Genomic DNA, 57,671 nt, shown 5'->3' with positions numbered 1-57,671 from the left:
TTGCAGATATTTGGTGAAATCCAGGAAACAGTAAATGTCCGAGTCGGCCATGAAGTTCTGGTTAGTCTGGGTGGAAGACCTGTAGTTCGTGTCTGTGGTTTTTGCGGTGACAGAATAGTTGTTGTACGCGAGCACGATCATGGTAAATGTGCCATCGGCGGCAGTGGTGGCAGTCCCTTTGACTGTGTAGGTGGTGCCGGATGCTGTCCAGGTAGTGTTGTTGCCGTTGTTGGTTGATACGGTAGCTCCCGGCAATGCATAAAGCATCCATTGGGAGTATACGTGCCCGGTCACTTTGACAAACGGCAGAGCGAGGTCGATCGTTTTATCTGCGGCCACGGATGTGCTGGGTATGATGCCGGTGATGCTAAACGATGTCGGAGAGGGCAGGGTCGGTGTTCCCCAGGGCTGAACGTCTATGCGGTATGTGCCGGCCGGGACCGAGGTGATGGAGTAGTGGCCGGTCGTGTCGGATACGGTGCATTTGAAAACATACGGTGATGCCTGGTAGGCGCAGGCCTGTATGTTGCCGATGCCAGACCCGTCCGGCACAGTAATATTGCCTGAGACTGTGAAAGCAGACGCAGTGGAGGATATGCTGGTTATGACAACGAGGGCAAGAAAGAGTCGGGCAAAAAGCTCTTGTGTCCATTTTTTTGAAAAAACTACCGATTTCGTATGCGGCAGTCGGAGCACATTGTTGTCATACATACACAACCTCCAAGGTGTTGCCCCCCTCCCCTCTTGCGGAGAGAAGGGGGGCAATTGGTGAAACTGTTTAAGCTGCAGCGGATGCGGGTGCGGCGGAGTCGGCTTTGCCCCTTGCAGGGGTCTTTTTGGTTGCGGCCGGAGGCGCTGCGGCCTTGGCGGATGCTGTCGCTGTCTGCTCGGCCTGTTTCGCGGTGATGGAGGCGATCTGATTGTCGATCCGCTTTTTTTCGGCCATCAACAGGTCGATGGTCTTGTCCAGTTCCTCCGATGCCTTCTTGAGGTTGCCCTGCTTGGAGAGATCGACATAACCACGGGGCGGTTTGTAAGGGATGTCGGCCACTTTGTTTGCGATCGACAGGAAGTGGTTCATCAGGCCGTTGATGGAAGAGACGAAGCCGGACATGTGTTCGAACTGTGCAGCACTGATCTTGGAGCGGCGTGAACCGAAGGTCAGGCGGATCCGGCTCATGGTGTAGTCGACCTTGTCGATGAACGAGGTGGTGTCAGCTGCTTCCATCGTCTTGGTGCTGACAACAACGGTGTCGCGCTCGCCGGCCTTCCTGATCTTCTGCTCCTGTCGCGATTTCTGGAACTCGGCGGTCTCCTGCGGGGTGTACTTCTTTTTCGCGGTCTTCTTTTCCTGTGTCATAGTGTTTCTCCTTTTCTTGAGTTTTTACTGCTGTGGTGGTGGTGATCAGTACAGTGGCAGCTGGCGCCAGGCGTAGTCGCCAGCCATGGTAAAGATACAGACCTGCATGGAATCGTCCTGCATGGTTGAGGGGTCCTGCTGGATGAACCACATGGTCCCCCGGGTGGAAGCGTCACAGACTGGTTGCACTGTGGCTGTGTTGATGCGAATCCCTCCGTTGACTTCGAGTTTCTGAGTCGGAGCAGCTGTACCAATGCCGAGGTTGCCTACTCCAGTAAGACGCATCTTTTCGGTGTTCGGCGGAGGCGACCCGGTTGTCCCGGTCATCCACGAAAAGGACATCCCGCTTCGTGCCGCGGTCGTTCCCGTCTGGCCGGAGACCCAATCCTCGTCGGCGAAGGCCGCGAAAGCGCCGCCTGATCTCAGAATCGCCCCTCCGGTCGTGTTCATGTCCTGCGAGACAAAATAGAGCATGCCGAGCCGGTCGTTTTTCTTGGGAAGCGACTTGTTGGCATTGTTGTGGCCCAGCAGGATCTGCCCGCCACCGTAAGCAGTGGTAGATGTGGTATCACCGGACAGGATCAACATCTGTGTGGCCACACCAGGAGCGCCCACCAACTGGAACGGGCGGACCGGCGGGAGGACGGTGGCGCCTGAAACACCGATATTCAGATAACCGTTATTGTCGATCGTCATCTTATCTGCTCCGCCGGCGGGGTCTTTCACGCCGAAGGCTGTTGCAGCGAAGGATGATGTGGACAGCATGGCCAGGCATACCGCTGTTGCTGCAATGGTTCTTATCATCTGCATCTCCTTTCCTTTTATAGGTCTTCTTCCAATAGTCCTGCGTCGCGAAGCTTCTTGTTCCTGACCATAGCTGCCCCGATGGTCACCAGGGGTATGGCTATGAATACGATTGTTGTTGCAACAACAAACCAGGCGCTGGTGAGAAACACGGGCTTGAATTCGACGGTCCATCGATATGTGCTGAGTGCGTATTCCCGGCTCAAGACCTTGGCAAGTTGGACTACGCACCAAGCGATGTGTTCATCAGTCAGGACGACCATGTACAGAAAATGGTAGAGGAGGAAGGCGACCGCCATCTTGCCCAGCGCGCCGGCAACAACCCCGCCAATGAGGCTCCTGATCATGGCCTTGGTGTATGCCCCGATGTAGCAGTAAGCCGTCGGGGTGATGAAGGCCGCGTAGCCGATCGTGTAGCCGAGGGCCAGCAGGAAGATGAAGAACTTGTCCCAGCTCGTCGGTTCGGTGGATCCGAAAACTGGGATCATCTTTTCGAGTACGCCGATCGCAACCGGGGAAAACAGAGCCGAGACCAGGCCCGATACGAAAGATGTCTTCAGACCGACTGCAAAAAACTCCATACGGTCTTTGGTTGTGAAGAAGCCTTCGGAAAGCACGCTCCCGCGGCGTTCCTGTGCGTAGTAATATTCAATTTCAGAGATGGCATCTAGCAACCCTTTCGGGTGCTGCTTGTCGCCACCGCCTGACTGCATTACTACATCGCCACCGCCGCCACCCTTGCTCATCTGAGCCTCCTATCCTTTTTGAACAGCATGACTACCAGAGCAGACCGACTACATGAAGCAGAGGTGATCCGATGGTGATGACCAGGGAGATTGCGAAGAGGGCAATCCCTACCATGACGTTTCTGCGCCGGACGCCGAACCAGAAGGAAAGGAGCAGGAACACGAACGCGAAGAACCGGCCCCAGAACCCTTCCAGCATGGTCGAAAAGAGGATCTGCCAGAAATGCGTGTAGTTGTCTGACGTCGTGTGGTGCAGCGGGTTGAGTGCGTTCAGCCATTCAGGCATGACAGTCCCTTCCTAACCTTTTGTCGCCAAGAGGGCCTTGAGTTCCTCTTTGGTTTTGTATCCCTCTACCACTTTGCCATTCGGAAGAACTATCGACGGGAGCAGCTTCACTCCGATTTCTTTCGAATACTTCACGTTGGAGGCGACCGGCCCCATATCCTGCTTGCCGGGTTTCGCCCACACCTTTTTACTGTAGTTGTCTTCCAGCATGGTCATGGCGCCGGGCATATCCTTGTGCGACCTGGTGATGATGGCCTGTGATTTCCACCCAGCGTCAGGATGCGAGTTCAGGGGGGTGAGGATCAGGGCGATCCGCAGTTCTTTATCCGCGCGAACCAGGTCCTTCAGTTCCGGGTGGAGTTTTGAGCAATAAGGGCAGTCAGGGTCGGTAAAGACGTACAGGGTCTTTTTACCTTTGGGATTGCCGAGGAACAGGGCGTTCTTGGTGGGGATCCGTTCCGGTTTCACAGTGATGGAGTTCACCTGCTCGGCTTTGATGGCCGTGAGGTTGACTTTGCTGCTTACGTCGATGATGTTGCCGGAGATGATGTGCTTCTTGCCGTAGTCCATGTAAACGATGCCTTTGGACTTGGGAGTTTCCATGGTGAGCTGGAAAAGTCCCTTGACTGGAGCCTGCTGAACATCGAGCACCTTTGCAGTCGGGTCGATCTGCTTGAACATCTTGACGAAGTCTTCTTTTTTGATCGGGTGGCAACTGACGCAATCGCCAGAGCACCCTGCCCCACCCGTTCCGAAGGCAAAGGCCGAGGAAGATACCAGGGATAGTGCTGCCACCACTACTTTGATAATTTTTATACTCACTGTGCCTCCACAACGCTTTTAGGGGTGATCACCATGCCCTTGAGCTTGCCACCCTTCCTCTTTTCCATTTCAGAAAGAGCGAGTCCGAACTTCTCCGCCTTGATCGGGGTCAAATAGACTTCGTAAGGCGCATCGCCTTCGGGGCTAACCACGAACATAGCCCCTGGATACTTTTCAGAGCACATGGTCTCTTCGATGGCCCCGCCGGCGCGAAGGCCGAGGACGATCGAGTAGATGATGTTGTTTTTGGTTTGAGGGTCGGCTTTCGCTACCCTGATGTCCGGGGCATTGTTGGACAGTTTCTCTGCTAGGTTGAACAAGGCCTCCTGGCGGAAGTAAACGGTACCTTCCGGAGTGGAGACAGCGTTCCATCGTTGGCCGGTTCCCCTGTTGACTATCTCCTCCATCATGGCCATTGCTGTTGTAAAGTCGAACCAGGGGATGTTTACCTTGTGTATATCGCGGGTCTTTGCAGCGTCACTGGCCGAACCGGCACCCAACAGGTCGATCTCTTTCACGGTAGGAGCTGCAGAGGCTTCACCAAAAAGGTCTGCCGGTGTAGATGTTGTGTCCGTGCCGGCCCCCAAGAGGTCGACGACAGTCTTTTGCTTCGGAGCCTTTTTCTTGGACTTGTCCGGCGGGGCAAAAACAGGTGCTTCCGATTCTGCAGCATCCGCCGCTTCGGGTCCGGCTGCCGGGGTCTGGACAGCGGTTGGCTCTGTCGCATGCTCTTCGTCCATATCGTACCAAGCAATTTCTTTCCGCCGGGCCTCCTGGTCAGCCTTCTTCAAATCCTTGCCCAGCTGAGTCTCGGGATTGCGGTGGTGGTTTTTGACGGCATCAATGATCTCGTCCAGGAACTTCAGCTCGTGAATGGCCGTGAGTTTGTCGACCACAGAGACGGCTATGAACGAGTGCACGCCCGTGGTGTGTAGTTTGTCGTAATACAAGGTGATCTTGCCGATATCGTGGCAGAGACCCGCGATAGCGTATTTGGGAATCAACGGGCTTGCATCGGGGACTATCTTCATCATTTCCCGGGCGACGTTCGTTGAGTGCTCGTAAAGGGGGATCTTTTTGAGAACCTTATAGACGTGCTTGTCATATCCGATCTCGGGCTCGTCCTTGTGTTTGTTGACGACGGATGGGCACTTCCCTTTTGTGTCGAGCAGTTTCAGTAGTTCAACGGTGGCGCGCAGCGAGTTCCCGTTGAAGAAAGGCATGCCGTCTACGAAGTCCTTGTAAAAAAGTTTCACTTCCCGGTGCAGAAACATTGGCTTGTCCGGTGCTTCGCCTAGACCGTCGTTCACATCGGCTCTCCAGATCTTCGCCAGTTCTTTGAGAGTGTTTTTCTGGTCCTCGTTTTTCTTCCAGAGACCCGAGTAAACTTCCAGTGTATGTTTGTGCTCTTTTTCTCGCTGCTCAGGACTGGGCATCAGCACCGGATTTGCCGGCGTTTTTCCCTTTTCTTCCGCAGGTTGTAGAGCGGCGGTTTTCAGGTCGTTACGGATCAGCCTGACTGAGTACAGGATGATCCCCGAACCAGCGACTCCCGCTGCTATTCCAAACAATGCAAGGCTATTCATCAGGCTTCCTCGGCATAAAATTCATTCGGGGGGACAACAATGGATTTTTGAAGACCGTCCGGGGTGAGAGCGCCAAATAACCAAAGGCTGATATCCTGGAACTCCTTGAACGACTGGAATTCTGACGGATCGCCTTCGCTGGTTACCAGGACTCCTACCGCGAGGCATCCTCCAGACAGGGCGGTGACGAGTTCGTCATGGTATTTATGGTTTATCTTACTGAAATGTTCTTCCCCGCGTTCGACGGCCGCGTAAAAGTCATGTTCTCTCTTGTCGCGGGCGCTGGTGTCATAGATAACGTCTGCAGGTGTGTCCGGGAGTTCGATCATGTTGGTGATCGGGGAGACGTCGTTGGTGACGCCGCGGAAGCGACCGGTGGCATCCTCATTGGCATAGGTCATCAGGTAGAATTCCCTGGTCCGAAGACGAAGGATGTTCTGCGGCTTGATGACGTCCTCCTCGGTCTCACGCGAGGTAATGCCCCCGTTGGCGTTCATGATCGGCGAGAGAATTTTGTGGACGCCGAAGTGCTTGGCCACATATTCAGCGGTATCGAAGTCCGGTACCCGAAAGAACATCTTAGTGTTGGTGTTATCGAGGATTGTGCGGGCCTTGTCCTCACCTACGGCGTCGATGATCTGGGAGTACGACTGAACCATACAGGTGATCCACAAATCGCATCCACCACCCATCGAGAACAAATCTTCAATTCCCGGGAAAAAGATGCGGTGCCCCTCATCCATGTAGAGACAAAGCGGCGGGGTCATACGTTGCCGCTTGGAAGCAAAGGCCCGGCCGACAAATGAGCGCAGCATAGAAAGGAATACTTTCCCCAGGGTGGCGCTGGCTTCGTTCGTCATCAGGGCTGCGAGTTGGACGATACAGATAACCCTTTTCCCCTCTTCAAGCCTCTTCATGAAACGGTTTTCGTCAGCCATGCCGATTATCTTACCGATGTTGCCGCCGGTGAGTTCCATGATGGCGGTGGTCAGCGACGATGCTACCTTCGAGAAGAAGTCCTGGCCGGCTTCGATCAAGCGCTGGATATCGTCGGCAAGTTCGTCGGCCTCGGCGGTGCCCAGCATGTTGAGCTCACCCTTGAGTTTCTCAAGTTCTGTCCGGCTGATGCGTTTCTTGATCTTGTTCAGGTTGATGTTCATGCGCCGACCGGAGGCTTCTGCTATCAGCTTCTCACCCGAAATGATGCACATGGAAATGTTCTTGGCCACGTTGCGGAAATAAGGGTCCTTGCCCTCTTTGATGCCCGAGACGGTGTGACCCATCAACTCATCAACCATGAAGTAGTGGGACAGTGGGTCGATGACCGCGGAGTATTCCGGAAAGATCGGGGTGATCAGCATCAGTTCTTCTTCCCGATCGAGGGCTACGGCGGTCTGGATGATCTTGGAGAGCAGCTCGTTATCGGGTTTCGGGTCCATGTATATTACTGAACGGCCTGCTCGGAGATCCTGTTCGATGCTGGATTCGGCGCTTTTCGACTTGCCGGAACGTGTTGCCCCGAAGACGATCTTGTGACCCTTGCGGTAGGAGTCAGGCATGACGATATCGATCATCCTGGTCGGATCGTCCATGTCGACGCCCTTCCCCAGTACGACGAACTCATCAGCTCTGTTTTTGATCTTCTTCCTACCGAACATTTTTTCTGGCTCCGAACTTCACGAATATATTTTCCTTGAGTGATCTGCTGACCGATTGGATGATTTCCTTGTCGATCCTTTTCTCCGCCTCTATTTCCGAATAAGCGCCACACACGCGCCTGACACATTTGAAGTCGTTCTTTTCCGAATCCAGACCAATTGCTTTTGCATGCATCCCTATTCTGATCAGGTGCTCTGGAAGACTGGGGCTTGTTCTGTCCAGTCTAATATCCAGTCGCGGCATCCCTTGAACCTCGATAGGCCTGATCTTGCATACGTGAAACAGGTAACTATCATCGACCTTGTACTTTTCACGCTCGTGCACGGGTTGGTAACGCAGTGGACAGCAAGCGTGCAGCGTAATTCTTTCAAATAGCAATTCCCTCTCAAGTTCAACAAAGAGGTCGCCGGACGGCAGTATCTTCGTGATGATTCCGCTTACCATCTGGCTTTGCAGGTCGCTGTACCGGTCAAACTCCCTGACGACCTTCCTTGCGTGTAGTTCCCGCTCGACGCTGTACTCGATGTGGCGGAGCAATTTGTTCTTTATGGTCTCCGGCCGAATTCTGATTACCGGGTCTTCTGCCAGCATGTCGTGCTTTAAAGCATATATTTCAATGCCGGTGTCGCTCTCCTGGGCAAAGACTTTCGTTTTCATAGCTTTGCTGAGGGTGCGCGAGACCGCCAGGCATACAGCGTCAATCACGGTCTCTTTCGGCAGATCGTACTTACTGAGCAGCTCCTTATTGTAAAGAGTCGAGGCCAATGACAGACTCCCAGGGGCTTATTGATTCCGGTTTGAGACTGGCTATCTCTGTTATTGGTGCCTGTTTGGGCGCGAGACGAACAGATTTCGAACTGTTTGCCACAAGCACTTTGTAAATTTTGTTGGCGTAGATATTTCGCTTACTGGGCGTCTGTGAGTTGTAACAGCCGACACCTTCCCAGCTGTAACCGTACTTAGCGATGCATTTTGAGAGAATCCAGGCCCCTACCCTCACGTTGGTGCAAGGATCGGCAAGAGACTGCCAGGGTATTCCGTTTTTTCGTAACTCAGGTTCGTGGACGGTGTTTATGCCCATGAGCCCGAAGTCGTACGTTCCATTGGTATTCCAGTGAACAGTCTTCGGATTCATGCCGGATTCATGCTGCCCTATCGAATACAGCAGGTTTGGAGACAGGTTGTATTCTTTACCGGCCTCATTGAAGCAAAACGCATGGGCAGACACCGGCATTACAAGCAGTGCTGCAACAAGCGACGTTTTAAGCAACTGCGACAACGTCATTGACAAGAATCTCTTTTTCTTTCGTGTTTTGAGACTTTCCTAGACGCCCAGTGATCCGCACACGGGACCCTCTGGGGAACTTGGTGGCACATTCGACTGCGACCTTTCCAAAGGCAGTGATATGGATCTCAAATGGAGGGTTCTGTTCCTCAACGACCTGAAGGAGAAAATTCGATACATCGACTCCGGTCCTGGTGTTGCGCAAAGAAGGCTCGTTAAAGACCTCTCCCTCTATGATGACTACGTTTTTGGCCATTATTCATCTCCTGGACGGTAATGGGGTAATCCCCCCTATTGGTTGTATGCTTCTGCAGTTTCCGTTTTTGGGCGAATTTTCTTTCGGAAGTGAAAAAAACTTAAATCCGATCATGAGAGGTGGGGTTGAGATGTGAGTTCCGGCGAGCGTTGTGAACAGATACATCGCTTCTTCTGTTTGTTGTTTTTCTTTATAAACAAAACAACCTACAACAAGGAGAGATGATATTTGGGGTTATGCGGTTATAAAAACAGATGGTTACGGCAGAAACGACGATATAATTTTGCAAATATACGATAGAAGTTTGCGGTTTACTGGTGGTTTTACGATAGATCTTTGCGTTATGAACGATAAGAATTTGCAGCGACGATAAAACTTTGCAACGTTACGATAGTTTTTTGCATCGTTACGATAGATGTTTGCACCGTGTATTTAGGGTGTTATTTGGCCGTTCCAGTCCTGTCGGCCATCCTGTTCACTCAATGATTGAAAATAACCGTTCGGATGGTTGATCCACCCTTCGAAATATCGACGATAAATGTTTGCAGTAAATAATAGCGCTACGAGGCATCAAACCTAGCAATAACAGGTAAATAGCATTTTGACGCATTGATTTTTGAAGTGCTATGCGTTGAAATGCCAGATTTTAGAAACAATATGGCTGATGCAATAAAAACTAAAACAAACGTAAAAACAGTTTGTTAACTATTTTAACGCATTTGGTATTGCATTTTAATGCGTTGAAATGTATTTTGACGCACAACATAAATACTACCGAACGGAGTGTTCATGAGAAAACATGGGAATTCATCTGGTCAAATGACGCTGTTAGATTCTGGCGAGACGCCTCCTGCAGTCGAGCTTGATAAGCCTGTGTCGCTGATCCACATCAGCAACAACCTCACTGCTCACCAGCGCAAGGCATACAACGTGTTGTTGATTCTTGCCAAAAAACAGCTGGAGAAGAACAACCACGATGCCCACATCATGGTCGAGATACCGTGGATTGAGTTCAAGAAGCTCATGCACCTCAAGCACCGCACCCAGAAGCACGCGATCGAGAAGCTGAGAGAACTCCAGGATATCAAGGTGCACATAGATATCCTGGGGGCCGAAGGTGACCGTATCGTAGGTGTGCGCCATTTGAGTCTGTTATCGGAGATCCGGTTTGAGGAAGACAGTTTCGGCGACACTCTGATAAAGATATTTTTCCCCCCCACCATCTGCGAAAGGCTTGCTAATTCCGATATCAGGGCTGTTCTCAACATGACGGAGATGGCTGAACTTACCTCTAAGTTCGGTACGGCCCTGTACGAGCTGTGTATGGTCGCATTCGAGGGAGTAGAGGGTAACAGGGTTGAATTTGGGTACGAGATAGCGGAATTCAAGATGTTGATGGACATAGGGAAGGGTTACGATAGAAAGTATGACCTCCAGAAGCGATGTATTGAGGTGGCTATCACTGAGATAGGGGATGTTTCTGACTTGCGGATTTCCTACAGTCTCTTGAAGGAAGGACGGGGTAATGAAATACGCAGGGTTGAATTCGTTGCCGAGCGGATCGAGAAGGATGACGAAGAGACAATCAGGGCCCAGCAGATTCTGAATGAGGCTATCCAGCATGTTAAGGATGGGTATGAGGAACACTCCCAGGTAATCCAGGCTGTAGAGAAGTATCTCAGCGACAAAGGGTTTGAATACACGGTGAGCAATATTGCTTATACCAACGTCAACTTCAAAAAGAATTACATCAAGTTTTTGAAAGATGCTCTCGAAAACGACTATGCCATAAATGACAGGGTCAGGAAGCAGCAGGAAGAAAATGCAGTTAAAATTAAGCGTGACGAAGAGGCCAATAGAGATTTGGAAGAAGCAGAAAAACAGGCTGCCAAGGATGCTGCAATGGTTAAAATGTTCGAGCTTTTGCCAGAAGATAAGAAAGACGATGTCTATGCTTTGATCGAAGAAAAAGAGAAGACGAATTTCTTCTTCTCGAAAATGACCTCTGTGGAGCAGATCGCTACGGCTATGAGAGAGTTGGACTATACTGTCTGACGTGCTTCTGTCAGAATCTTTCACCAGCCTGGTGCATTATCGTGCATCAGGCTTTTTATTGTGTGCGCCAGGCATGGCGCGTGGCGCGTAAGCGCCATCCAATCAGCTGTGGTGGTTGATTGGTGACTTGGAGGTGCAAGTCCTCTACGGACCCTGATGGTGGGAACCGTTAGCCGAACAGCAAGGGTGTCCGGGGTGACCCGGAATCTGAAGGAAGCTGCAGGCAAAGTCCTGGCCCGACGGACAGGAATCGCATATGAGGCAGTCATATCTGGGCGAGGAGGCACAATTCTTCGAAGCCCAAAACCATTCAGGAAGGTGTGGCTGTAGATGCGGCGGGTATATGGGATGAAGGTCGCGCGAATTACCCTGGGAGGTCTGGCAACCTGCCTTTGTGCTACCGGCATCGAGAGATGTCGGGATGGGTTGCCAGAAGTCAGCAGAGGCCATACGAGTTGGATTGACTACCCAACAAAGGGCCGAACATGAAGTAAGCGGACAGGAGCCTTGAATTTCGATGACGACAGGAGCAGCAGAAGACCGGGTTGAGATGCTCGGTGCCACCCCGGAGGGTAGCGGTCAGAAGCCGCGAGTGGCCGGGAGCGGTGCGGCAAACGTCACGGGAAGGAAAGCACCTCACTGGCCGGAAGCGGCAACGGGACTGATGAAGAAGATCGTCAGTCGCGGCAACATGATGGCGGCATACTCCCGTGTAGTATCCAACAAAGGTGCGCCTGGTATCGATGAGATGCCAGTAACGGCCCTCAAGGGCTACTTACAGGAAGAATGGCTGCGCATCAAAGAAGAACTGCTGGCGGGAACATACCACCCGCAACCGGTACGTAAAGTTGAAATCCCCAAACCGGGAGGCGGCACGCGGATGCTGGGAATCCCCACCGTTCTCGACCGACTTATCCAGCAGGCAGTGCAGCAGGTTCTAACCCCGCTGTTCGACCCTGGTTTCTCGGAAAGCTCCTACGGGTTTCGTCCCAAAAGGAGCGCCCATCAAGCCGTCAAAGCTGCACAGAAGCATGTAGCGAGCGACCTCAGATGGGTGGTTGATATTGACCTGGAGAAATTCTTTGACCGCGTCCATCACGACACTCTTATGTCGCTTGTGAAACGCAAAGTCGGAGACCGTCTGGTACTGTCTCTTATCGACAGCTACCTCAAGGCAGGAATACTCGAAGGAGGATTGACCACGGCACGAACAGAAGGTACGCCGCAAGGCGGGCCGCTCTCGCCACTGCTGTCCAATATTCTTCTCGACGAACTGGACAAGGAACTGGAAGAAAGGGGCCACAGTTTTTGTCGCTATGCCGACGACTGCAACATCTACGTTGCAACGCGGACAAGCGGCGAAAGAGTCATGGCATCCATCACCAGCTACCTGTCCGAGCGGCTCAAGCTCACGGTCAACCAAGCCAAAAGCGCGGTAGACCGGCCGTGGAAAAGGTCGTTTCTGAGCTACAGCATGACCTGGCACCGCAAACCACGGCTTACCGTGGCCAAGAAAGCGGTTGCCAGGTTCAAGGCCAACCTCAAAAAGATCTTCAGACAGGGTAAGGGTAAGAACATCCAAACCACCGTCAAGGAGATAACCCCGAAACTAAGGGGCTGGATAACCTACTTCCGGCACTCGGAAGTAAAGGGCATCTTCGATGAACTGGACGGCTGGCTGAGGCGGAAACTGCGACGCATTTTATGGAAGCAGTGGAAGCGCCCCTATACGCGAGCAAAGAACCTGATGCGCCGGGGATTATCGGAAGCCACGGCATGGCAGTCGGCCACAAACGGCCGCGGCCCCTGGTGGAATGCAGGGGCCGCGCATATGAACAAAGCTGTTCCGAAATCCTACTTCGACAAACTGGGGCTGTTATCACTCATGAACCAGCACCACCGACTTCAATAACTTCATGAACCGCCGTGTACGGAACCGTACGCTCGGTGGTGTGGGAGGACGGCGGAAGTAATTCCGCCTCCTACCCGATCCGTTATACCGCAATCACAAGCCCCCTACCCTCCCCTGCGTGGTCAAAAGAACAGACCAGAGTATACATGAACAACATGTTCAACATTAACCGCATGAACAAGTAATTCAATAGGTTAACGGTTATAACGATTAACTACGATAACAACATTAAAACCATTATCAACATGATAAACATTATAACCGGCTTCAACAATATAACGAGCGTAAACATTAACAACGAGATATACGTTTTAATGTGGGTAATGGTGAAAATGTATAAAATCATTATCAATGAGAACAACATGAAAACAGTTATCAACATTAACAATGTTAACAATAAGATAACGTATAACAATATTAACCTTGACGTAATGATGATAATGATGATAATCGTTAAATCATTGAACATGTGGTTAATCGTTAAAATCTTGAACAACTAGAAATACATTATCAACAGGAAAGGACATCAATATGAAAGTTATCCTTGCAGCAAACCAGAAGGGTGGGGTAGGGAAGACGACCACGGCCTTGAATATGGGCGCGGCGCTGGCATTGAAAGGGAAAAAGGTGCTGCTGATCGACCTCGATTCGCAGGCCAGCCTGACTATATCGCTGGGGTTGATGGCTCAGCCTGACGAAGAGGCGCGTAAAAACATCTATGACGTCCTGCTGGGGAACGCGACTATCCAGGAGGCGATGATCAAGAGAGAAGGCAAGAAGCCTTTCTGGGTCGTACCTTCTCATCTTGACCTGGCTGCAGCCGAAACTGAATTGGCATCCATACCGGGAAGAGAGTATCTCCTGAAGGAGGTTATGGAGAGTGTGACTGGGTTCGATTACTGCATTATAGACAGTCCTCCCGCCCTTGGCCTTCTTAGCACTAATGCCATGGCTTACGCAGATGAAATATACATCCCTGTCCAGGTTGAGTATCTGGCCCTGCAAGGCATGACCAAGCTCTTGGAAGTAACAAAGCTGGTGAAGAAAAGATTGAACAAGGGGCTTGAGATCGGTGGCGTCATCTGCACCAGGTACGATTCGAGGAAGAAGCTGAATAAAGAGGTTGTTGCACAAGTATCCGAGTTCTTCCAGGACGTAATGTTCAAGACGCTGATCCATGACAACATCTCGCTGGCTGAAGCACCTTCTCATGGGAAAACAATCTTCGAGTACAAACCTGATAGCGTTGGCGCGAAGGATTATGCCGATCTGGCTGACGAGATACTGAGGAGGGCGAGAAAATGAGTGGAAATAAGCCGACAAGCGTAATGAAACACAATCCTTTGGCCGGTATGCAGCGAGAAGGCATAAGAGGCAAAGGGGTGGATGGATACCTCGTTGATACCAGGGAAGAAGAAAGCTCGCCGCCAGAAACGAAACCAGGCAAAAAGCCAGTCAACGAATCGCCTGAGAGTGTGCCGGCAACCACAAGAACCCCTAAAACGGCTGATTCGACGACTCGGGGTCTGAAAAACGGCATGAGACGGTATACCGTGCCAGTGAAAGAAGAAGTGTTGAAGAGGATCCAGAGGAAGGCATTCTGGGAACGGATCGAGATAAACAAAATCATCAACGACGCTCTTGAAAAGTATATGAAGGGCCAGCATCCTGAGTTGATGCCAGAAGAGATCGAAGAGATGAACAGAGCGAAGAAGAAAAAGTAGAACAACTTGTTCAAGTAGAACAACTAGAACAATAAGAAAAGGGACGCTAGGCGGCATGCTTAGCGTCCCTTCTTATTTCACTTCAAATAATCCCCTCAGCAAGATTGAAAAACCCACTCCACTTTAGCAAGCACGAGTTTCTTAAATCCAGCGGTCTTAACTTCCATATCAGGGGTAGCGGGGTTGTCAGATCGCAAGGCAATCTTGGTAGAGCTCACAGCGTATGCCCTGAACAATCGGATGCCCTCATACGGGACAAAGATTGCGTAGATGTGGCCCATAGGCGTGTTCTCAAGGAGGGTAGTGACGCCGACATAAGCACCAGGAGTGATGGATGGGACCATGTTCATCTCGCGATAGATGGCAACTACCGTGTGTTTATGAAGTGTTGCCTTGAGAACTGATATTTCGTCAATAGGATCGCCAACTGTTAGGCCGGAACCTTCCTGGCCAGGTCCAGAGAACTCGAAGACAGGGACCACTTCATAGTTGGATATCTGAACTTTTGGGGTAGGGGGTTTACGGGCTTTCCAGTCATCTCCACTGCCATACAATAACCAAGCTGTATTGACTTTGAATGTAGCAGAAAACTGCGCGCAGAAGTCAGCATCCGGGATTCGGTTGCCGGTCTCATAGCGAGTGTAGGACATCAGGTTCATATCCAGTTTCTCTGCGACTTCCCTCTGGGTGAGTTTGCAAGCAGTCCGCACACGGCAAAGCCTGGCACCGAGTGCAGCGGCCATTTCTCTTAACCGGTCTTTGTTCCGTGAAGTTGCGCCTTTTATGTGAATTTTTTCGGGAATTTTTGAAGTCTGCTCAGCCTTGGCAGATTTAGCCGAAGGACTAGAAACAGGTGATCGAGATATTTTTTTTCCACTGATCTTGGAATCCGAGGTGGACGTGGTTTCCTTGGCGTCTAATGCCTTTGTTTTAGCGGCTTTTTTCACATTCTTTGGCGTCTTGATTTCCCCGCCCATAAATCCTCCAGACTACCGAACGGTTATTTTTGCTTGACAAAAAATATAACCACTCACATAAATACTACCGTTCGGTTGTATTGCGCTTATTGTTTCAGCCATAACATACATGGGTTTTTGTGAAATATCAATAAAGTACAGTGTGCAGGTGTGAATATAAGTGTGGAGGTGGCGTATGTGCCAAGCGGAGTGTGTTCAGTGGGTAGATGCAAACAAGCGCAGTGTTATTGGTTATAGTCGCAAATACAGAGCCTATTCCCCCTACGGAGAAGATGACTTCCTCCAGGAGGCGTACATTGCCTCCATCAAAGCTGGTCAAATATATCCATTCGGCACACCTCAATTCTATGAAGCTTTTTGGCGCTTATATAGCAATGCCACCTGGTATAACCTTGCAACCAACCCATCTGTAGGGGATGTGTTGACAAGGTGTTCCAGTACAAAAAATAAAAAGACCCCTGACGTTAATATGCGCCAACCGGTGCAGTTTGAAGAGTTTGACGAGACGGTCCACTCATTTACAACCAATTGGTCGTACGAACCTCTCACAGAACCCCGCCCCACAGATCTTCACAGAACATTTGTAATGCTGACAAAGCACCTTCTCAAAAACCAGAAGGAAGTCTTTATCACGGTCCTCGGCCTTAGCGGAGATTGCTGTGCGCTCAATTATGTTGAAGCCGCAAGCGTCCTCGGCAAAAACAAGTCCGACGTGTTCAAGATATTTGAGAACGCATGCCGCCGCATTAAACGACTGATCGGTGAAGGCAAGATCGACACGCAGTCTTTCCCTCGCCTCATGATGGTTGCGCTCGATGGAGGGAAATCTCCATTGTCTGCACCGGCTAAAAACCCCTCCGTGATAATCAGAAAAGCCCAGAACCGCTTCGTAGAAAACGAACTGCAACTCGCCGCGTAACTGTTATCCACAGGTTATGTGAATAACCCTGCTCATAAGTGCCTGACCGTTCAGTCTATCGGCAGGCACTCAGCAGGACTGTTTCGTTTTGCATAATATCTAGTCACAGGGAGGTTGCGAATGCCACTCGTCGTCATAGAGAGTCCAAATAAAGTCAAGAAATTCCAGGAGTATACTGGTTTTAAGGTTTGTGCTACTGGAGGACACTTCCGGGACCTTCCAGCCGGAGGAATAAACGTCGACCTTGACACTTACGAAGGGGTCTTCGAAATTATCCCTGGCAAGGAAAAGAATGTTGCCAAACTCAAGGAGATGGCAAAGGGCCAGACGTTATACCTTGCGTCGGACCCTGATAGGGAAGGGGAGGCGATCTCCAGATGGGTTGAGAAGGAAACCCGGGGTCTTTATAAGGAAGCTTTTCGCATAGAGGTCCGGGAGATTACCAAGAACGGGATAAAGCACGCGCTGACCAATGCGGTTCCTTTTGCCGAAACCAATGTAGGGACATTCCATGCTTTCATGGGTCGGCGGATAACTGACCGTTTGGTAGGATACCTCTTGTCACCAAAAGCAAGTCGGGAACTCGCAACCAAGGGTTTATCCATCGGCAGGGTGCAGACGGTAGCTCTCCGATTGGTTGTAGAACGTGAAAGGGACATCAGGGCACACAAGTCGGCTCTTTACTGGTTCGTCACGATCGAGGTCGCAAAGGATGGCCAGGAGTTCATCGCGTACCATGTGAACGGACGATTCGATGAACTGACGGAGGCCCAGAAGGTTATCGAGAAGGTTTCGTTGGCATCATACGCGACCTGCAAGAAAGTTGAGAAGCAGACCAAGAAGCGAAATCCGTCCCCTCCATTTACAACCGCCTCCCTCCAGATGGCCTCGTCAACCAAGTTGGGCATCGCTCCAGAGAAGACGATGAGTCTTGCCCAGGATCTCTTTGAGGCTGGACTGATCACCTATCACCGTACGGATTCCGTGAGACTCGCTGACGACATCATCGATAGCATTCGTCTGATGGTGATTGCTGAGTATGGAAAGGATTGCGTCCCGCCCAAGGCTTTCAAGCACACCGCAAAGAATTCCCAGGCAGACGCTCACGAAGGGATCAGGCCAACATCAATACTTCCGATAGCAAATGCGCGAAAACTTTTGGCAGCAGAAAGTCTTGCCGGCGCAGATCACCTGGCTCTCTACGATCTGATATGGAAAAGGACGATAGCAAGCCAGATGTCTCCCTCCGTTTACGAACTCACTACAGTCGATTTGGAGGCCGAAGGAGAGTTGTTTAAGGGTGTAGGCCGTGTTTTGGTGTTTGACGGCTTCCAGCGAGTCTACAGCGTCGAGGATGAGGAAGAGAAGAAGGGGGATGATGAGCAGATAATCCCGTTCCTCGAACAAGAGGATTTGCTGGCGTTTCGTGGCGAAGGGCTTGTTGAGAAAAAGACTAAGGCGCCGGGGAGATACTCTGAAGCCGGTCTGATAGAAAAACTCGAATCACTTGGGGTAGGGCGGCCTTCCACGTATGCTTCAATATTGGGGTCTATCACCCGCAGGGGATATGTCGAAGTGAAGAAGAGGATGCTCGTGCCTACGGGTATCGGTGAGAATCTGTTCGAATGGGCTGACAATACCTGCAGCTGGGTTGTTGATTATGAAATGACCAAAGGCATGGAAGAGACTCTTGACCTGGTTGAACAGGGGAAAGCTGTCTGGCAGGATTTTGTAAGAGATGTGCACGAGAGGATGGGGTTCGAGAAACCGTCACAGGCACTCCCGGGAGGAGATACCCCGACAGAGAAGCAGGTTGCCTATGCTGAGCGGATAGCAAAGAACTCAGGAGCAAATCTCCCTGATAAAACCAAGAAGAGTCGTAAGGATCTCTCGGACTGGATAAACAAGCATAAGGAACCCGGGTCGGATGCTAAACCCTCCGGACTATCGGAGAAGCAGCTCAAGACAATCAAAAACTTCGCGCCGGTAGAAGTGAAAGAGAGGGTTGCCGCTGGGGATACAAAGGCTGGCAAAGACTTTCTGGATTCACATTTCGCGGCCAAATAGGAGAGAAGCATGTCGATGACCCTAGATGAAGCCAGCAAACACTTTGGCCTCCCAGTATCACTGCTCAACGAGTTGGTTAAGGACAACAAGATCGACAATCCGATCACGCCTGACGACATAGATTACCTTACGGTTCTGCAAGGTCTTTGGGGGAAAGCCAAGTGGGCACGATTTTTCTACATGGGTGTGCCTGTCCGGGACAGGAAAGCGGTCACAGACAAGAAGGTTATGAGCAAAGTTGAAAAATACATTTTCAACCGCTTCTTTAATTTACCCAAAGGGGAGAGGTTATCAACAGACAAGGTTGCGGTTGAGTTGCGAGAGAGATTTGGATTGTCTCTAAAGAGCGAACACAGGCTCAAAATCATAGAAATGCGAAAAAAAGTGAAGGAAAAGAAAAGAAAGTTGAGGGAAGGTGGGGCATGAGAATATTTTCAAACCATCTGAAGTCATTTAACAATCTCAAAATAATAGGGTGGTAACAGTACGGGTTGTAAATGGTGGTAACTATCCGGCTAAAAATAGGGGGAAACTATTCAAGTATAAGATCTTTTACAAAAAAAGTTAAGCGTGAAACTTTTGAAAAATAAAATGGTGGGACGAGGCGGTCGAGAAAGATGGACTTTACAGAACTCGAAAATTTGAACGAACGGGAGAAGGATCTGTATCTCATTTGCTACGGCAAGGGTCTCAGTGTGGCATTCATTTGCCGATCTCTGGCCTTTGACAACTGGGAACGGGTGTACCGTGTGTTGCGCTTCAATAAGGTCGTGCCACTTCTTCCAACCAGGCAAAATTACACGATACCGCCGGTGCTGGATGGCACTTTTCGGAAGATAAAGCACAGTTTCCCGAAGTGGTGTGCCTGCCATAAGTTTGACCTGGCTAAAGCAGAATACGCCATTAATACGGGACCTTATGACGCAAAAGACCCCTATTCACAAAAGGTTTTGGCTGCACTCAAGGACGATTTCCACAATCTATTCTTACGGATGTACGAGACATCGAACATATTTGACATGAAATACAATGACTACGACGAATCCATGAGGTCAAGATATGACTGTAATATCAGGTGGATAGAGTCAGAGACGGTATATGTCGCCGAAATACCAGATTGGCCAGGAATGAGGGCTGTAGGTACCTGTTGGGATTCAGCTTTGAGCCACCTGAAGATGATATTTAATGTCAAACGAAGGATTTTCAAGCTGGAAGCGATGGCCAAACATGGTAAGGACTGGAAAAACTGTGTAAAAATAGGTAATTCGGATTAATTATGCAACCGAACGGTATTTAACGCCGCTTGACAATACAACCGAACGGTAGTATTGTCCATGTGTCCGACAAATGTCGGACAAATGTCCGACACGCCGGACATATGTCCGACAAATGTCCGACAAAGGCATCAGGCAGACTTATATAGATTTAGTCACAGCAAAAACTCCGAGGAGGAATTTATGAAAACAAACGCTACAAAAACTCAAGATATGGATTGCTACGATGCCTGCAAAGATCCTGACTGTACACAAGAGCTGGTGTTCACTGGTCATGCAGAAGAGTGTCTATCTAACAACGGCGTACCTTTATGCACATGTTGCTAAGACACTCAGCAAATTATTTAGGGTGGTAACGGCTGGATGCACACACATTAAGACCACCATGGCCACGAGCTGATAAGCTAATTCCGGGATATGCCAATGACGTCGGGGGTACAGTGCGGACGAAGTGGGTGCATCCTTTTTCCACCATCAAATACGAAAAGCCGTGTTTTCTTTGATCGTCCAACGATTGGTTTTGTAGTTCAACGAACAGCACAAATAAAAGCTAGCAAATCAACTATGAGGGAGAAGGGAGAAGTGTATGTCAGTGAAGATCGGTATTGATGTTGGCTACGGCAACACAAAGGTTGTTTCGACAAATGGTTCTGGTGTCTTGTCTGGGAAGCAGTTCAAATCACTTGTAGGTAAAAAAGGGTTGGTCAACCAATCGCTAGCTGGATTTGCAGCCACCATATTGGAAGAGGAGTTCGAAGGTGTAACTTATCTTCTTGGCGCATCTGCAGACCAACACTCTGACCATTTGATTACTTCGAGGGATAAAGGTTGGATCACAACCACAGCATTTAAGGTTTTGGTCCAGCATGCGATCAAGGAAGCGATCGATGGCAAAGACACTACAGGGCATAACCAGATTGTGACAGGTCTGCCGGTGAAATATTTCAATACTGACAAAGAAACCCTTGCAAAAGTCATCACTGAGATAGCTGGCAACCTGGGCCTGAAGGTAGATGTCGAGGTAATTTACCAACCGCTTGGTTCGTATATGAACATGATTCTCGATGAAGGTGGTGGAGTCCCAGACCCAGCAAGCAAGTTCATATCCGGCAAGGTCGGTATACTTGATGTCGGTTATTATACGGCTGACCTTGTGACGATAGAGAACCGGACTATAACGGAATCGCTGTCTATGTCGGTTGAAAACGGCATTTCAAGTGCCTATGAAGCAATCAAAAAGGATATAGAGGGCAGCCCGGAATTTGGTCATCGACCAACTTCTTTGCTTGAAGTTGAGAACTCGGTCAGATCTTCATACAAGATTAGTTCGTTTGGTGAGGATCTGAGCATACGAGATATCGCCTCCAAGAGATTCCAGGATCTCGTCAGCTCGTTGACATCAACAGCCCACACTCTCTGGCACAATGGCGCAAATTTGGACAGAATTATCTTAACAGGAGGGGGCGCAGCACTACTGGAGCCATACTGGAAAATTTACAAGCACGCGCATGTTGTTAAGGCCGCAGGTCTGGCGAATGCCAACGGCTACTGCAAATATGCGGCTCGGATTGGCCAGAGGTCAGCATGAAAACCAAGGTTGATAACTCAGAAGATTCAGTCGGGCGCAGCAAACTTACAATGCGGTTCGGCAAGAACACGATTGACCAGGCCCTGCTCGCACATCTGCAGGGGTATGGCCACACGATGAGCACTGAGTTGAAAAGGTTGGCATATATGGCTCTTGCTGGCGGGGTTGATAAAACTCCACCAGCAGGGTCAATTTCTGTAGTTCCCCCAATCAAACCGCAGGGTTTACAGAGGATAGATAAAGCCGAGAGGGGCACCGGCGGGCGGTTTGGCGGTGTGACCAAACAAACGGTTGGCGCTCAGGAGAGCGAATCAAGAACTGTTGCTGCTCCGGTAACACCTCCGGTAATGAGACGAGAAGAGGCACATCACACGGAACCGGTGGCTCAGATAGAAATGGTATCATTGGTTAAAGAAGACTCTCAGGCGGAAAATGAACCCACGATCGAGTATCAAGGAGACCAAATGGTATGGACGCAAGAAGGTAGTCCTACGTCATCGGTCGCAGATAATCTAGGGGTAAAATTGCTGAATTTCTAATCAACAATAATCATTATATAAAAAACACAATACTACCGAATGGATATTTTTTTTTTAGAAATATCCATTTTTTTTTGCTGAAAACGGAAACCGCAGAAGCATACAACCAATAGGGAGGATTCATGCAACTTTCGAAACCTACAATATTCGCCTTAACCGGACTGATCATGGTCGTGACAGAAGCTACTGCGGCAAAGGTGCCACAGAGTGAAAAGGCTGAGCTTGGTGCGGTAATTTATAAATACAACATGGGTGACGCTGTTGGTGTCCAACTTCAGCCTAATCAGCATGTGATCTGCGACACCTGCCCGAAATCGATTCTGCTGGCTGGCTACAAAGAGCCGGTGGTGAATAAATTGAAGTTGTCAGACATGCCTGCAGTTGAGTTGCAGATGAAAAGCAAGGACGTGCCAGTTGTCGAGATCAGCAATTCGGAGACAGGGACGGCGACTGCCAAGGACAAGACTCTTGCTACGATCCAGTTCAAGCTCGACAGTTCAAGACTGGATAAGAAGGGGGCCGCAGAAATTTCTCGTCTGGCCAAAGAACTTAAAGAGCAGGGCGGAGAAGTTTTTGTACGAGTTGATGGGTACACATGCAAACTCGGTTCAAAAAAACATAACGACCGTTTGGCGATGAAAAGAGCCCGGGTTGTCGGTGAAAGTCTGAAGCGTCACGGAATAAAGGTTACTCGCACCACTGGTGAAGGCGTTTGTTGCTACGTTGATAACAAACACCTGGAGCCAAACAGAAGGGTTGAGATTTTAGAAACCAAGTCTATCCAGGGCGTGAACTCCGGTAAGCCGGCAGTGATGTCCACTAATAAGGAAGAGGGGAGTAAGTGATGAGAGTGGGAAATGTGAGCAGGGCCTTTGTGTGTGGTGTGTGTTTGTGTGGTGCGTCTGCGGCTGTGGGAGCCGATTCAGCAGATGTTGCCAAAGTCCGCGAAGAGATTACGCGGAAGTATCCGAAGTTGCAGGTCAGCGACGTCAAGGCGACGAACATCAGGGGTCCTCTGCTCGAAGTCACCGCCGGGCAGAACGTGATCTACTACGACCAGTCCGAGGGTCATTTGATCTTTGGAGAAGTCTGGTCAAAGGACGGGATCAATATTACGTCCAAGAAGAAGGAGGCCCTGGTCGCTGAAAGCAGCAAAGTGAATCTGACTTTGTTCAGGGCCAACCTTGATAAAGCGGTCAAGGTAGGGAACGGCAAACATGAGGTCATCGAACTGACAGACCCTGACTGCCCTTACTGCCGAAAAATGGCCGATTATTGGGATAAGCGTTCGGATGTCACCAGGTATGTTTTCCTGATGCCGATTCCGGCGCTTCACCCGAAAGCAGAAGCAAAATCCAACTACATTCTAGCTTCGGCTGACAAGTCTGCAACGCTCAAGGATGTATTCCAAGGTAAATACGATTCGTCACTGCCGAAAGCAGCAGGCGACACCGGTCTTCTCAATGACCACAAAAAGCTTACCTCGCAGTCCGGGCTGCAAGGTACGCCAGCTTACTTTATCGACGGTGTTTTTGTCCACGGGGCAAATGTACCGGCGATCGAGAAAGTGATTGGTACAGGGAAGTAACCACAAAACCCCACAAAGGAGAAACACGCACATGCAAAAAATGAAACCCGCAACCCTCATCCTGGCCCTCGTTCTTCTCGCAGTCGCATCTTCCGCAATGGCCTTCACTGCACCGACTGCAGCAACCGATCTCGGTTACGATTTCTACGACTTCGCTAGTGCTGGTGCAGGGACGCTCTCATGCCCATCAAATTACTCCTACGACGCGGGGAGCTTGACGTGTAAAGCACTCCCGTTGTGTCCTGCTGCAACAACTTATAATCCTGCTACAAAGAGTTGCCAGGCTCCAGTAAGTTATACCTGTTCAGATGCTTCGTATGCCTACAACGTAGGATCAGGACGATGTGAAAAAACGCCAGTCTGCGCCATTGGAATGTACAACACCACTTACAATAAATGCCTGCAGCCAGAAATCACAACTACGTGTGGACCTGGTTATATCTATAACCCAACTCGCGGTCGTTGTGAATTTCAGCCACCAACCTGTCCAGTGGGGTCAACCTACGATAATGCCACCAATAAATGCGTTATAGCGACGTCAACCACGACCGGGTACAGTTCGACGGTCACCGGGACAACGAGAAAGGTAAAGTATAAGCAGAGGGGCAATCAAAACCCTTGGGATTATAGCTTCTCACCGATCTACCAAGACACAATCCAGTATACTTTTGATTTGGTGAACGGCCAGGTGCAACTTACTGATTTTTGTGCCTGGGGAGGTGCCGGGAATAACGGTTGTGCGTATCCAAACTGGAACTGGGATGTGAGTAGAAGAATAGTTATGGCAGAAACGCGAGGCGGTGGTTGGGTTAGTGAGACTGCCAATTTGTGGTACACAGGGCCGTGTTGCGATCAAGGTGGGTCACCTGTGTGGGTTGGAGACGAATATGGGAACTATCTAACATGCCAAGGAGGTCTGATACAGGTTTATGATCCTGACTATGGCTGGATCTGGACTACTCAGTATTTTCCAGTAGGTGCATGCCCAGCATCACTTGCCGAGACCTCTGCTGTATGTGCCGCCGATATCAGTGAGTTTGTGAGTTGCCCTCCGGGTTCTACGCTTACCGCCCCGATCGGGACCGCGGCATGTACGGCTATTTTGACAACCTGGGGCACCGCAACGGGACTTATGGATTGTTCAGGGGCCAACCTATACACCTGCACGCGATCTGTACAAGCATGCCCGGTGGGGACAACCATGAACGGCGGAGGTGGTTGTGATGTTGCGAACCCAACGTGCGCCGGGGGGAATTTTGATGGTGTACTAGACGTTTGCTGGATGGCCGCTACAAAGGTATGCCCGGACGGGATGCTATACGACAGCGCCATCGGCTACTGTGCGACCCCAGCAACATGTACAAATGGTCTCCTCGACGGCGGCTCGGACGTATGTTACCAGGCCACGTCGGTCACATGCCCCACCGGGTCGGTCTTGGTCGGCGGAGTGTGTACGGCTACTCCAACCTGCTCGGGTGGCGGGACGTTCTCAGGTGCGCTTGATGCCTGTACTGCTGGCGCTTCTTATGCCTGTACTGCGCCTGGGTACACATACGATTCTGTCTCCGGTAATTGTCTGCAGACCCCGGGGTGCGGGTCAGGTTTGCTCAACACGGTGACGGATGTCTGTCAGGCGACAAACACCCTGGTTTGCCCTGCTGATTTTACCCTTTCCGGTTCGGCCTGTCAGAAAACACCCGTCTGTTTGCCCGGAGGGATCTTAAATGTTGGGACAGGATATTGCGAAGCGACAGGAGGTGCCTGTAGTACGGGTCTTGCCTTAGATCCAGTTACCGACAAATGTTTTGCAGCGGGTACGTGTGTCGCCGGGATGACGATCAATGGTGCAGTCTGTTCTGCTTCTGCAATCTGCGGGACCGGTGGGACACTCAATGTGGCACTTGGCCTTTGTTCGTCCGCTGGGACGTTCAATTGTGATCCTGGTTATGCTTACAGTTCTGCTGCCAACACCTGTTTCCAGACTGCAGACTGCGGGACCGGTGGACTCAACGCAGCCACGAATCTTTGTGAGATGTCAAACACTCCTACGTGCCCTGGTGGTGGGTATGTGGTAAATGGCTCGACATGCCAGGTCGCGCCAGATTGCGGAGCGGGCTCGACATACGACGCAACCAGTAAATCATGTCTGTCAGCAACCCCTCCATGTGCAGGTGGCTCAACTCTGGACCCGCTAGTTGATATGTGTTTTGTCAGTCCAACCTGTTCAAGCGGCTATACCGTGACCGGGGCAGTATGCAGTGGGAATGCAAATTGTAGCGCAGGCGGAGGTCTCGATACGGCAACAAGCGTTTGCCGGGGGGCCGCGACATTCAGTTGTGATCCTGGATATGCCTACAGTCCGGTTTCAGGCAAGTGCTTTGTTGCCGCCATCTGTACGCCCGGCAGTCTGGACATAGCGACAGATGTTTGCGTTACTCCGAACACTTTGAGTTGTCCTTCTGGGTTCACGTTGAACGGGACGGTATGTCAGATCGCGCCGACCTGCGGGAATGGCGGGGTTTACAATCCTGTGACTTCGGTTTGTGACGGAGGGGCTGATGTGTGCCCAACATCATGGACGCTGGATACAACGACTGATGTCTGCCATCAGCTGTCGACGTGTCCGGGAGGGACTTTTGATGCAGCGAGCAACAAATGTACTTCGATCGGCACCGCAACCTGTCCCGACCCAGGGGGGGTATACGACAGAAACGGCCAGATCAACAGTTATGCGAAACTCGTCGCTCAGATCATACTCGCCGCCACGGGTGTTGGAGCTGCTTTGGCCGGCGCGATGGCCCTGACCGGTTTTGCGGCTACGGTTGCCACGGCAGCGATAAATGCGGCAATCCAGATAGCCACAACAGTTGTTATCGACGCTGGGACGGGTCAGTTAGGGCAAGGGACCATGATGGCGGCTGCGATGACCGCGGTGGCTGCCGTTGCGAGTATAGCAGGCAGTTATATGAACGGAGTGGGGCAATTCCAACAGGGGGCGACGACTACAACTGTTGATACCAGTACGGGCCTATCTACGTCGGTTACCGGGATTTCGCAATCAACAGTGGCGCCTGTAGCAGCCGAAGGAACAGTTGCACAGGCAACGCAGGGGATGACGCTTGTTTCTTCAAATGGCGGCCAGTCCATCTACAGCTCCTCCTTCTCATCAATAACAGGGTCCGGAGACCTGGGAGGTACAGCAACGATGGTCACGGTCACAACGGCTGTCGATGGCATGGTGACTGTAACAACTCAGGCAGTGACCACCTCAACAGCAAGCATGTCAGCTCTCCTCCAGGCCCAGGCGATGCAACTGGCTGACCAATGGGGACCAACCATCACAAGCGGGATGTTGTCTAACTATTCGGCTACTCGCTGCTGTTACCCGGATCCAATGAAGGCCAGCTGCGAGCCTGACGAGTTCAAAGAGGCCAAAATGCAGCACGACAAGTGGTGTCATGTGGTTGGTCGCTATTGTTCAAGCAAGTTCCTCGGTTGGTGCATCGTAGAGAAGGAGACGAGCTGCTGTTTCAATTCGATGCTTGCCCGGATATTCCACGAACAAGGACGCCCACAACTCAAGACGTTCAATGGGTGGGGAACGCCAAAGTCCCCCAAGTGCCGCGGATTCGTACCGGAAGAATTCCAGAATCTTGATTTCGCGCAGATGGACCTGTCGGAATATATCGACAAGATCGCTCAGAATGTCGAGGCAATCGGCGGGGCAATTACGGATTACATGAATTCCGTTCAACAGGGTGCAGGTGCAAAGGCCCAGCAGCAAATGCAGCAAAATCCCACAGGACTTTGAGTAGAGAGGTGAGTATGAGGAGTGTGACTGTACTGAAAGCGTTGTGTTTGTTGCTGGTCCTGTGTGCAACTCCGGCGTGGTCAGAAGTGCTTGGAGTGGTCGGCCAGGTCTATGAGATCAGCGAAAAGGACGCTCTCAAAGAGATCGAGGAGAAGGCTTCGAAGGTCAACTGGGCTAAATATATGGAGGGAGCGAGCCAGAAAGCTGCGAATTGGCGGCCGCAACAACCGGTATCGCTGGCGCGAGCTGAAAAAGCCGAGAGGCGGCTTGTGGATGTTTCCTATGTGCTTGAGAACGATGTGCCCCTTCCTGATGGTAGTGGAGTTTACCCGAAGGGTTATGTGATCAACCCCCTGGACATGGTCCAGTTCCCGGAAACGATGATCGTATTGAACGGCGAAGACCGCGAGCAGATCCAATGGTTCAAGAAAAGCCGGTATTCAGCCGATCCCTCGGTGTTCGTTCTGCTGACAGATGGCGAATATGCCAAAATTGAAAGAGAACTGAAAAGGCCGGTATACTTCGCAAATGCTCAAATCGTAGAAAAATTCGATGTTCGAACAGTCCCCGCTGTTGTCAAACAGGCCGGCAAGAAAATGGAAGTCACCGACATTTTATTAGAGATAAAAAAATAATAGAGCTCAAACGGGTCAAAAACGGAAACCACCAGAGCATATAACCTTTAGGGAGGTTTCCGTTATGAGACCAGGCCGATTAAAATCTGTACTGATAATGTGTCTGCTTGCTGCACTCTCAGCCCCCGCTTTTGGCGGGACGACGGGGTGCAACAACACCATGTTCAACCCCGTTACCGATGTCCCCTGGAATGCAATATTTCCTCTTAGGGTCGGGGGGATCGCGGTGAAGCAGAACAGGGACTTGCCTGATACAAACGAAGGTCGCAGTGGTTCCCCGATGTGCGCCTGCACAAACGCCACCGAGACGTATCTTGGGCTTAAAGCCTCCTTTTACCAGCTCGACACTATGGCGGAGGTCGTTCGCACTCCTTACTGTTCCCCTACTGTAGGCACAGCTTTTTCAAGTCTCGACAACGGTTATCATGGCGGCACGAACTCCATGAAGACCGATTCTCCCAAAACCTTCAAACAGGTGCATTGGGTCCGCTTCCCGGTATTCGACATTGTCGGGATGCTGACTGACTCCTCCTGCATCAAGCATGGGGAAGGTTTCGACTATCTCATGTTTTCAGAGTTAGACCCCACCCACAATAAGTCCTATCTGGCTGCCGTGTTGGACCCGAGGGTGTTTCTGTTCGCCTCGCCTCCTTTCGACCTGGTATGCAGTGCGAGCAGAGGGATTGCAATGCTTCCTGGCGAGATCCTGACCGGTGCGTTCAACTCGCTGTTCTGGTGTTGCTTCGAGAACGTTTACTCGCTGACAGGGGACAAAAACAACTCTGCTGATACCGAGTCTTCCGTTGCGATTGCATCCAAGACGCTCTACAAGCTCTCTTCTACCGGGTTGCACATGGATTTGTCTTCAAATGTCTGCCAACCAACAGTTCGGCCATTCTGGAAAAAGGGTGATTACCGCTGGGCGTTGGCTAAGCCTGTGACCATGTCCAAACCGATCATCTGTGACACTCCTGGCTTTCTGTGGGATGGCAACAAGAACTACCCATACAAGGAGGGCAACTATCTGTGGCTTCTCTTCCAGAAGAAGATTTGTTGCCAGAAGGTCAAGGGAGCCAATTGATGAGAAGTCTGCTGGTTGGCGCTTTGATGATGAGTTTGTTTTGTTCGAATGTCTGGGGCGTGGAAGACTCGCGTAAAAGTGCCCAGATAATGACACCGGACGGGATATGCACCAGTGTCAGCAAGGTCGAGGGCACCAAGGTCTATCTCACCTCGCGCAAAGGTCGCTGTAAGCCAATGCCTGCCCCTATAACCGTTGATAGCGATGTATTCAAAGTCGATGTGTATCTGGATGGAAAGCAGTGGCAGGAGCAAGGACTTACGGCTGCTGTTGTGCCTGACATGGAAATGATCCAGGCGTTGAGCCGGGAACTGAGCGACAACATAAAGTTGCCTGACCCAGAGAAGAATAAGGATGCAACCGAAGCAGGTCGCAAGATGGGCGACTATATGAAGTCCGAGGGTTATCAGGCCAGAGTCGCTGCCGAGGCTGACCGGATCAGGAACGAGGTCATGGGTGAAGAGGCCGCGTTCCAGAAATACTACCGGGATTCCGCCACCGCCAAAAAAGCAGAGGGGCATGTCTTGGGTACTGGAGAGAGAGTTTACGTCTTCATCTCATCATCAATGCCGGTTGAGACCCTCCGCAACTATGCCGTCAGCATCGACAAGGCCGGTGATCCCAATGTGGTGATGGTAATGCGCGGGATGATCGGTGGGGTTTCAAAACTTGTCCCGACGATGGAGTTTATCGGGAAGGTGCTGATAAAAGACAACAACTGTCTGGCCAAGAGCATGCAGAGCGGTGGCACGATCGAGTGCGACACGTATGGCACCGAGGTCATAATCGACCCGATGCTGTTCACGCGTTACAACATCCACAAAGTCCCGGCAGTTGTCTATGCGACTGGTGTGACGCCTTTTGATCTGGAAGCCAGCGAAGGGACTGAAGAGAACACCAAGGTCGGTTCGAGCAAGACAGTGTATGGCGACGCCTCTTTGGATGGCATTGTCGAGACGATAGCAGAGATTACCAAAAGCAAGACGCTTGAGGCGTTGTACAAGAAAATGCGAGCAGGTTATTACAACTGAGTTAAGGAGAGTGTGATGGGTGAGAATTTGGGAACGGCAGAACAGCAAACACCTCAATCAGAACCGGCGGCAGCGACGGCACAGGCACCGGTTGCGCCTTCTGTCGCTCCGGCAGCAAAGGCACCCGATTATGTTACGCTCGGGACGCTCTATAAGGTGGTGTTTCTGGTCGCGATCTTGTCTTCTTTTCTGGGTGTGTTCGCGTACGACAGGATATTCGCCACCAAAATTGTTGTTTTTGACCTTCAGGATTACCTGACCAAACTCAGGACTGACGCAGTTGATAACAAACTCACTCCTGAACAGTACAAAGCCAGACTCGACCGTTTGGAATCCACGGTGATGTCAGTTCCAAAAAACACAATAATCGTAACGGGGGATGTAATTCTTGGAAAAAACGCAAAGCGGCTCAATGTCCCAACGGAATAAAAACGTTTCTCCTGCCCGTTTTATGGCCTTTGCCAAGTCACCGGTGGGGTCGGTGGTCTGTTTCGGTGTGGCAGGATTAGCATCCTGGCTCCTCGCCAGTCACCTGCTGATAACCACTACGCCGTCTCTTTCGGAAAGGGTTTTTTGGAAGACTTCCGACAGGGCAAAGATCGAGTCGGTCCAGCGTGGTGATTTCGTGATCTTTGACCAGTTCCTGCCAGAACCAAAGCAGGAGGTGCGCTCACTCATTAAACGGGTGGCCTGCGGCCCGGGGGATACCTTGACCGTGACAGGTGACTCCTATTTTTGTAATGGGCAATATCTTGGTCTCGCAAAGCATAAGACCCGTATGGGGAGCCCACTGACACCATTCGTGTTCAACGGGGTGATCCCTCCCGGCAACCTGTTTGCCATGGGTGACCATAAGGACAGTTATGACTCCCGTTATTGGGGGTTCAAGGAAATCAGCAAAATCAACGCCCGTGCATGGGCATTTTTCTAGGGGGAATGATGAGAGTTGCACTTTTATTGCTGGCCCGTATTAAAGACGTATCGAGCGAACAGGTGTTCAAGGGGTCAACATACGGCCTGCCCGTTGGTCTCGCGCTGGTGGATGGTATTCGCTCAGTTGCTCCAGAAGTGCAGATGGAAGACATGAAGGTGCTTGGGTGGGATCTCACCCAGGACGGGAAGGTCGTAGCGACATCCGAGCAAATCACGGGGCAGGGACAGTGGGAAATACCCCTGTCTGAGAACCAGGCCAGAAAATCCGGGAGGTATGAAAACCGCAGTATTGTCGCGGCCGAGTTTAATCTGGAAGATTTCAAAGATGTTGTCGCAATTCGTTTCTGCAAGGACGGCAGCGCCCGGGTGTCCATTGATCGTGGGAAGTTGTTCGAGAAGTGGGGCGAGAGTGATTACAGGTATGTGAAGGAGTAATGGGAATGAGGGGAGTGTTTTGCATAGCAGCTCTCTGCTGCGTTCTTATCGGGGTGTCGAAGTCATACGGCGCCACCGAGGACACGTACTACAGTGATCAGTCTAAGCGCGGGTATTACTGGTATGAAGATCCGGAACAGGTAGAGGCCGAAAAACCGGTCAAACCGAAAAAAAGGCCCGATACTGAAAAACCAGTAAGAGCCAAAAAGGAACGGCGCATCCCGTCACTGAAGGATTACACGCCCCAGGAACTTTGGGATATGTACCCTGATGATATAGTTGAACTGGAAGAGGATTTCCGAAAGAAGGCTGTCCAGCGGCCAACGAAAGAGAATGTGCGCGAGCACCTCTACGTCAAGGACCTGGCTCGACGCAAATCTGTTGCCTATACCAATTCCTATATGCTTGCGCTCCAGGAGAACCCAGATCTGAGCCTGGAGTCTTCCATGCCAATAGCACCTGGAGCGAAAGCCATCCAGTACAAAGAAACGGAATCCGAACGCAGGAACAAGATTGCGACTTCACGAGACGATTTCGCCATTATTTACTTCTCTTCTCCGACATGTGCGTATTCCGGATGAATCCGACCGCGATTCCGGCGGGATGCCGACCGCCGTTCCGATTTGATGCCGACCGGTATTCCGTTAGGAATCCGACCGCTGTTCCGGAGCAATCCGACCGGTTGTTTGTGATGTAGTCGCGAGGTAACTCAACAGGTATCCTTTCCTCATTCTATTTGAGGGGGAAACGATGCCACAAGAGAGAGTTACCATGCGAAAAATCCGAGAGATACTCCGTTTAGCCTGGTCATGTAACCAGAGTAGGCAATCAATTGCCACCGCTTGCTGTATCGGCAAGACGACCGTCACCGATACCCTCTGTAGAGCTTCAGCCGCCAATCTTTCCTGGCCCTTACCATTTGCCCTGGATGATGAGGGACTGGAGACACTTCTTTACCCAATCAATCCCGGTTCATCTCACCGTAAATGCATCCCGCCAGACTGGCATGCCCTGAACGCTGAATTTGTTACTCATAAAAACCTCACGCTCATGCTTCTATGGCAAGAGTACAAAGAGCAAAACCCTTCTGGCTATCAGTATTCCCAGTTCTGCGAACTGTTCCGCAAATGGAAGAAGAAACTCGACCTTTCCATGCGCCAGGAACACCGGGCAGGCGAAAAGATGTTCGTTGACTACTGCGGGCAAACTATACCGATTGTCGATGCATCAACCGGAGAGATTCGGGATGCCCAGGTATTTGTGGCGGTGATGGGTGCCAGCAACTACACCTACGCCGAGGCAACATGGTCACAGTCACTTCCTGACTGGACCGGGTCACACGCCAGAACATTTACCTTCCTTGGCTGTCTGCCAAAAACCATTGTTCCCGACAACTTGCTTTCTGCTGTTAGCAAAACCTGCCGTTACGAGCCTGACATAAATCCAACCTACGCTGCCATGGCCGCCCACTATGGTGTCGCTGTCATTCCAGCCCGTGTCAGAAAACCAAAAGACAAATCAAAAGCCGAAGTCGGGGTTCAGATCGTCCAGCGCTTCATCCTTGCCGGATTACGCAAACGAACCTTCTTCAGTCTGGCTGAGGCAAATGCCGCAATCAAAGAGCGCCTTGCTCTCCTAAACAATCGTCCCTTCAGGAAATTGCCGGGCACCCGCACGAGTAGTTTCCAAGAATTGGATCGGCCGGCAATGCTGCCGTTACCTGACAGCCATTATCAATATTCCCAGTTCAAGAAGGTTCGACTGAACATAAACTATCACTTTGAGCTGGACGATCACTTTTACAGCGCCCCTCACCGCCTTGTACGGGAACAACTGGAGATCCGCTATACCGAGACAACAGTCGAATGCTTCCATAAGGGAAACCGCGTGACATCCCATCCCAAGTCATCAGTAAAGGGAGGATATACGACCATCCCGGAGCATATGCCGAGGTCTCACCGGGTGTACGCTGAATGGACACCGGAGCGTTTGATCTCCTGGGCTGCCGGCACCGGCAAGGCTACAGCCCAGGTTGTGTCAGCCATTCTCTCAAGAAAACTGATTCCGGAGCATGGCTTCAATTCCTGTCTGGGCATAATTTCTCTGGGAAAACGCTTTAGCAAAGAGCGGTTGGAAGCTGCCTGCGAGCGGGCGCTGTACATCAAAGGCGTCAACTACAAAAGCATAAAGTCGATACTCGATAACAACCTGGACAAAAAACCATTACCCGCACAGCTACAATTACTTTCCGTTGCCCACGAGAATATCAGAGGCACGGACTACTACAATGATGAGAGGAAACCGCATGCTGACACAACCGACTATCGAGAAGTTGTACTCCATGAAGCTAGCCGCAATGGCTAAAGCCTTTGCAGACCAGATGCACTGCCCGGACATGGCACAGCTCACCTTCGAGGAGCGTTTCGGCCTGATCGTGGATTACCAGATGACTGATTTGGAGAACCGGCGAATGCAAAACCGGCTCAAAAATGCAAAACTCCGCCTTGCTGCCTCTATTGAGGACTTGGACTTCAGACAGGGGCGAGGCATGGATCGTTCAACCGTTATGTCACTTGCCGGAAACCAGTGGGTGAAGAGTCGTCACAACATACTTGTCACCGGCCCGACCGGAGCTGGCAAGAGCTATCTGGCCTGTGCACTGGCACAAAAGGCCTGCCGTGATGGCCACTCTGTTCTCTACCAGAGGATCCCGCGACTTCTTCAGGACATTGCGGTATCCAGGCATGACGGACGATACAGCAAACTCATTGCGCCAATAGTCAAGTGCGAGGTGCTGATCCTGGATGATTTCCTCATCTCTCCCATGACTCGGGAAGAACAACGGGAGCTTCTGGAGATCGTTGAGGACCGCTATGACCGGAAGGCGTGTGTCATTACCAGCCAGTTACCGGTAAAGGCTTGGCATGATGGTATGCAAGATCCTACTTTGGCTGATGCCATTCTGGATAGGCTGGTACACAACGCCTACAAGCTTGAACTGAAGGGTGAATCTATGAGAAGGAAAAAGCAATAATATGCCTGGAAAAAGTTGACGAAACCTTTTTTTGTGATAGTATCTTTATAAGAATTATTCTTAAATAGACTGGTAACAAACCCATTATGTCAGACACTGAAGAAAACCTCCTTATAAAGTTCAAGCGCACCTGCCGGGACGCAGGGATACGGTTCACGAATCAGCGCTTTGTAATATATCGTGAGTTAGCTTTGTCAACGGACCATCCAACTGCGGAAGCACTTTACCAGAGGCTACACGAAGCCTTTCCGTCAATGTCACTGGACACCGTCTACCGGACGCTTGCAACTTTTGAGCAGCATGGATTCGCAAAAAAAGTTGATACCGTTCACAGCCTTGCCCGGTTTGAGGTAGCCCGCTATCAACACCATCACCTGATTTGCAGAACATGCAGCAAGATAATTGATTTCATCTGGCAAGAGGTCGATACCGCTCCTCTACCCGAGAACATTGACGACTGGGGTCGGATTGATACCAGAAACGTCGTAATCTACGGTGTCTGTAAGGATTGTTTGAATGAGTAACTGTAACATTATGTTTCAACAACAGTGAAAGGAGAACGGAGATGAGTACAGACAGCAAATGCCCGGTCACGGGCAGAAGCAGCAAACAGGTTGCCGGAGGTGGCACCTCGAACCGGGACTGGTGGCCGAACCAGTTGAACCTCAGGATTCTTCATCAGAACTCCACAATGATTAACCCGATGGGCGAGGAGTTTAACTACACTGCAGAATTTAAAAAACTTGATCTGGAGGCGCTTAAAAAGGACCTCTATGCACTGATGACCGACTCGCAGGAGTGGTGGCCTGCTGATTACGGTCACTACGGGGGGCTTTTCATCCGTATGGCGTGGCACAGCGCAGGCACCTACCGCACCGGCGATGGCCGCGGCGGCGCATCCTCCGGTTCGCAGCGTTTTGCACCGCTCAACAGTTGGCCGGACAACGTCAACCTCGACAAGGCACGCCGTTTGCTTTGGCCGATCAAGCAGAAATATGGCAAAAAAATCTCTTGGGCTGACCTGATGATTCTGACCGGCAACTGTGCTCTGGAGTCGATGGGCTTTAAAACATTTGGCTTCGGTGGCGGACGTGAAGATGTCTGGGAGCCCGAAGAAGACATTTATTGGGGGTCAGAGGATACGTGGCTTGGAGACAAGCGCTACGCCAGTGACCGGAAACTCGAGACTCCTCTTGCCGCTGTACAAATGGGGCTGATCTATGTGAACCCGGAAGGGCCGAACGGCAACCCGGATCCGGTGGCATCGGGGCGTGACGTTCGAGAAACCTTTGCACGCATGGCCATGAACGACGAAGAGACAGTTGCACTTATCGCCGGAGGTCACACCTTTGGCAAGTGTCACGGTGCCGGACCTGCAACGCATGTGGGTCCTGAACCAGAAGGAGCCCCCATCGAAGAGCAGGGGCTCGGCTGGATCAGTAACTTTGGAAGCGGCAAAGGCGGCGATACTATCAGCAGCGGTATCGAGGGTGCCTGGAAGCCGAACCCTATCAAGTGGGACATGGGCTATCTGAATGTGCTGTTCAAATACGAGTGGGAACTGGTCAAGAGTCCAGCCGGCGCGAACCAGTGGCTGGCCAAGGACGTGGCCGATGAGGATATGGTAGATGACGCACACGACCCCTCAAAGAAGCACCGGCCGATGATGACCACAGCAGATCTCTCGCTTCGCTTTGACCCGATCTATGAACCGATTGCGCGGAACTACCAGCAGAACCCTGATCAATTCGCGGATGCCTTCGCCAGGGCGTGGTTCAAACTGACCCACCGCGACATGGGCCCCCGCTCGCGCTACCTCGGCCCGGAGGTTCCGGCGGAGGAACTGATCTGGCAAGACCCTGTTCCCGCTGCCACTCACAATTTGATTGATGAGCGGGATATTGCCAACCTCAAGGGCAAAGTTCTCGCTTCGGGACTGTCCATTTATCAACTGGTATCGACGGCCTGGGCATCAGCATCCACGTTCCGCGGCTCCGACAAGCGTGGCGGGGCGAACGGAGCGCGTTTGCGCCTCGCTCCGCAGAAGGACTGGGAAGTCAATCAACCCGCCCAACTGGGAACAGTGCTGCAGATCCTCGAAGGAATCCAGAATGTGTTCAACAATGAGCAGTCAGGCGGGAAGATGGTTTCACTCGCCGACCTGATTGTTCTTGGGGGATGCGCAGGCGTCGAGCAAGCGGCGAAGAATGCCGGCTACGCTGTGACCGTTCCTTTTGCGCCGGGGCGCACGGATGCACTTCAGGAGCAAACCGACATAGAGTCGTTTGCCGTACTCGAGCCGACTGCAGATGGATTCCGTAACTACCTCAAAACCAAATATGCCGTATCGGCAGAGGAACTGTTGATTGATCGGGCACAATTGCTGACGCTGACTGCTCCAGAGATGACGGTACTCATTGGCGGTTTGCGCGTATTAAATACCAATTTCGGACAGTCCCGACACGGACTTTTCACCAAGCAACCAGAAACGCTCAATAATGACTTCTTCGTGAATCTGCTTGATATGGGCACCACGTGGAAGGCGGCTTCGGATGCCGACGACCTGTTCGAGGGACGTGATCGCGCAACTGGTGAACTCAAATGGACCGGCACCCGTGTTGACCTCATCTTTGGTTCAAACTCCCAACTCAGGGCTTTGGCAGAAGTTTATGGATGTCAGGACTCTCAGGAAAAGTTCCTGAACGATTTTGTGGCAGCTTGGGACAAAGTAATGAACCTTGACCGTTTCGACCTTGTCTGATCGCACATAAGCGTCTCAAGGGGTTTGTTGGCACTCAAGAATACTTCAACCTGATCATGCGCGCCATGAAGGAATAAAATTACCGGAGGAATACCACATGCCAGAAATCAAAGGAACCAAAACAGAGAAAAATCTTATGGAGGCTTTTGCCGGGGAATCACAGGCTCGAAACAAGTATACGTACTTTGCTTCAGTAGCCAAAAAGGAAGGGTATGAAAAAATTGCGGAATATTTTTTAGAAACTGCTGATAATGAGAAAGAGCACGCCAAACTGCACTTTAAATACCTTAACGGTATTGGCTCAACAATAGACAACTTGAAAGCAGCGGCAGCGGGAGAATTTGAGGAACATACAGAAATGTATCCGCGCATGGCCAAGGAAGCCAAGGAAGAGGGCTTTAACGACATTTCCTATGTTTTTGAGGCTATCGGCAAGATCGAAAAAGCGCACAAGGAGCGCTACCTCAAACTGCTGGAAGAGGTTGAAACCGGAGAATTCTTCGTGAAGGGTGAAACTGCCAGATGGAAATGCCGCAACTGCGGTCACATTCATGAAAGCAAGGAAGCGTTAAAAATGTGCCCAGTCTGCAAGCATCCGCAGGCATATTTTGAGCTGATTGAAGATCACTATTAATGCTCATGAAGCGATATGGTTTGACATGGTTGAATCAAATATGATTTGGTGCAAAGAGATGTGGTTATTTTGAGAAAGAGCTCCCCTCTGGATAGTGGGGAGCTCACATAAATTGTGACAAAACAATAAACGCCTCGCGATATTACTACCAACTTGTCGGCATCAGTGGTTCGCTGGTCGGCATCAGACCGGAACACCGGTCGGCATCACGTCAGTTTCTTTGGTCGGATTCACCGGAATACGCAACATGCCCGTACTGTGTTGAGCAGGACAAGATACTTGGGTATTTCAAGGGGCGCAACAACTGGACCATCAAGAAGGTGGATAAAGACATGTACCCCGAGATGGCAGCAAAATTCAATGTGACCATGACGCCTACCTTACTGCTGATCGGCAAGGGCAAGGAAGATTTTATACCAATCACAAGCGGTATAATCTCCCTCACCGAACTGGAAGATCGCGTATTCATGGGTATCCGACTGCTGAATAAAGAAACCACACCCGAGAATTACTCCACCCGCGATTACCAAAAGGGTGGACCACTTGATCCAAGCGGTCCGTTGCCTTTCAAATAAAGGCGAGAGGAATACGCATGAAAAATATGGATATCAAACAGACAAGTAGCAAAACAGGAGGGTGCCTGTGAATAAGCGGAGCAGATGTGTGTCATCGCTTTTGATCGCGAGTTTAATGTTGAACGCGGCATGTGCTTTTGCCGCAGGGTGGGTTGACGACTGGATGTCCCAAAAAACTTCATCCGGTCCTAACTACTATTCAGGGCAGCAAAGGGGTTATGCGACGGCCGGTGGGTTTAACGCCCGATGGAAAACCGGCGTAGATTACCCGATAAGTGTGACACCTCCATCGTTCAAAGCAGGGTGCGGTGGTATAGATTTCTTTGGAGGGTCCGTATCGATGTTGAATATGGACATGCTTGTGGCCAAGTTACAACGCATCCTCCAGAACTCAGCCGGAATCGCCTTTAATATGGCCCTTGAGACGGTCTGTCCGAAGTGTGCCAACATCATGAACGTCATGGAGCAGATGTCCAACCAGTTGAACGGCATGGGGATGAACGATTGCTCAATGGCCAAAGGTTTGACCGTCGGGATTGTCGATGCAGGCAAGACCGCAATTAAGGAGATCGAAGCCGGTACTCTGAGCAAGAGCGTGGGTGATGGCTTGACAGAGGGATATGAGCAAACCAAGAGAGAACTTACCGGCGCCGCAGGAAGTAACACCAAAGCCGCATTGGATTGGCTCAACACGAAAATGGCGTCTGCGTCACCCACAAAAGATCCTTTGACCGCCGGTTGTCCTACGGATGCCCTCGATATGTTTCCTAGCGACCTTTCTAACGGGAAAAGCTATCTGTTGAACGTCATAGGTACCAAGCTCGGGTTGCCGACCGCTCATATCGACGTTATGCGGGGCCTGGTTGGCGACATCGTTATTACCGGCGCAGACATGGGTTACAACGTCTCTGTGATCCCAGGTTGTTCAGAGAACGAGGGGTCGGAAATAGACGCCATCAAGGAAGGGGTTATTTCCGCCCTCCCCGCAGGCGGCACCTGTACGCAGATAAATGACGCCAACGCCGACCTGACGGCTTACGTTTCAAATACAATGGCCGCGATTGCAGCAAAAATGAAGGACAAGACAGCGTTCGCCGCCGGCCCCCCGTCGTCTGCCGAAGAACTATTCATTATGAATTCTCCTCTCCCGATCGCCTATGCCCTGAAAGTTGGTATTGCCTCCGGGCAGGAAGGGATAATCATCAACAACTTGGCCGGAATAACTGCGTCGGCGCTTTCTGTCAAAGCCATGACCGACCTGGTCGACCGGGTGAATACCATTATGCAGGTGGCGGCCGAACAAAATGCAAAGGTGATGAACCCAAAAGACACATGTGTCGTCGATGTTCATGTGGAGAAACTCAAAGAAGCACAGGGAGTGCTTAACGCCCGAATCCAGAAGGTAAATAGTGCTCTTAGCCTGCAACTGACCCAGCAGTTGCAGTCCTACCAGAATGTTGTAGTCCTGGTGCAGCATTTGGAAAACCTGAATAAACAACTTGAGCAAAACCTCGCAAGCAGATTCGGGGCGTCGGTTGCACAGCGAGCGATGAGATAGGCACGAAGACGGCCTTGGCTATCGAATGTCCGGAGGTTTTATGCGGGATCAGTTAATGAACATCAGAAGACATGTCGGTTCACTATTTTTTACGATACTTTTTTGCGCCCTTTTGGCCCCGGGCAAAGCTCTGGCTGCCACTGCAAATGAGTATTATGTCTGGAATGGTTTCGGGCCTGTCAGCTCCGCCTTCCAGAAGGTAGCCCTCATTTTCTCAGACAATAGTTATCTGGTCTTTTTCACCTGCTTCGCTGTCCTTGCTATCACTTTCGGAGCGGCCTCGGCTTACGCCAAGATGCTGGGCGGGGGGAGCGGGGGGTATCTGACCTGGATGCTGCCGGTTATGTTCGGCACAATGATCTATCTCGGTTTTCTTGTACCCAAGACGCATATCGAGATATATGACGCCGTGCTCAACCAGAACATATCAATACCGGGTGTCCCCGTCGGGATCGTATATACCGCCACAATGCTCAACCATGTAGAGAGGGCTCTGGTGGACATAGTAAACACCTCTGCGCCGATCGGGAGGGATTACACCCTCACGGCTGGGGGAATAGGCATTGACCTGCTGGGGAAGACGGCCGCGAGTACGGTACATGACGCTAACGCGAGTCGTACTATGGGTGAGTTCGTCCAAAAGTGTGTCATGTTCGAGCTGACCCGGCCAGGGACGACTATGTCCATGCAGAATCTGCTTGTCACGTCTGGCGGGACAACGATTCTCGATGCAATGGTGGATGCAAAGAATCCAGCGGTGTACACGGTCAACTACATGACCAACCCTGCCGGTGACCCGATGACGTGCAGCAACACCTACGATGCACTGAAAACATACTATACCACGGCGAGTAATATGACTTTGGCGATCAGCAATGCCTGCGGTTCGGCGGGGATCGACCCGACCGATGGCGCCGCAGTGGCACGCTGCCAGGGTATTATCTCAGACACGGCAAGCAACACCTTCGGGACTACCGTCGACGCGACAGGCTTGGTCTCAAACGCCGCTATTGCGACAATTACTGCCAATTATCTCAAGAATGCCAGTGCCCAAGTAGCAACCGAGATTTCCGCAGCATCCAACATAACCCAGAGCGGCGGGGGCGAAGGCTTTACATCAATTTTCAACTCTATATCCAGATCGGCGTTTACTGCTTTTGTAATTGCCCTTATACCCCTTGTGGCTCTTTTCATCCCTACTCCTTTGTGCAAAAACGCCCTTGCCATGATATTCGGGCTATTTGTGTGGGTAATCGTCTGGAACGTCTGTGAGCTCGTCATTCATCACTTCTTCATGGACTACTATTATCGGACGATCACCTCGGTCACTAATGCGGGTCTCGGGATGCAGGCCATGCTGGATATCCCGTCGTACGCTTCAGTCACGATGGGCACATTCGGTAAGCTCAAGGCTGGGGCCGCCGGCTTTGCGACGGTCGTCACCGGTGGCATTTTCAAGTTCGGTGGTTCAGAGATGTCGCATTTTGCCGCAAGGATGGGCAATACGGTGAGTGGCAGCCAGGCAACCATGATGGGGTCTGCAGGTCAGGCAGGCGCGGTAGGTGATCAACTCCGGAAGCAGGAACAGGTCCAGATGGCGCGGATGACCGCACCGTGGTCTAACCAGGGCGCGGTTTCTATGGACCAGTATGCTACCGGCAAAACGGCCAAAAACATAGGTATGGCGGCGCAGGGTTCAGGGATGCTATCTTTTGCCGGCGGAAGCGCATCCTCCATGTTTGACAATACGGAGATGATTGCATCGAATTCAACAGCTACTCAGGCCGGGCAGGCGTCCAACATATCGAGAGCGCAGGCGTTCCAAAGTGGGCAGGTGAATTCTGAATCTATTAAAGGCAACCTGGCCGCTTTGGGCGAAAACACGCTGACGGATACCAGCAGAAACGCTTTTGTCAGCACAATGAAAAATTCGGCATCGGCCGCGGAATACGACGGCATGGTGTCTAACTATGCCTCAGCTGCTGGTATCAACATGGGTACGGATGCTGGCAGAAAACAGGCTTATAGCGAGTTCGCTGCCCTGGATCTGGCATCACAGAAAGGGATAATGAATGCGTTCGCTGATAAGGATGGTTCGGGTAACGTAATCCCAGGAAGCGCCTCATCGAATTATCAGGCGTTTCAGGAAGCAAACCATGGTAAGTCCCGGGGACAGCTTGACGGGGAGAGTAGGGCTTTCGCAGCAGCAAAAGCCGCAGGAGGGCCGCAGACCTGGCAGGCATATCATGCCCTGCAATCACAAATGTCGTCGCTCAACGGGTACGCCAATGCGTCTGCGTGGCAAGATATTGCCAAGGATCATTACGCTGGCCAACCTCTCAAGATGTTCAGCGATATTCAGAAGGTTCAGAATTCTCAGGGGGCGGGTCATGCCACCGGGTCATTGAAGGAGGCTGAAGCGGCGATGGGGGCAGGGGTGGTTGCTTCTCTTGCAGCTGCAGGTATTACTGATCAGGCAACGCTGCAAAACGCAAAAGAGGGATACCGTCTTAACGGTCAAGCGGGTGTCCGGTCCGCGCTGGAGAACTCTGAATGGGGTAAGGCGAATCCTGACAAGATCGGCGCGGCAACGGACAGTGCTCATAACGCAGGTTTGTCACAAGGGATTCACGCGATAGCTGAGAAAGGCGGCCAGGTCGACCAACTCAAAAAAGAAGGTACCAGCGACGGATTTGCCGCAACACCGGACTCGAATGATGTCCGAACCGGAGCGAAAAACGAGTTTGAAGGAGGTCTGGGCAAAAATGTAGATGCAGTGGCGTTCGCACAGGTTGGATCCGGCCTTTCGGCAAGGGAGCAGTCTGCATTGACAGAAGGCATCGGCACCCTCAGTAAGATCGCTGGGGCCCAGATGCAACAAACCGCTTCTGCAGTCATGTTCGGCGGGAGCGACCCGGCGACCATGATGGGTCAGTTCAAGAGTTCGGCAGGGATTATGTCAGGGGTCCTCACTGAATCCGGGGCGGCGGCTCTGAATGACAAACTTGGCAAGAAGGGTCTGTTCAAAGCAGGTGACCAGGTTACTTATGGAATGGGATCAGACGGGTCTGTCAGTGTGGCAAGCGGCAACCGCGGTGGCTACAAATTGACCAAGAACGGGCAATCTCGTGAACTGTGGAATAACAATCTCAAGAACACCGGCAGTGTGACTGAGTCCCGCACACAGAGTTTCTCGGGCAGTAACACTGTTGCCGGGGACTTCGTAGACAAAGTTGACAAGAATGGCACCGAGACGAAAGGTGCCGGCATAGTGGTTAAAGACCCAAGCGCTCCTGACGGCAAAAAGTTCGTTCTTACGAACGGCGAAAATGCTCAGGTTGTTACAGGAAAAGCAGTTGAAACGGTAAGGGACAAAGAGGGCAATGCTACTGGTGAGGCTGTCGTAACAAGGCTGGGAGATAAATCAGGATCGAGTGTCGCTGTTAAAGCTGATGGAAGTACAAGCTACGATACTTCGAAAACAGTCACCATCGGTACCAATACGAGAAGTGTGCAGACCCTGGCAGGTAGTGCCGACGACGGGTCTCTGGGCGGAGGATCTGCTTCTGCTTATATTGCAATGGGCGAGAGGTCGTTAGAAGTAGGAGCCCAGAAGGTAAGTCAGGTCGGCAGTATTGTAGCCGGTCCGAGAAACATAGCATCCCCTCATGGCGCATTGAACAGAGCCGAGGCAAGGGCTGAACAAGAAGCAGCAAAAGCGGCCTCTGCGCCCCCTACTCCTCCCCCTCCTCCTTCACAGCCAGCAGTTTCGCCACAACAGGTTGCAAAAAGGACTGCTGCAGTAGCGAAATCAAGAGCCGCCCGTTATCAGGGGAAAAGCACTCCGTCCAGCAGACTACCGGATGCCCAAAACGGGACATACACCCCAAAGTATTCAAAACCTGCTGCAAAACCAGGGAAGAACCCATAATTATTTGGTAGGATACCGGATGGTTGGAGGAGGTTGAACGTGGAGGAAGAAGGGAAGATAATGATGTTACATTCAGGCTTGGCCGTTATTTGGCCAAGTGAGTTATACGACAACCATGGCGAGAGTTTGAAAACCCCCCCCTTATTGTCAATATCAAGCGGAGAGATGATTATTTCTATGGGGGAAGTGAAAGTCGGTTGTAACCTTGATGTGTTAGATCACTTGATTGAGCACGGGCAGGACTTGTTTTTCTACGAAGACGCCGGAAAGTATCTTCTTCTTTACTACGGTTCATTACAGTTGGTAAGAGATCGTCTGTTGGAAATAAAGGGGGCGCTACTTTATTCGCAAAACACCCCTATCGCTCAATCAAAATAGGTGCCATCAAAATTCCTCACTCCTGGCACATAACCATACTTTTTATTGTGGTCGACAACCCCGTATGAATCGTCTAAAGGAAGGTCCAACGATTCTTCACTCGTATTGTACTTAACCGGTTGTTTTGAGTGCAGATCCCTTTTTAAAGCAGCTCCCACAAAAGGGGCCAGACCGATTACGAAAGCCCAAAAGGTCATCCATTTAGCCGGCCCATGCAAGAAGAACAATACGCTGGCCAGTACAACAGCAGTAACAATCAAAGTTTTTACTGCCTCGGGGAAACGGATTTTGGACACCGCCGGGGTGGCGTAGGCGTACTCAGCCTTGCTAATCCGGTCGAGTTCCTGGGCGATCATTTCTGAAACACCCTCTCCCGACAAAACCAGAGTTCTTTCCTCTCGCTGATTTTCAGCGTTTTTAACCCGAACAGCTGAAAGCCAGTTGAAGCTCCCCTCTGCGATGACATCATTGTCCTTGGCGAGAGTCTTGTTGTGGATCTCGCTGGCGATCGCAACGTTGGCGCCGGCGTTGACCAGATCCGCAATCCCCTGCTTGGCAGAGAGTTTCATTTCGCCGTCAATGGTATTGAGGTTGTAGTCAACGAAGACTTTAACCTGGACTCCCCGGGCGACGGCCTGTTTGACCTGCACAGCGAGATTGTCAGCTTTGATGGCTTTGCTGCTGATAAAAGGGGAAACGATGACTACACGTTTCTTCGCGGTGGCGAGGACGTCTTTGAGGAAGGCCTGATGTTCTGCGAGGGTAACCAGCCTTTTGTTAGTTTTGTTCTGGGTCATGAGGTCTTACCTCCTTCGGGTAAGGTTGGCCCGTTCACCGGGCAATGCGATGCAGCGAGTGTGTCCAATGGGCCTGCGGTTTCTGGCCGGCCTGTATTGATTGATGCGGTTTTATCAAGTTTTGTTGCGTTGTTTGTCATTGGTTGCCTCCTCTGCCCCTTCGTGGCCTTGTAGTGGCTACGCGAATGGAGCTCGGCATATCGTCTGTTTAATTCGTTTTCCAGGGCGGACAGGATGACCTCGGTCTTGTACGCTTTGGGGTTGAAGTTGTCCAGGTAATACTCCAGACGGTCATTCAGGTCTACAGGTATTGCCAAAAGCATCTTTTTGACTGCTTTGGTTTTCCTGTTCCTGGTTTTCTTGACCTTTTCAACCATTATACTCTCCATGCGATAAATACCAACCTGGTCATATTTTGTCCACAAATTGCTGTCTGGTAGATAGGAACTTGAGGAACTCTCCGACATAAAGGAATCTCGATGCGTTATCCATGTTGATGGGAACGCTGATGAAGTCCTTGTCCCTGCCGGCGGCGATGCCTAGTCCCGATTTATCGCCGCGCTCCCATTTCTCTACGGCGACATTGGTAATGATCTCAGCACTGTCGCCGTTTTTGAACTTGTGCGTCAATTTAGCCTTGCCGCCGTCCCGGAACACTTTTCCGATTTTCAAGAACAGATCATACGCTTCCCATGGTTCCAGGTTAAATTTGATCTGCGTTGTCTTGCCTTCGGTTGGTGCTTGCAGGTGGAAGAATCGCAGTTGCACCATTCCGGAGCGGGATTTCTTATCCTTACTTTCTTTGACCTCGGCGGTGATGTCCAGGCCGGTTTTCTGTGAATAGAGTGTGTGAATATATTTACCGGCCATAATCAGTTACCTCCTGACGGTCTGATATCTTTCAACATGAGTTGCAGGGTCTTCTTATCCCGCCATTCGTTTTCGTCGAGAGTGAAGGCCAGGTCTACGATTTCATAATCAACGCCATCGCTCATCCCGAAGCCGATCGCATCGAATCTCTGGCCATCCACCTCGATATTCAGTTTCAGGTGCTTGCCCTTGAGGATCCGTTGCTCTTTGACCAGAACTCTTTCCATTGCGAACACAGGCTTCCGGTTGCCCATCCCAAAGGGCTCCATGACGGAGAGTTCATTGAACAATGCCAGCGTTGCGTCTTTGCCGGTTAGTTTGGCATCGATCTCCAGTTTCGGGATCATGTCCTCGTCGCTCAAGGTTTGCTCGCAGTAAAATTCGAAGTCCCTGGCGAAGTCTTCGATGTTCTTCGGGGCGATCGTCAAGCCAGCTGCTGCTTTGTGGCCGCCGTAACCGATCAGGTGTTTGGAACATGCATGGAGCGCATCCAGGATGTTGAACCCGCTGATGCTTCGGCACGAACCCTTGGCCACTCCTTTTCCCTCGTCGATGCTGATGAAAATCGTCGGCTTGTTGAACATCTCAATTAATTTGCTAGCCGCAATTCCGTTGCATCCAGGGTGATTTTCAACGGAAGCCTGTACGATTGATTTGCGGTCATGGAACTCAGGATGTGCTTCAAGAGTTTCAAGAGCCCTCGCTATCGTTTCCTGCTCGATTCCCTGACGTTCCTTGTTGAACCCATCCAGCATATTTGCAAGGTCAAGGGCCGCGCCGCGGTCATTGGCGAGCAGTAGGTCAAGAGAGTGGTGGGCTGTATCAAGTCTCCCCGCTGAATTCAGTTTGGGGCTGAGAATGAACCCGACAGTTCCGCTTGTTACTTGTTTCAATCCGGATACTTCAATCAAGGCTGCCAATCCAGTGCTCGGCTTGTTGTTGAGCAAGTCAAGACCATACCGCACCAGTTTCCTATTTTCGCCGGTCAGGGCAACCAGGTCTCCGATAGTAGAGACGGAAACGGTATCGAGATACTCTCTAATGTCCGGCTCTGTTCGGTTCAGGAAGTATCCTCGTTCCCGGAGGACCTTTCTTGTCGCTGCAATTAAATACCAAGACACTCCGGCTCCACAAAGGTACTTGTAAGGAAAGTGACAGTCCGACCTGTGGGGGTTGATCACAGCCAAGGCTTCTGGGAGTCCTTCTGCGAGAGGCGTGTGGTGATCAGTGATGATCAGGTCAAGCCCGATTGATTTTGCGTGGCTGGCTGCGGCGATGGCGGCGATGCCTACATCTCCTGTGACCACTAATGTCGCCCCTTTACTTTTCATCTCATCCAGGTGGTCAATGTGAAGCCCGTAGCCATGGGTGAACCGGTTCGGGATGTATGATATCGACCGGCCTTCTGATACTGCATCATGAAATCTTCGTAGGACCATGTTTGTCCCAGCGCCATCCACGTCCATGTCAGTTGCGTATGCGATAGTCTCTTTACGCTCGATAGCATCGGCCAATCTGTTGGAGGCGATATCCATGTCTTTGAGAAGAGTCGGGTCTTTGAGAGTCGAAAGAGAGGGGGAGATATACTCGGTGGCTTCTTCAGGGGAGGTGATGCCGCGGTGTATGAGCAGGGTTGCGAGGAGGGGGCTAATCCTGCATCCGTTGACCAGTCTTGCGACAGTGTCCCCGTGAGGCCCCTCAAGAAAGACCCACCGTTTACTCTTCCTGTTCAGTTTCATCTGTACCTCCAAAATCCAGCCCCAGGCGTTCAACCTCTTCTGGGGTGAAAAGCACCGTTATGATGCTTTTGCTCGACCGGTTGTAAATAGCGTGAAATTCAATGCCCTTGTAAGTCATCTTGTAAAGAGACCGCGTATTGCTCTCGCGTCCGAGGAATTTGTATTGTATGTCAGAGTAGCTCTTGGCGCCGGGCGACTTCAGGCAATTGACAAGCCGTCGATATTCGTCGTGATTCATCCCAACCTCAAAACGCTCTTTTAAGCGCTTCAGGCAGTGGACCTCGTCTATCGATTGTTTGCCTTTCACTTTCGCCATAACCACCCCAGATAAAACCGTTCGGTAGTATTTCGTTTTTCCAGTTGTATATAGAATAAACATATATGTTTAAGACTGTCAATAAATAAAAGTGTGCAATAAATGTAAAGATACCAAAGTGTAAGCATATATATTTAAGAAAACAGAGCAAATGCCTATATTTTTACAATACAACCAATCGGTTGCATTATCTGAATGTTAGTGATAATATTTTTACAAAATTTAAGGGGAGGGTGTGGCGGATGAAAGATTTTAACGACATAATGGCACTTCTGGTGTTTTTCCTGTCCGTAATCTGTCTGGCGACGACTCCGCACATTTTCACCAGCTACACAGCGCTCGACCATGTTCTTGCCTGGACAGGCGTTCTGTGCTTCTCGGTCTATTACCTGCGTGACATTTTGGCTCGAACGGCTAAGAGGCTGACTGGATTTACAACCAGATCAGGGAGGGCATGACGGACATTACTGAGAAGCTTTTTTAAGACCCGATAAATACTCCAAACCCCATGAAACCTGATATTCCTCAGCTGGATTCGTGGGGTTTTTTGCGTCCAGTGCCAAGGTTACGGGGTCGATGACTGCAAACATTTTGCGGTTCTGGCAGTTCGGGTCGGTCATTTTGCATGACAGGTCAAGGACCTGGTTATCCTTGGTGACCCAGAGGTGAGGGTACTTTCTACCATTTTTGGGTGTAACTATGCCGAATACGATCTTCGAACCGGGTGTCTTGAGTGCAAGGCGCGCATTAACGATCCGGCAGTTGCCCTGACCGCCGAAGGGAGTGAAGGCAAAACCGGTATGGTCAAGGCCAGTGGTCCCCTCGATAGCTCCCCATATCTTGGGTATCGGTTCTTTGATCTGTTTCGGGAGAAGTTCCGCAACGATAACAAACATGAGGCACGTATAGATAATGCGGAGAGTCTTCACTTTTGAGAGTAGGGGTAGTCGAGGTCGTAAAATGATTTTGCGGGTTTCGAAGACTTGATGCCGGGGCCCCGGGAGATGATCTGGTTAATCTCCTGGAGGTTCTTCTCGATCTTGGCCCGATCGGGGGCGTTGGTCACGGCCTGCAAAGTGAGGGATTTATAGTCGCTGAGTACCTGGGTCATGTTGGCGCTTAACCTGTTCTGCTTGTAGCTGCTGTAAATATACCAGCCGCCGACGAGGGCAAGAGAGAAAAAAGTTATGGTCAGCAGGTGAAGATGGAAAAAACCTCGATTGTTGACCAGTAAATTCTTTCGGTTCATCAGTGACCTCATCATACCGTTTGGTAGTACACACTATACCAAAACCACGAACCAAAGCAAGCACAGTCGATTTATTTGCCCGAATGGCATTTTCAAGCCCTGAAAACGGAAACTGGCGGAGCATATAGTCTATAGGGAGTGCACACGTGAAATGGCATAGCCACAAACTTACTACGATAGCGATGGTTTATGCCGCAACCGGAACGCTTGTTTCAGCTGCACTGGCGGGGATCGGTTCGGTGTTGCCTGACGTATTTGAATTCAAGGTCATACCGCATCGGACGGTAACGCACTGGCCGTACCCGTACATCGTTCTGTGCGTCATTTTGTATGCTTTCGTCTGTGTCGCCCCGACATACCCGGTTTACTTCCTGTTTTTCATAGTGTTCGGTTGCGTTTGTCACCTTTTCGAGGACTGCCTAAGTCGTGGGGGCATACCGTGGAAAACGCCCAACGGTCCGCGCAAGGGGTTTGATTTTTACGTTACTCACACGGCCAGCGAGTACCTCACTGTCTGGGTATTGGTGTTTGCTTCATTGACCGCGATGTTTGCCAGAGGGTTTCTCCACAAGGATTACCTGACGGAAGAGGCTCAGCACGCGTATCGATTTCTGAATGGATTTTTGAAGAGCATGACTTGAGCGATTGCCTGCATACGAAAATGAGAAAATTTACGAATTCGTATGCGGTGGTGGAGGAACAGTGGCAGCAAGTTGGATCCCAGTAGTTCTTCTAGGTGGGGGCATGTGTGTTCTGGCCGCCTTATCGGCTATAGCCACTCCCGATGAAAAAAAGAAGGTCATCTATATCGAGAAAGATATGGAAGGCAAAAAAGGTCCACGCAAAAAAAAGAAGGGTAGCGGGGGCGGCGGCGCTGGCAGTGACGACGATAGCCCCAAGGGTTTGCACCCTACAACACCCTGGGGTGGAAGATGAAAGCGAGTTTGACACTATTGGCGTTGTTGGTGGCCATCATAACTGCTGGAGAAGCAAATGCGGACCGTCAGTCTCCTGTCGACCAGGGCGTGGTCACTTCCGTGCGGGGTTATCGCAAAGACCCCTTCGGTTCAGGGAAGCTTATGTTCCACCGGGGGACTGACATCGCGGTGCCGGCCGGCACACGCGTCTACCCGACCCAAAGGGGGCGAGTCCACTTCAGCGGCTGGCATCGTGGATATGGTTATCTTGTAGCGGTCGACCACGGGAATTCATTCGTTACGATATACGGCCACAACCAGAGGCTGTTGGTGAAGGTAGGAGACTGGGTTGATACCGACACGGTCATTGCGTTGGCTGGAAGCACCGGACACTCGACCGGCCCACATGTTCATTACGAAGTCCGGCAATGGCCAGGGGGGCGTTCGCCTTACTTCAATGAAACGGTGCAACCGACTCACGGACAGGGTCTGATAGAGAAACAACAGGTTGTCCATGAGGCGCCCGCAAGCGAATACGCATGGGTAGATCAATATATTGAGGGGGGAATGTGAAACAGAAAAGCAATTGGCCGTTAATTATGGGGATCGGGTTTGCCCTTGTAATGGCATCGGCAACATTCTGGATGTACCGGGATTCCGAGAAGTCGGACAAGGAAAAGGCCGTGAAGAAGATCGCGGAGAAGCAACAGGTCGCACAGGAGGAAACCACCGCGGCATCCTCATCGAAAATCTCGGGCGTCTTCAAAAACTTTCTGGATAACCCTCTCCAGGGCCGGGGCCCAGCTAAGCAGCCTCAACCTCCTCCTCTAAAAAAACAGAAGCCCGTACCGGTGACCTTCCTGCCAGTAGGGGAAAGTGAACAGCCGAAAGAAAGCTATTACACCGATGCGAAGTAAGTCAGCAGTAATAATCGGCGTCGTGGTGATGCTTCTGTCACCAGGCATGTCCTTTGGTTGAGGCGGGTCAAACCCTCTCGGGCAAGAGGGTGAAGAGGTGGGGAAGGTTGAGGCCTGCAGCATGGGCTCAACGGCACTTGACGGTTACCGGATCCACGATCCGAACCAAATAGTGGCGGTGAGTTCGCAAAAGGAAACACCTGATGCATTCGCCGGCTATTACTCGGATTTGAGAGAGGGCGGCAAGAACCCGACTAAACAGCAGAAAAGCAGAAATAACAAAGTGAGGAGAGTGAAGACATGGGGAAAACGACAAGCAGAACAATAGCAGCAGTAATCTGTTTAGCAGCAGCATCTATTTCGTCTATTGCGTCGGCAGCGAATGTGACGGCAGTGGTCACCGGCCGGCAGGTCCGGATAAGGAAAGAGGCGAGGGTTGAGTCTGTGGCCCTCGACGCCGTTCCATTGGGCGGGACGGTCACGATCATTGATGACAAATTCGATGGGGCGTTGAGGCCGGGATGGATCAAGGTTAAGGCCCTTAATGGTGTATCCGGTTACATGTCCACGGGTTACATGAGCATCGGGGCAGACCAGAAAGTCCTACCCGCAGAGGCAAAAACGGATGAGGCCGCTCCCAAGATCATGTTCTCTCTGGTGCCACCCGCAGTATCAGAGGTAAAGCCCCCGACTCCGGCTGCAGTAACCAAGACAGTCGAGATTCTGGATAAATATGATGCCGAAAGCAGAATCAAGGGGGATATCGACAATCTGACAGAGTCCCTCGCAAAGGAAGGAAAGGAAGCCGACATCCGCTCAGTGGTCGTAATCTACAAGCCGAAGGCCGCAGATGCCGACAAGACCGCCCTGAGAGAAGAGGTCAGGCAGCTTAAAGGCGTCATTGCTGAGAAAGAAATGTCCTACGCGGCTCAAACGCAGGAAAACATCAGGTTGAAGCAGCAGAACAAAGAACTGGAGGCTGCCCATCTGGCGAGTAAAAAACTAGAAGGTGAACTGGTTGCCTTGCGTGGTGAAATAGCCCGGCGCAGCAAGGAATCTCCTGCAGGCAATGCGAATGATGTTGCTGAAATGAAGGCTATGGTAGCGGGCATCCAACGGGATTTAGCCGATATGCGGCGGCCTTTGGTTCCAGACGAGAAAGTGACGGCCCAGGCAGCGGCTAAAGCGAAGGCCGAGTCAGAAGAGATCACCAATCTGAGGAATGTTGTCGCCGCGCTAACCAGAATGCCTGATTTCAAACTCGTCTCGGAAGTGGAGTCCTCTGGTGAAGAAGTGTTCCTCAAAGGTGTCGGCAACGTCAAGATGGTCACGAAAGAGGATCTCGTTATTTTCAGGGTCCCGAAGGAGTCGGCCAAAAAAGGGCAGAAGGTGTTCGCTCACCTTCTCAAGCGGATCATTGACGGTGAACTTGCAGACTACTTTATCTGCGACAAGAAAATGGTGCAGGGCGCAAAAGCCTGATCGCCGGTGGGAAGGGTACATCCATGAGACACAGGTATGACGCTGCCTCTGAGTTGGCAGTAATCTTCATAAAATATGTCCCAATTTGCTTTTTCTGGATGACAGCTTTTTTCGGATTCTTGCTCGGGACCGACGAACTGCAGCGCAATTGGTCGATCGTTCTGAAAAGTTTCTTCGTCATGTCTTTCGGGGCAGTCGCCGGCACGACGTTTATCCACCGCTTCGGTATATGGGTCAAAAGCAGGAAAGGATTTTAAACCGAGAGGGAAGGGGAGGTAAGGCTATGCTTGCGGCCTTGAGAAGCTTGTTTGGAGTGAATGATTATGAGTGTGTTCAAGCAATTGTAGCACTCAGGCAGGAGAACATGATGATTCTTGAAAGGGTCGTCGATATACAAAAAGGATTGTCGAGTTCTGAACTTTTGTGAGTGAAAGGTGTGAGGTGTTTCGGTGGCTAGGAAAAAAATAAAAAAATATCAGGTGTTCTGGGCGATCACCGGAGTGATAGCGCTCATAGCGTTTTTGATCGTTGTATCGAAGGTATGGAGCGTCACGCACCATCCGGTGGAAGCTCTACGCGAGGAGCGGCGGCACCGTATGAGTGAAAACAGCAGCGCTCCGTCCGTGGGGGATGCAGCCAATGACACAGCCCACAACTTCAACAACATCAAGGAAGGCAAGTTTCTGGAGAAAGCGAAATGGCCCAAGGTCCCAGAGCGGCGCCGAGTCCTTGTCCCGGTGACTAACGGCGATGAGAAGGCGGAAACCAGGGATGCGGCCAAAAGTTACTACAACGAAAATTAGGAGGGAGTTCATGATCGACAAGTCGTCCTACGATATGGTGGGGGAGATAGCGTATCGAGCGAAACGTGATGGTGATGTCCTCCAGCACAGGGCACTGCGGACCGCAGAAGAACTGGGTACCTTGATCAATGTATACCGGACGTCACGCGGCAGGTATTTAACGCAGTATCATTATGGCGCGGAAGTCCTTATCTGCTCACTTGTCAATGTTATGGCCGTAGCCAGCGTCAGTCTCGACGAACTGAACGAGAGGCTTGAAAAAGCCCAAAAATCCAAGTGTCTGAAGCCTGCCGATTCCGATGACCTGCAAGAGACTGACTACCTGCTGTCTTACATGGCGCTTCATTCCGGCACATTGGCCACGTCCTTCGTCAATTCCCTTTCCCCGGAGGGGTTTGCCTACCATTCATTCAAACTGGTGGACGATACCTACCGATTTCTCAAGGCGCTTGCGCCCGACCCCTGCGACGAATTTCTGAATGCCCAGATCGGAGTAATCCACCAGTTGTGGTCGGCCAAATCGAAACTGGCTGAGTTGGAGCGGTTCGGGCACAGGAGTTTCGTTTGAAATATTTAGATGCGAATCAAATCACAAGTGAGCTCATGGATAAAATGGGAATCAGGGCTTTTTGCCGTCTCGCATGCGGTGGTACATGCTGCAGCAGCCGGTCTGGTCGGTGCCAAGAACCTCACGGGTGCGAAGACAAGCTGTTCTGTACCGCCTATGTCTGTGACCACTTGAAAAGAGCAATTAATATTGTCGCGCCGGAAGCGGGGAGGGCCTTGACGACGTGGTATGGCGCTGTGCGGGTATTCCTCTTTTACGAACTTGGTCTCAGCCAGGAGGCGGAACACGGAGAGACATTTTTTGGACGCTTTGATATCAACCAGGTGATGCAGGTCGAGGTCGGCGAACCTCCCGTGGTCACGGCCAAGGATATTCTCGCAATCCACAATATGCTCGAAGTGATGCAGTCTGGTGTCGAAAGGGCACGCCTCGACTTCAACAAACTTAACGGACACAGGGAGTGCTGCGGCTTTGCGCTGCTGGAAAGCGCTTTCGCAGAATATTTCGGGGGAATGTATTCTGATACGCTCCCTATTGGGGGTACGGTATGAACAAAGCAGTGGGGATGTTGCTGGCCGGGATGTTTGTCTTGATAACGGTGACCAACGCAATGAGTGCGGTATTCGACCCTGCACCCAACGGTCCGGTAAATACGGTGATGGTAAAACCAGACGGACGGATCCTGATTGGCGGAGACTTTTCAACCGTATCGGGATTGGCTTACGGCAGGATAGCTCAGTTGGAGGCAGACGGGACCCCTGACTTTGTCAGTCTGATAAGCGCAACCTCGTTTGATGGCCCAGTTCGCGCCATCACTTTGCAGGCAGATGGGAAAATATTGGTCGGTGGAGACTTCTCAACCGTTATCGACACGAGCGACATAGATATTGTTTATTCCTACGGGGGGATGGCCAGACTGAATGCTGACGGCACCGTTGACCCGACATTCAAAGACGTCGGGGCGTCATTGGCTGGTGGCGCAGCAAGCATCAGGGCGATCACAATCCAACCGCAACCAGGAAATGTATCAACGGGAGGTTACATTCTAGTTGGTGGCTCGTTTGATACAATCGGTGGATTGGTCAGAAATGGAATGGCGCGCATCAGCAACGACCTGAACGGCACAGTCGATTCCTTCGACCCCGTTCTGTCAGGATCAGGGCAGGCCACGGCGGTTGTCAACGCTATCGAGATGCAGGGGACGAATGTATTGTTGGGCGGCGACTTCTTTGTGGACACCGGCACATACCACACATACATGTTGGCCAGGGTGGATTGGTCCGGTTTCCTGGACACGACGTTCACCCCTATGTTCCCTAATGGGCCCGTGAACAGGATAGTTGGCCAAGGGGGAGGCAATCTTCTTCTGGTGGGTTCTTTTAGCGCTTTTGATAATAGGGGCAACGCTGTGCCTCCGTCGACCACTGTCACAAGGAGCGGTGTTGCAAGAATTGCGGCGTCTGGTTTTCTGGATGGGACTTTCAATCCCAACGTACCGGGTGCGGTAACGGCAGTCGTTCAATCTGATGGAAAAATAATTATCGGTGGCTTGTTTTCAACAGTCGGTGTGTCTCCAGCCAGGATGGTGGCGCGGCTGACCACAGAAGGAGTTCTGGACAACACGTTCAACGGTACGGTCAACACCGGTACACAGGTCACGGCGCTGGCCATACAGGCAGATGGCGGTGTGGTTGCCGGTGGTCAGTTCGCAACAGTAAACGGGTTTTCTCGAAACAACATCGCAAGATTCGAACCGGGAACTGGTGGTGTCCTCAATACCTTCAACCCGATTGTCGACACCAATGTTGCGGCTTCGACTGTGCTGGCTAACGGCAAAACACTGATCGGCGGCACGTTCACGACCGTCAACGGGACTCCGATGGTAAATATTGCCCGACTGAACAGGGACGGTTCACTCGACACTTCATTTAACGCCCATCTCGCGGCGGGGATCTCGGGAGGCACCGTCAAAGGCATCCTGGCCACAGCAGATGGAAAACTTGTGGTCGTCGGTCTCTTCTCATTCGACGGAGGTGCGACTACAACCAGGATAACCCGGTTGAACATTGATGGCTCCATTGACGGGACATTCACGCCTGTTTCCATAGACAAGACTATCAGCGGGGCAATCCTCCAGGCTGACGGTAAAGTAATTGTCGGCGGGGTGTTCACGACGCCCAGGAGCTATATAGCGCGGTTGAATACAAACGGGACGTTCGACAGCAGCTTCACTCCCGCACTGAATAATGCCGTCTTCACCTTGGCCATGCAGTCGGACGGAAAAATTCTGGTGGGAGGCATGTTCACAACCGTCAACGGGGTGTCGAGAAACCGGATCGTAAGACTGAATCAACTCGGCGGGACTACCGATACCACCTTCACGAGTCCTGTGACGACGACCACCGGCACCGTGGCAGTTATCGCGGTACAGAATGGGGAAAAGATCCTTGTCGGGTGCACGTCGCTTACAGGAGCCTCTGAATGCATACCCGGATACAAGTGGATGGGACGGCTAACGACCACAGGGTCCATAGACACTCTTTCAGGTCTCTATAAACCCAATAACGGCGTTGATACGATTCTGCTCCAGGCAGACGGGTCGTTCTGGATCGGGGGTAACTTCACCCTGCTCGGCACAATGGCATCCAATCGTCTTGCGCGCATGAACCAAGATGGGACAGCCGACCTGACTTTTGCCGGTGGAGCTGACAACTGGGTTTATTCAGCCAATTATCATCCAGACGGAGGCGTCCTGGTCGCCGGTCTATTTACGCAATTCGACGGGCAGGCCAAGAAGGGTCTCGTCAGAGTAAACGCACCTGCTACCGGCACACAAACTCTTTCTCTCTCCCAGGACGGGTTAAGGGCTGACCTCGATAGGGGAGGTTCATTGCCGGCGGGATCTTATGTCCTGTTCAGTTATTCCGACGATTCCGGAGTGACCTGGAAAGCACTGACCGCCGCAGTAGCCAGAAAAACAGGTGGGTGGGTGGCGACGTTCCCTGCTGATGGTATCCCGCGGGGGCAATCTATCCTGTTAAAGGCAGATATTTATCAGGAAGGCGGCTTGAACGGCGCTTCCCTGTCGATCGAAGAGGTATCGATAACAGCATGTCTTCCCCCCGCAGCGGCATCTGTTTCTCTCGTCTCCACTTCCAGGGACTCATTTTCATTCAGCTGGAACAAGCCTCCTTCTACCACTGGCTCCCTGGTGGACGTCTCGACCGACCCATTATTTCAGTCTGGTCTGATTCAGCCGTATTCGAGACTTGACCTCGGGGCAGCGAGTGGCGCCAGCGTCACCGGGTTGTCCCCTGCTACAACCTATTATTTCAGGGTGACGCCCTACAACACCTGTTCGGCAGGGCCTGTTTCACCTGCAGGTGATACAACAACGATGTCGCGACTGACGGTTGTAGTGGACGGGGCAGGGGAGGGCACCGTAAGCAGCGCGCCCGCCGGGATCATGTGTAGCAAGCCTAACGAGGCACCAGTGACCTGCTGGGCAGATTATGATACCGGGAGCCATGTGGTTCTGACCCCGGTTGCCGGTGCAAAATCGCAAGCCAGTGCTTTCTCCGGGGGGTGTACTCCTGTGGCCGGAGGTAATTGCGATGCGATCATGAATGGCGACAAGTCTGTATCGTATGGTTTTGACCTCAAAAAAACAGTGCGCCTGACTATTAACATGGCAGAAACCATCTTTGCGACAATTGCTGATGCGTATGCCCTGGCAGTGTCCGGCAGTAAGCTGGACATAGTGTCCGAT

General features: G+C 51.3%; 57 protein-coding genes and 1 pseudogene (2 of these 58 cut by a window edge). 39 read left to right on the top strand and 19 right to left on the bottom strand.

Annotated elements, in window-relative coordinates; genetic code table 11:
* From ACOCF6_RS01515 to ACOCF6_RS01465, 11 genes are all read right to left on the bottom strand, one after another.
* A protein-coding gene (locus ACOCF6_RS01515) for a hypothetical protein (RefSeq protein WP_482458615.1) crosses the window boundary here: on the bottom strand, positions 1-711 show its 5' portion. The gene continues 1,437 nt to the left of window position 1, outside the view; 711 of the gene's 2,148 nt are visible here — the first part of the coding sequence; it begins with the start codon at positions 709-711; its stop codon lies beyond the left edge, outside the window.
* Between the two features lie 67 nt (positions 712-778).
* The gene (locus ACOCF6_RS01510; RefSeq protein WP_482458614.1) at positions 779-1,360 is read right to left on the bottom strand and encodes a hypothetical protein; all 582 of its coding nucleotides are present in this window, start codon (positions 1,358-1,360) and stop codon (positions 779-781) included.
* A 45-nt stretch (positions 1,361-1,405) separates the two neighbouring features.
* The gene (locus ACOCF6_RS01505; RefSeq protein WP_482458613.1) at positions 1,406-2,164 is read right to left on the bottom strand and encodes a hypothetical protein; all 759 of its coding nucleotides are present in this window, start codon (positions 2,162-2,164) and stop codon (positions 1,406-1,408) included.
* A 17-nt stretch (positions 2,165-2,181) separates the two neighbouring features.
* The gene (locus ACOCF6_RS01500) at positions 2,182-2,910 is read right to left on the bottom strand and encodes a hypothetical protein (RefSeq protein WP_482458612.1); all 729 of its coding nucleotides are present in this window, start codon (positions 2,908-2,910) and stop codon (positions 2,182-2,184) included.
* A gap of 31 nt (positions 2,911-2,941) precedes the next feature.
* Complete coding sequence (locus ACOCF6_RS01495; protein ID WP_482458611.1) at positions 2,942-3,196, bottom strand: hypothetical protein; 255 nt, start codon at positions 3,194-3,196, stop codon at positions 2,942-2,944.
* A gap of 12 nt (positions 3,197-3,208) precedes the next feature.
* Entirely contained in the window at positions 3,209-4,018 is an 810-nt protein-coding gene (locus ACOCF6_RS01490) for a DsbC family protein (RefSeq protein WP_482458610.1), read from the bottom strand.
* A complete protein-coding gene (locus ACOCF6_RS01485) occupies positions 4,015-5,604 on the bottom strand; it encodes an HD domain-containing protein (protein WP_482458609.1) in 1,590 nt (529 codons plus the stop codon). The genes ACOCF6_RS01490 and ACOCF6_RS01485 overlap by 4 nt, the downstream gene beginning before the upstream one ends.
* Positions 5,604-7,262 carry a type IV secretory system conjugative DNA transfer family protein gene (locus ACOCF6_RS01480; RefSeq protein ID WP_482458608.1) on the bottom strand — a complete coding sequence of 553 codons (1,659 nt, stop codon included), beginning with the start codon at positions 7,260-7,262 and terminating at the stop codon, positions 5,604-5,606. The genes ACOCF6_RS01485 and ACOCF6_RS01480 overlap by 1 nt, the downstream gene beginning before the upstream one ends.
* The gene (locus tag ACOCF6_RS01475; protein ID WP_482458607.1) at positions 7,252-8,028 is read right to left on the bottom strand and encodes a hypothetical protein; all 777 of its coding nucleotides are present in this window, start codon (positions 8,026-8,028) and stop codon (positions 7,252-7,254) included. Before ACOCF6_RS01475 ends, ACOCF6_RS01480 begins: the two co-directional genes overlap by 11 nt.
* Complete coding sequence (locus ACOCF6_RS01470) at positions 8,006-8,548, bottom strand: lytic transglycosylase domain-containing protein (RefSeq protein ID WP_482458606.1); 543 nt, start codon at positions 8,546-8,548, stop codon at positions 8,006-8,008. The genes ACOCF6_RS01475 and ACOCF6_RS01470 overlap by 23 nt, the downstream gene beginning before the upstream one ends.
* A complete protein-coding gene (locus ACOCF6_RS01465; protein ID WP_482458605.1) occupies positions 8,526-8,804 on the bottom strand; it encodes a single-stranded DNA-binding protein in 279 nt (92 codons plus the stop codon). The genes ACOCF6_RS01470 and ACOCF6_RS01465 overlap by 23 nt, the downstream gene beginning before the upstream one ends.
* Positions 8,805-9,593: 789 nt before the next feature.
* On the opposite strand from ACOCF6_RS01465, the gene ACOCF6_RS01460 reads away from it, so the two are divergent.
* The 4 genes from ACOCF6_RS01460 (at position 9,594) to ACOCF6_RS01445 (ending at position 14,495) form a co-directional block, all read left to right on the top strand.
* Positions 9,594-10,859 (top strand): replication initiation protein, encoded by a 1,266-nt coding sequence (locus ACOCF6_RS01460; RefSeq protein ID WP_482458604.1) that lies wholly within the window; start codon positions 9,594-9,596, stop codon positions 10,857-10,859.
* 517 nt (positions 10,860-11,376) lie between these two features.
* Positions 11,377-12,771 carry a group II intron reverse transcriptase/maturase gene (gene ltrA / locus ACOCF6_RS01455; RefSeq protein ID WP_482458603.1) on the top strand — a complete coding sequence of 465 codons (1,395 nt, stop codon included), beginning with the start codon at positions 11,377-11,379 and terminating at the stop codon, positions 12,769-12,771.
* Between the two features lie 531 nt (positions 12,772-13,302).
* Positions 13,303-14,076 (top strand): ParA family protein, encoded by a 774-nt coding sequence (locus ACOCF6_RS01450; protein ID WP_482458602.1) that lies wholly within the window; start codon positions 13,303-13,305, stop codon positions 14,074-14,076.
* On the top strand, positions 14,073-14,495 hold the full coding sequence (locus ACOCF6_RS01445; RefSeq protein WP_482458601.1) for a hypothetical protein: 423 nt from the start codon (positions 14,073-14,075) through the stop codon (positions 14,493-14,495). Before ACOCF6_RS01450 ends, ACOCF6_RS01445 begins: the two co-directional genes overlap by 4 nt.
* A 95-nt stretch (positions 14,496-14,590) precedes the next feature.
* Here the strand turns inward: ACOCF6_RS01445 and ACOCF6_RS01440 are convergent, their stop codons facing one another.
* Positions 14,591-15,472 (bottom strand): helix-turn-helix domain-containing protein, encoded by an 882-nt coding sequence (locus ACOCF6_RS01440; RefSeq protein WP_482458600.1) that lies wholly within the window; start codon positions 15,470-15,472, stop codon positions 14,591-14,593.
* Between the two features lie 175 nt (positions 15,473-15,647).
* Here ACOCF6_RS01440 and ACOCF6_RS01435 point away from each other — a divergent pair, with 175 nt between their 5' ends.
* From ACOCF6_RS01435 to ACOCF6_RS01315, 25 genes and pseudogenes are all read left to right on the top strand, one after another.
* Positions 15,648-16,391: a hypothetical protein gene (locus ACOCF6_RS01435; protein ID WP_482458599.1), complete on the top strand. Its 744-nt coding sequence runs from the start codon at positions 15,648-15,650 to the stop codon at positions 16,389-16,391.
* 120 nt (positions 16,392-16,511) lie between these two features.
* Positions 16,512-18,458: a type I DNA topoisomerase gene (topA, locus tag ACOCF6_RS01430; protein ID WP_482458598.1), complete on the top strand. Its 1,947-nt coding sequence runs from the start codon at positions 16,512-16,514 to the stop codon at positions 18,456-18,458.
* Positions 18,459-18,467: 9 nt separating this feature from the next.
* Positions 18,468-18,884: a hypothetical protein gene (locus ACOCF6_RS01425; RefSeq protein ID WP_482458597.1), complete on the top strand. Its 417-nt coding sequence runs from the start codon at positions 18,468-18,470 to the stop codon at positions 18,882-18,884.
* Between the two features lie 191 nt (positions 18,885-19,075).
* A complete protein-coding gene (locus ACOCF6_RS01420; protein WP_482458596.1) occupies positions 19,076-19,732 on the top strand; it encodes a hypothetical protein in 657 nt (218 codons plus the stop codon).
* 586 nt (positions 19,733-20,318) lie between these two features.
* Entirely contained in the window at positions 20,319-21,320 is a 1,002-nt protein-coding gene (locus ACOCF6_RS01415; RefSeq protein ID WP_482458595.1) for a ParM/StbA family protein, read from the top strand.
* Complete coding sequence (locus ACOCF6_RS01410; protein WP_482458594.1) at positions 21,317-21,859, top strand: hypothetical protein; 543 nt, start codon at positions 21,317-21,319, stop codon at positions 21,857-21,859. Before ACOCF6_RS01415 ends, ACOCF6_RS01410 begins: the two co-directional genes overlap by 4 nt.
* Positions 21,860-21,981: 122 nt before the next feature.
* Positions 21,982-22,704 carry an OmpA family protein gene (locus ACOCF6_RS01405; protein WP_482458593.1) on the top strand — a complete coding sequence of 241 codons (723 nt, stop codon included), beginning with the start codon at positions 21,982-21,984 and terminating at the stop codon, positions 22,702-22,704.
* The gene (locus ACOCF6_RS01400; protein WP_482458592.1) at positions 22,704-23,447 is read left to right on the top strand and encodes a DsbC family protein; all 744 of its coding nucleotides are present in this window, start codon (positions 22,704-22,706) and stop codon (positions 23,445-23,447) included. The genes ACOCF6_RS01405 and ACOCF6_RS01400 overlap by 1 nt, the downstream gene beginning before the upstream one ends.
* Before the next feature lie 2,560 nt (positions 23,448-26,007).
* The gene (traN, locus tag ACOCF6_RS01395) at positions 26,008-27,258 is read left to right on the top strand and encodes a conjugal transfer protein TraN (RefSeq protein WP_482458591.1); all 1,251 of its coding nucleotides are present in this window, start codon (positions 26,008-26,010) and stop codon (positions 27,256-27,258) included.
* Positions 27,259-27,281: 23 nt separating this feature from the next.
* Positions 27,282-27,893, top strand: a complete 612-nt coding sequence (locus ACOCF6_RS01390; protein WP_482458590.1) for a hypothetical protein — start codon at positions 27,282-27,284, stop codon at positions 27,891-27,893.
* Positions 27,894-27,957: 64 nt separating this feature from the next.
* Complete coding sequence (locus ACOCF6_RS01385) at positions 27,958-28,974, top strand: TraU family protein (RefSeq protein ID WP_482458589.1); 1,017 nt, start codon at positions 27,958-27,960, stop codon at positions 28,972-28,974.
* Positions 28,974-30,005: a type-F conjugative transfer system pilin assembly protein TrbC gene (locus ACOCF6_RS01380; protein ID WP_482458588.1), complete on the top strand. Its 1,032-nt coding sequence runs from the start codon at positions 28,974-28,976 to the stop codon at positions 30,003-30,005. The genes ACOCF6_RS01385 and ACOCF6_RS01380 overlap by 1 nt, the downstream gene beginning before the upstream one ends.
* A 15-nt stretch (positions 30,006-30,020) precedes the next feature.
* A complete protein-coding gene (locus tag ACOCF6_RS01375) occupies positions 30,021-30,434 on the top strand; it encodes a hypothetical protein (RefSeq protein WP_482458587.1) in 414 nt (137 codons plus the stop codon).
* Positions 30,418-30,936: a signal peptidase I gene (lepB, locus tag ACOCF6_RS01370; protein ID WP_482458586.1), complete on the top strand. Its 519-nt coding sequence runs from the start codon at positions 30,418-30,420 to the stop codon at positions 30,934-30,936. The genes ACOCF6_RS01375 and lepB overlap by 17 nt, the downstream gene beginning before the upstream one ends.
* Before the next feature lie 8 nt (positions 30,937-30,944).
* Positions 30,945-31,373, top strand: a complete 429-nt coding sequence (locus ACOCF6_RS01365) for a hypothetical protein (RefSeq protein ID WP_482458585.1) — start codon at positions 30,945-30,947, stop codon at positions 31,371-31,373.
* Positions 31,374-31,378: 5 nt separating this feature from the next.
* Positions 31,379-31,954: a conjugal transfer protein TraF gene (gene traF, locus ACOCF6_RS01360; protein ID WP_482458584.1), complete on the top strand. Its 576-nt coding sequence runs from the start codon at positions 31,379-31,381 to the stop codon at positions 31,952-31,954.
* Between the two features lie 190 nt (positions 31,955-32,144).
* Positions 32,145-33,662 (top strand): annotated as a pseudogene (gene istA, locus ACOCF6_RS01355) (IS21 family transposase); the annotation flags it as partial.
* A gap of 16 nt (positions 33,663-33,678) precedes the next feature.
* Complete coding sequence (gene istB / locus ACOCF6_RS01350; protein ID WP_482458387.1) at positions 33,679-34,407, top strand: IS21-like element helper ATPase IstB; 729 nt, start codon at positions 33,679-33,681, stop codon at positions 34,405-34,407.
* Between the two features lie 86 nt (positions 34,408-34,493).
* Positions 34,494-34,931, top strand: coding sequence for a Fur family transcriptional regulator (locus ACOCF6_RS01345; protein WP_482458388.1), 438 nt, complete (start codon positions 34,494-34,496; stop codon positions 34,929-34,931).
* Between the two features lie 41 nt (positions 34,932-34,972).
* On the top strand, positions 34,973-37,168 hold the full coding sequence (katG, locus tag ACOCF6_RS01340; RefSeq protein WP_482458389.1) for a catalase/peroxidase HPI: 2,196 nt from the start codon (positions 34,973-34,975) through the stop codon (positions 37,166-37,168).
* Between the two features lie 97 nt (positions 37,169-37,265).
* Complete coding sequence (gene rbr, locus ACOCF6_RS01335; RefSeq protein ID WP_482458390.1) at positions 37,266-37,802, top strand: rubrerythrin; 537 nt, start codon at positions 37,266-37,268, stop codon at positions 37,800-37,802.
* A 107-nt stretch (positions 37,803-37,909) separates the two neighbouring features.
* A complete protein-coding gene (traF, locus tag ACOCF6_RS01330; RefSeq protein ID WP_482458743.1) occupies positions 37,910-38,377 on the top strand; it encodes a conjugal transfer protein TraF in 468 nt (155 codons plus the stop codon).
* Positions 38,378-38,492: 115 nt separating this feature from the next.
* Positions 38,493-39,935, top strand: a complete 1,443-nt coding sequence (locus ACOCF6_RS01325; protein ID WP_482458742.1) for a conjugal transfer protein TraH — start codon at positions 38,493-38,495, stop codon at positions 39,933-39,935.
* Between the two features lie 55 nt (positions 39,936-39,990).
* Entirely contained in the window at positions 39,991-43,866 is a 3,876-nt protein-coding gene (locus ACOCF6_RS01320) for a conjugal transfer protein TraG N-terminal domain-containing protein (RefSeq protein ID WP_482458583.1), read from the top strand.
* A gap of 39 nt (positions 43,867-43,905) precedes the next feature.
* A complete protein-coding gene (locus ACOCF6_RS01315) occupies positions 43,906-44,244 on the top strand; it encodes a hypothetical protein (protein ID WP_482458582.1) in 339 nt (112 codons plus the stop codon).
* Here ACOCF6_RS01315 and ACOCF6_RS01310 read toward each other — a convergent pair.
* Genes ACOCF6_RS01310 through ACOCF6_RS01290 form a run of 5 tightly spaced genes read right to left on the bottom strand, consistent with a single transcriptional unit; the run spans position 44,232 to position 47,966 of the window.
* A complete protein-coding gene (locus ACOCF6_RS01310; RefSeq protein WP_482458581.1) occupies positions 44,232-45,041 on the bottom strand; it encodes a phospholipase D-like domain-containing protein in 810 nt (269 codons plus the stop codon). The two genes, ACOCF6_RS01315 and ACOCF6_RS01310, sit on opposite strands and share 13 nt — an antisense overlap.
* On the bottom strand, positions 45,038-45,418 hold the full coding sequence (locus ACOCF6_RS01305; RefSeq protein WP_482458580.1) for a hypothetical protein: 381 nt from the start codon (positions 45,416-45,418) through the stop codon (positions 45,038-45,040). The genes ACOCF6_RS01310 and ACOCF6_RS01305 overlap by 4 nt, the downstream gene beginning before the upstream one ends.
* Before the next feature lie 31 nt (positions 45,419-45,449).
* Positions 45,450-45,911 (bottom strand): hypothetical protein, encoded by a 462-nt coding sequence (locus ACOCF6_RS01300; RefSeq protein ID WP_482458579.1) that lies wholly within the window; start codon positions 45,909-45,911, stop codon positions 45,450-45,452.
* A 2-nt stretch (positions 45,912-45,913) separates the two neighbouring features.
* Entirely contained in the window at positions 45,914-47,650 is a 1,737-nt protein-coding gene (recJ, locus tag ACOCF6_RS01295) for a single-stranded-DNA-specific exonuclease RecJ (RefSeq protein ID WP_482458578.1), read from the bottom strand.
* Positions 47,628-47,966 carry a hypothetical protein gene (locus ACOCF6_RS01290; RefSeq protein WP_482458577.1) on the bottom strand — a complete coding sequence of 113 codons (339 nt, stop codon included), beginning with the start codon at positions 47,964-47,966 and terminating at the stop codon, positions 47,628-47,630. Before ACOCF6_RS01290 ends, recJ begins: the two co-directional genes overlap by 23 nt.
* 242 nt (positions 47,967-48,208) lie before the next feature.
* On the opposite strand from ACOCF6_RS01290, the gene ACOCF6_RS01285 reads away from it, so the two are divergent.
* Positions 48,209-48,424 carry a hypothetical protein gene (locus tag ACOCF6_RS01285; RefSeq protein WP_482458576.1) on the top strand — a complete coding sequence of 72 codons (216 nt, stop codon included), beginning with the start codon at positions 48,209-48,211 and terminating at the stop codon, positions 48,422-48,424.
* A gap of 6 nt (positions 48,425-48,430) precedes the next feature.
* Here ACOCF6_RS01285 and ACOCF6_RS01280 read toward each other — a convergent pair whose 3' ends face one another.
* Together ACOCF6_RS01280 and ACOCF6_RS01275 are read right to left on the bottom strand one after the other, a co-directional pair.
* Positions 48,431-48,862 carry a hypothetical protein gene (locus ACOCF6_RS01280; RefSeq protein WP_482458575.1) on the bottom strand — a complete coding sequence of 144 codons (432 nt, stop codon included), beginning with the start codon at positions 48,860-48,862 and terminating at the stop codon, positions 48,431-48,433.
* Positions 48,863-48,891: 29 nt separating this feature from the next.
* On the bottom strand, positions 48,892-49,215 hold the full coding sequence (locus ACOCF6_RS01275) for a hypothetical protein (RefSeq protein WP_482458574.1): 324 nt from the start codon (positions 49,213-49,215) through the stop codon (positions 48,892-48,894).
* A gap of 146 nt (positions 49,216-49,361) precedes the next feature.
* Here ACOCF6_RS01275 and ACOCF6_RS01270 point away from each other — a divergent pair, with 146 nt between their 5' ends.
* From ACOCF6_RS01270 to ACOCF6_RS01230, 9 genes are all read left to right on the top strand, one after another.
* Positions 49,362-49,856 (top strand): metal-dependent hydrolase, encoded by a 495-nt coding sequence (locus ACOCF6_RS01270; RefSeq protein ID WP_482458573.1) that lies wholly within the window; start codon positions 49,362-49,364, stop codon positions 49,854-49,856.
* A 103-nt stretch (positions 49,857-49,959) separates the two neighbouring features.
* Positions 49,960-50,151 carry a hypothetical protein gene (locus ACOCF6_RS01265; protein ID WP_482458572.1) on the top strand — a complete coding sequence of 64 codons (192 nt, stop codon included), beginning with the start codon at positions 49,960-49,962 and terminating at the stop codon, positions 50,149-50,151.
* Positions 50,148-50,705 carry a M23 family metallopeptidase gene (locus ACOCF6_RS01260; RefSeq protein WP_482458571.1) on the top strand — a complete coding sequence of 186 codons (558 nt, stop codon included), beginning with the start codon at positions 50,148-50,150 and terminating at the stop codon, positions 50,703-50,705. The genes ACOCF6_RS01265 and ACOCF6_RS01260 overlap by 4 nt, the downstream gene beginning before the upstream one ends.
* Entirely contained in the window at positions 50,702-51,049 is a 348-nt protein-coding gene (locus ACOCF6_RS01255) for a hypothetical protein (RefSeq protein WP_482458570.1), read from the top strand. The genes ACOCF6_RS01260 and ACOCF6_RS01255 overlap by 4 nt, the downstream gene beginning before the upstream one ends.
* 300 nt (positions 51,050-51,349) lie before the next feature.
* Entirely contained in the window at positions 51,350-52,531 is a 1,182-nt protein-coding gene (locus ACOCF6_RS01250; protein ID WP_482458569.1) for an SH3 domain-containing protein, read from the top strand.
* A gap of 449 nt (positions 52,532-52,980) precedes the next feature.
* A complete protein-coding gene (locus ACOCF6_RS01245; RefSeq protein ID WP_482458568.1) occupies positions 52,981-53,334 on the top strand; it encodes a hypothetical protein in 354 nt (117 codons plus the stop codon).
* Positions 53,335-53,344: 10 nt separating this feature from the next.
* Positions 53,345-53,902 (top strand): hypothetical protein, encoded by a 558-nt coding sequence (locus ACOCF6_RS01240; RefSeq protein ID WP_482458567.1) that lies wholly within the window; start codon positions 53,345-53,347, stop codon positions 53,900-53,902.
* Entirely contained in the window at positions 53,899-54,453 is a 555-nt protein-coding gene (locus ACOCF6_RS01235; RefSeq protein WP_482458566.1) for a hypothetical protein, read from the top strand. The genes ACOCF6_RS01240 and ACOCF6_RS01235 overlap by 4 nt, the downstream gene beginning before the upstream one ends.
* Positions 54,450-57,671 carry the 5' portion of a hypothetical protein gene (locus ACOCF6_RS01230; protein WP_482458565.1) on the top strand. It continues 225 nt past the right edge of the window, so 3,222 of the gene's 3,447 nt are visible here — the first part of the coding sequence; its start codon is at positions 54,450-54,452; its stop codon lies off the right edge, out of view. The genes ACOCF6_RS01235 and ACOCF6_RS01230 overlap by 4 nt, the downstream gene beginning before the upstream one ends.

This window comes from Geobacter psychrophilus, from assembly GCF_056821595.1.
This window is presented reverse-complemented; position numbering and strand designations above follow the sequence as displayed.

Bases quoted from the DNA above. Each gene is read 5' to 3' on its own strand.
- ACOCF6_RS01510 (WP_482458614.1), bottom strand. From the start codon at position 1,360: ATGACACAGGAAAAGAAGACCGCGAAAAAGAAGTACACCCCGCAGGAG.
- ACOCF6_RS01505 (WP_482458613.1), bottom strand. From the start codon at position 2,164: ATGATAAGAACCATTGCAGCAACAGCGGTATGCCTGGCCATGCTGTCC.
- ACOCF6_RS01500 (WP_482458612.1), bottom strand. From the start codon at position 2,910: ATGAGCAAGGGTGGCGGCGGTGGCGATGTAGTAATGCAGTCAGGCGGT.
- ACOCF6_RS01495 (WP_482458611.1), bottom strand. From the start codon at position 3,196: ATGCCTGAATGGCTGAACGCACTCAACCCGCTGCACCACACGACGTCA.
- ACOCF6_RS01485 (WP_482458609.1), bottom strand. From the start codon at position 5,604: ATGAATAGCCTTGCATTGTTTGGAATAGCAGCGGGAGTCGCTGGTTCG.
- ACOCF6_RS01480 (WP_482458608.1), bottom strand. From the start codon at position 7,262: ATGTTCGGTAGGAAGAAGATCAAAAACAGAGCTGATGAGTTCGTCGTA.
- ACOCF6_RS01470 (WP_482458606.1), bottom strand. From the start codon at position 8,548: ATGACGTTGTCGCAGTTGCTTAAAACGTCGCTTGTTGCAGCACTGCTT.
- ACOCF6_RS01465 (WP_482458605.1), bottom strand. From the start codon at position 8,804: ATGGCCAAAAACGTAGTCATCATAGAGGGAGAGGTCTTTAACGAGCCT.
- ACOCF6_RS01460 (WP_482458604.1), top strand. From the start codon at position 9,594: ATGAGAAAACATGGGAATTCATCTGGTCAAATGACGCTGTTAGATTCT.
- ltrA (WP_482458603.1), top strand. From the start codon at position 11,377: ATGACGACAGGAGCAGCAGAAGACCGGGTTGAGATGCTCGGTGCCACC.
- ACOCF6_RS01450 (WP_482458602.1), top strand. From the start codon at position 13,303: ATGAAAGTTATCCTTGCAGCAAACCAGAAGGGTGGGGTAGGGAAGACG.
- ACOCF6_RS01445 (WP_482458601.1), top strand. From the start codon at position 14,073: ATGAGTGGAAATAAGCCGACAAGCGTAATGAAACACAATCCTTTGGCC.
- ACOCF6_RS01440 (WP_482458600.1), bottom strand. From the start codon at position 15,472: ATGGGCGGGGAAATCAAGACGCCAAAGAATGTGAAAAAAGCCGCTAAA.
- ACOCF6_RS01435 (WP_482458599.1), top strand. From the start codon at position 15,648: ATGTGCCAAGCGGAGTGTGTTCAGTGGGTAGATGCAAACAAGCGCAGT.
- topA (WP_482458598.1), top strand. From the start codon at position 16,512: ATGCCACTCGTCGTCATAGAGAGTCCAAATAAAGTCAAGAAATTCCAG.
- ACOCF6_RS01425 (WP_482458597.1), top strand. From the start codon at position 18,468: ATGTCGATGACCCTAGATGAAGCCAGCAAACACTTTGGCCTCCCAGTA.
- ACOCF6_RS01420 (WP_482458596.1), top strand. From the start codon at position 19,076: ATGGACTTTACAGAACTCGAAAATTTGAACGAACGGGAGAAGGATCTG.
- ACOCF6_RS01415 (WP_482458595.1), top strand. From the start codon at position 20,319: ATGTCAGTGAAGATCGGTATTGATGTTGGCTACGGCAACACAAAGGTT.
- ACOCF6_RS01410 (WP_482458594.1), top strand. From the start codon at position 21,317: ATGAAAACCAAGGTTGATAACTCAGAAGATTCAGTCGGGCGCAGCAAA.
- ACOCF6_RS01405 (WP_482458593.1), top strand. From the start codon at position 21,982: ATGCAACTTTCGAAACCTACAATATTCGCCTTAACCGGACTGATCATG.
- ACOCF6_RS01400 (WP_482458592.1), top strand. From the start codon at position 22,704: ATGAGAGTGGGAAATGTGAGCAGGGCCTTTGTGTGTGGTGTGTGTTTG.
- ACOCF6_RS01385 (WP_482458589.1), top strand. From the start codon at position 27,958: ATGAGACCAGGCCGATTAAAATCTGTACTGATAATGTGTCTGCTTGCT.
- ACOCF6_RS01380 (WP_482458588.1), top strand. From the start codon at position 28,974: ATGAGAAGTCTGCTGGTTGGCGCTTTGATGATGAGTTTGTTTTGTTCG.
- ACOCF6_RS01375 (WP_482458587.1), top strand. From the start codon at position 30,021: ATGGGTGAGAATTTGGGAACGGCAGAACAGCAAACACCTCAATCAGAA.
- lepB (WP_482458586.1), top strand. From the start codon at position 30,418: ATGTCCCAACGGAATAAAAACGTTTCTCCTGCCCGTTTTATGGCCTTT.
- ACOCF6_RS01365 (WP_482458585.1), top strand. From the start codon at position 30,945: ATGAGAGTTGCACTTTTATTGCTGGCCCGTATTAAAGACGTATCGAGC.
- traF (WP_482458584.1), top strand. From the start codon at position 31,379: ATGAGGGGAGTGTTTTGCATAGCAGCTCTCTGCTGCGTTCTTATCGGG.
- istB (WP_482458387.1), top strand. From the start codon at position 33,679: ATGCTGACACAACCGACTATCGAGAAGTTGTACTCCATGAAGCTAGCC.
- ACOCF6_RS01345 (WP_482458388.1), top strand. From the start codon at position 34,494: ATGTCAGACACTGAAGAAAACCTCCTTATAAAGTTCAAGCGCACCTGC.
- katG (WP_482458389.1), top strand. From the start codon at position 34,973: ATGAGTACAGACAGCAAATGCCCGGTCACGGGCAGAAGCAGCAAACAG.
- rbr (WP_482458390.1), top strand. From the start codon at position 37,266: ATGCCAGAAATCAAAGGAACCAAAACAGAGAAAAATCTTATGGAGGCT.
- ACOCF6_RS01325 (WP_482458742.1), top strand. From the start codon at position 38,493: ATGTTGAACGCGGCATGTGCTTTTGCCGCAGGGTGGGTTGACGACTGG.
- ACOCF6_RS01320 (WP_482458583.1), top strand. From the start codon at position 39,991: ATGAACATCAGAAGACATGTCGGTTCACTATTTTTTACGATACTTTTT.
- ACOCF6_RS01310 (WP_482458581.1), bottom strand. From the start codon at position 45,041: ATGACCCAGAACAAAACTAACAAAAGGCTGGTTACCCTCGCAGAACAT.
- ACOCF6_RS01305 (WP_482458580.1), bottom strand. From the start codon at position 45,418: ATGGTTGAAAAGGTCAAGAAAACCAGGAACAGGAAAACCAAAGCAGTC.
- ACOCF6_RS01300 (WP_482458579.1), bottom strand. From the start codon at position 45,911: ATGGCCGGTAAATATATTCACACACTCTATTCACAGAAAACCGGCCTG.
- recJ (WP_482458578.1), bottom strand. From the start codon at position 47,650: ATGAAACTGAACAGGAAGAGTAAACGGTGGGTCTTTCTTGAGGGGCCT.
- ACOCF6_RS01290 (WP_482458577.1), bottom strand. From the start codon at position 47,966: ATGGCGAAAGTGAAAGGCAAACAATCGATAGACGAGGTCCACTGCCTG.
- ACOCF6_RS01285 (WP_482458576.1), top strand. From the start codon at position 48,209: ATGAAAGATTTTAACGACATAATGGCACTTCTGGTGTTTTTCCTGTCC.
- ACOCF6_RS01280 (WP_482458575.1), bottom strand. From the start codon at position 48,862: ATGTTTGTTATCGTTGCGGAACTTCTCCCGAAACAGATCAAAGAACCG.
- ACOCF6_RS01275 (WP_482458574.1), bottom strand. From the start codon at position 49,215: ATGAACCGAAAGAATTTACTGGTCAACAATCGAGGTTTTTTCCATCTT.
- ACOCF6_RS01265 (WP_482458572.1), top strand. From the start codon at position 49,960: ATGTGTGTTCTGGCCGCCTTATCGGCTATAGCCACTCCCGATGAAAAA.
- ACOCF6_RS01260 (WP_482458571.1), top strand. From the start codon at position 50,148: ATGAAAGCGAGTTTGACACTATTGGCGTTGTTGGTGGCCATCATAACT.
- ACOCF6_RS01250 (WP_482458569.1), top strand. From the start codon at position 51,350: ATGGGGAAAACGACAAGCAGAACAATAGCAGCAGTAATCTGTTTAGCA.
- ACOCF6_RS01240 (WP_482458567.1), top strand. From the start codon at position 53,345: ATGATCGACAAGTCGTCCTACGATATGGTGGGGGAGATAGCGTATCGA.